51 protein-coding genes are annotated in these 50939 nt (G+C 66.3%); 23 read left to right on the top strand and 28 right to left on the bottom strand.

Annotation, left to right across the window (positions count from 1 at the left end; translation table 11 throughout):
* The first annotated feature begins 176 nt into the window (after window positions 1-176).
* From VHL31_RS09475 to moaB, 4 genes are all read left to right on the top strand, one after another.
* Complete coding sequence (locus tag VHL31_RS09475; RefSeq protein ID WP_329660963.1) at window positions 177-380, top strand: hypothetical protein; 204 nt, start codon at window positions 177-179, stop codon at window positions 378-380.
* A 211-nt stretch (window positions 381-591) separates the two neighbouring features.
* Window positions 592-1491: a uracil-DNA glycosylase gene (locus VHL31_RS09470; protein WP_329660962.1), complete on the top strand. Its 900-nt coding sequence runs from the start codon at window positions 592-594 to the stop codon at window positions 1489-1491.
* A gap of 123 nt (window positions 1492-1614) precedes the next feature.
* Window positions 1615-3423, top strand: a complete 1809-nt coding sequence (locus tag VHL31_RS09465; RefSeq protein ID WP_329660961.1) for a lytic transglycosylase domain-containing protein — start codon at window positions 1615-1617, stop codon at window positions 3421-3423.
* 8 nt (window positions 3424-3431) lie between these two features.
* Entirely contained in the window at window positions 3432-3971 is a 540-nt protein-coding gene (moaB, locus tag VHL31_RS09460) for a molybdenum cofactor biosynthesis protein B (RefSeq protein WP_329660960.1), read from the top strand.
* 31 nt (window positions 3972-4002) lie between these two features.
* On the opposite strand, the gene VHL31_RS09455 is transcribed toward moaB, so the two are convergent.
* The 11 genes from VHL31_RS09455 to VHL31_RS09405 all read right to left on the bottom strand — a co-directional run bounded on the left by VHL31_RS09455 (window position 4003) and on the right by VHL31_RS09405 (window position 12700).
* Window positions 4003-4473 carry a cytochrome c-type biogenesis protein gene (locus VHL31_RS09455; RefSeq protein ID WP_329660959.1) on the bottom strand — a complete coding sequence of 157 codons (471 nt, stop codon included), beginning with the start codon at window positions 4471-4473 and terminating at the stop codon, window positions 4003-4005.
* Window positions 4474-4496: 23 nt separating this feature from the next.
* A complete protein-coding gene (locus VHL31_RS09450) occupies window positions 4497-5087 on the bottom strand; it encodes a DsbE family thiol:disulfide interchange protein (RefSeq protein ID WP_329660958.1) in 591 nt (196 codons plus the stop codon).
* Window positions 5084-7072: a heme lyase CcmF/NrfE family subunit gene (locus VHL31_RS09445; protein ID WP_329660957.1), complete on the bottom strand. Its 1989-nt coding sequence runs from the start codon at window positions 7070-7072 to the stop codon at window positions 5084-5086. Before VHL31_RS09445 ends, VHL31_RS09450 begins: the two co-directional genes overlap by 4 nt.
* Entirely contained in the window at window positions 7069-7524 is a 456-nt protein-coding gene (gene ccmE, locus VHL31_RS09440) for a cytochrome c maturation protein CcmE (protein WP_329660956.1), read from the bottom strand. Before ccmE ends, VHL31_RS09445 begins: the two co-directional genes overlap by 4 nt.
* A gap of 145 nt (window positions 7525-7669) precedes the next feature.
* A complete protein-coding gene (gene ureG, locus VHL31_RS09435) occupies window positions 7670-8356 on the bottom strand; it encodes an urease accessory protein UreG (RefSeq protein ID WP_329660955.1) in 687 nt (228 codons plus the stop codon).
* Window positions 8353-9051 (bottom strand): urease accessory protein UreF, encoded by a 699-nt coding sequence (locus VHL31_RS09430; protein ID WP_329660954.1) that lies wholly within the window; start codon window positions 9049-9051, stop codon window positions 8353-8355. Before VHL31_RS09430 ends, ureG begins: the two co-directional genes overlap by 4 nt.
* Window positions 9044-9448: an urease accessory protein UreE gene (locus tag VHL31_RS09425; protein WP_329660953.1), complete on the bottom strand. Its 405-nt coding sequence runs from the start codon at window positions 9446-9448 to the stop codon at window positions 9044-9046. The genes VHL31_RS09430 and VHL31_RS09425 overlap by 8 nt, the downstream gene beginning before the upstream one ends.
* A gap of 81 nt (window positions 9449-9529) precedes the next feature.
* Window positions 9530-11242, bottom strand: coding sequence for an urease subunit alpha (gene ureC, locus VHL31_RS09420; RefSeq protein ID WP_329660952.1), 1713 nt, complete (start codon window positions 11240-11242; stop codon window positions 9530-9532).
* A gap of 1 nt (window position 11243) precedes the next feature.
* The gene (locus tag VHL31_RS09415) at window positions 11244-11552 is read right to left on the bottom strand and encodes an urease subunit beta (protein ID WP_329660951.1); all 309 of its coding nucleotides are present in this window, start codon (window positions 11550-11552) and stop codon (window positions 11244-11246) included.
* A 46-nt stretch (window positions 11553-11598) separates the two neighbouring features.
* Window positions 11599-11901, bottom strand: a complete 303-nt coding sequence (locus VHL31_RS09410; protein WP_329660950.1) for an urease subunit gamma — start codon at window positions 11899-11901, stop codon at window positions 11599-11601.
* A gap of 118 nt (window positions 11902-12019) precedes the next feature.
* Window positions 12020-12700, bottom strand: a complete 681-nt coding sequence (locus tag VHL31_RS09405; protein WP_329660949.1) for an urease accessory protein UreD — start codon at window positions 12698-12700, stop codon at window positions 12020-12022.
* 361 nt (window positions 12701-13061) lie between these two features.
* On the opposite strand from VHL31_RS09405, the gene urtA reads away from it, so the two are divergent.
* The 5 genes from urtA to urtE all read left to right on the top strand — a co-directional run bounded on the left by urtA (window position 13062) and on the right by urtE (window position 18548).
* Window positions 13062-14288, top strand: coding sequence for an urea ABC transporter substrate-binding protein (urtA, locus tag VHL31_RS09400; protein WP_414653687.1), 1227 nt, complete (start codon window positions 13062-13064; stop codon window positions 14286-14288).
* An 85-nt stretch (window positions 14289-14373) separates the two neighbouring features.
* Window positions 14374-15969, top strand: a complete 1596-nt coding sequence (urtB, locus tag VHL31_RS09395) for an urea ABC transporter permease subunit UrtB (RefSeq protein WP_329660947.1) — start codon at window positions 14374-14376, stop codon at window positions 15967-15969.
* A 5-nt stretch (window positions 15970-15974) separates the two neighbouring features.
* Window positions 15975-17108: an urea ABC transporter permease subunit UrtC gene (gene urtC / locus VHL31_RS09390; protein WP_329660946.1), complete on the top strand. Its 1134-nt coding sequence runs from the start codon at window positions 15975-15977 to the stop codon at window positions 17106-17108.
* Complete coding sequence (urtD, locus tag VHL31_RS09385) at window positions 17095-17859, top strand: urea ABC transporter ATP-binding protein UrtD (protein ID WP_329660945.1); 765 nt, start codon at window positions 17095-17097, stop codon at window positions 17857-17859. Before urtC ends, urtD begins: the two co-directional genes overlap by 14 nt.
* Entirely contained in the window at window positions 17859-18548 is a 690-nt protein-coding gene (gene urtE, locus VHL31_RS09380; protein WP_329660944.1) for an urea ABC transporter ATP-binding subunit UrtE, read from the top strand. The genes urtD and urtE overlap by 1 nt, the downstream gene beginning before the upstream one ends.
* A 7-nt stretch (window positions 18549-18555) precedes the next feature.
* Here urtE and VHL31_RS09375 read toward each other — a convergent pair whose 3' ends face one another.
* From VHL31_RS09375 to VHL31_RS09355, 5 genes are read right to left on the bottom strand one after another with little or no spacing between them, the layout of a single operon-like run.
* On the bottom strand, window positions 18556-20178 hold the full coding sequence (locus tag VHL31_RS09375) for a hypothetical protein (protein WP_329660943.1): 1623 nt from the start codon (window positions 20176-20178) through the stop codon (window positions 18556-18558).
* A 33-nt stretch (window positions 20179-20211) separates the two neighbouring features.
* Window positions 20212-20952, bottom strand: a complete 741-nt coding sequence (locus tag VHL31_RS09370) for an SDR family NAD(P)-dependent oxidoreductase (protein WP_329660942.1) — start codon at window positions 20950-20952, stop codon at window positions 20212-20214.
* Window positions 20949-22292 carry an FAD-binding oxidoreductase gene (locus VHL31_RS09365; protein ID WP_329660941.1) on the bottom strand — a complete coding sequence of 448 codons (1344 nt, stop codon included), beginning with the start codon at window positions 22290-22292 and terminating at the stop codon, window positions 20949-20951. Before VHL31_RS09365 ends, VHL31_RS09370 begins: the two co-directional genes overlap by 4 nt.
* A complete protein-coding gene (locus VHL31_RS09360) occupies window positions 22289-23278 on the bottom strand; it encodes a lysylphosphatidylglycerol synthase transmembrane domain-containing protein (RefSeq protein ID WP_329660940.1) in 990 nt (329 codons plus the stop codon). Before VHL31_RS09360 ends, VHL31_RS09365 begins: the two co-directional genes overlap by 4 nt.
* Entirely contained in the window at window positions 23275-24807 is a 1533-nt protein-coding gene (locus tag VHL31_RS09355) for a UbiA family prenyltransferase (RefSeq protein ID WP_329660939.1), read from the bottom strand. The genes VHL31_RS09360 and VHL31_RS09355 overlap by 4 nt, the downstream gene beginning before the upstream one ends.
* Before the next feature lie 322 nt (window positions 24808-25129).
* On the opposite strand from VHL31_RS09355, the gene VHL31_RS09350 reads away from it, so the two are divergent.
* The 6 genes from VHL31_RS09350 (at window position 25130) to ypfJ (ending at window position 31505) form a co-directional block, all read left to right on the top strand.
* Entirely contained in the window at window positions 25130-26446 is a 1317-nt protein-coding gene (locus tag VHL31_RS09350; protein WP_329660938.1) for a calcium-binding protein, read from the top strand.
* Between the two features lie 346 nt (window positions 26447-26792).
* On the top strand, window positions 26793-27797 hold the full coding sequence (locus tag VHL31_RS09345; RefSeq protein WP_414653686.1) for an ABC transporter ATP-binding protein: 1005 nt from the start codon (window positions 26793-26795) through the stop codon (window positions 27795-27797).
* 16 nt (window positions 27798-27813) lie between these two features.
* Entirely contained in the window at window positions 27814-28947 is a 1134-nt protein-coding gene (locus VHL31_RS09340; protein WP_329660936.1) for a spermidine/putrescine ABC transporter substrate-binding protein, read from the top strand.
* A 4-nt stretch (window positions 28948-28951) separates the two neighbouring features.
* Window positions 28952-29797, top strand: a complete 846-nt coding sequence (locus VHL31_RS09335) for an ABC transporter permease (RefSeq protein ID WP_329660935.1) — start codon at window positions 28952-28954, stop codon at window positions 29795-29797.
* Window positions 29794-30618 (top strand): ABC transporter permease, encoded by an 825-nt coding sequence (locus VHL31_RS09330; RefSeq protein ID WP_329660934.1) that lies wholly within the window; start codon window positions 29794-29796, stop codon window positions 30616-30618. The genes VHL31_RS09335 and VHL31_RS09330 overlap by 4 nt, the downstream gene beginning before the upstream one ends.
* Before the next feature lie 17 nt (window positions 30619-30635).
* On the top strand, window positions 30636-31505 hold the full coding sequence (ypfJ, locus tag VHL31_RS09325; RefSeq protein ID WP_329660933.1) for a KPN_02809 family neutral zinc metallopeptidase: 870 nt from the start codon (window positions 30636-30638) through the stop codon (window positions 31503-31505).
* Between the two features lie 9 nt (window positions 31506-31514).
* Here ypfJ and VHL31_RS09320 read toward each other — a convergent pair whose 3' ends face one another.
* The 4 genes from VHL31_RS09320 to VHL31_RS09305 are packed head-to-tail and all read right to left on the bottom strand — an operon-like array spanning window position 31515 to window position 35625.
* On the bottom strand, window positions 31515-32360 hold the full coding sequence (locus VHL31_RS09320) for an ABC transporter permease (RefSeq protein WP_329660932.1): 846 nt from the start codon (window positions 32358-32360) through the stop codon (window positions 31515-31517).
* 3 nt (window positions 32361-32363) lie between these two features.
* Window positions 32364-33290, bottom strand: coding sequence for an ABC transporter permease (locus tag VHL31_RS09315; RefSeq protein ID WP_329660931.1), 927 nt, complete (start codon window positions 33288-33290; stop codon window positions 32364-32366).
* 4 nt (window positions 33291-33294) lie between these two features.
* Complete coding sequence (locus tag VHL31_RS09310) at window positions 33295-34596, bottom strand: PotD/PotF family extracellular solute-binding protein (RefSeq protein ID WP_329660930.1); 1302 nt, start codon at window positions 34594-34596, stop codon at window positions 33295-33297.
* A 30-nt stretch (window positions 34597-34626) separates the two neighbouring features.
* Complete coding sequence (locus VHL31_RS09305; protein WP_329660929.1) at window positions 34627-35625, bottom strand: ABC transporter ATP-binding protein; 999 nt, start codon at window positions 35623-35625, stop codon at window positions 34627-34629.
* A gap of 455 nt (window positions 35626-36080) precedes the next feature.
* Between VHL31_RS09305 and VHL31_RS09300 the strand changes: the two genes are divergently transcribed.
* Window positions 36081-37337 carry a hypothetical protein gene (locus VHL31_RS09300; protein ID WP_329660928.1) on the top strand — a complete coding sequence of 419 codons (1257 nt, stop codon included), beginning with the start codon at window positions 36081-36083 and terminating at the stop codon, window positions 37335-37337.
* 103 nt (window positions 37338-37440) lie between these two features.
* Here the strand turns inward: VHL31_RS09300 and VHL31_RS09295 are convergent, their stop codons facing one another.
* The 5 genes from VHL31_RS09295 to VHL31_RS09275 are packed head-to-tail and all read right to left on the bottom strand — an operon-like array spanning window position 37441 to window position 43788.
* Window positions 37441-38223: an enoyl-CoA hydratase-related protein gene (locus tag VHL31_RS09295; protein ID WP_329660927.1), complete on the bottom strand. Its 783-nt coding sequence runs from the start codon at window positions 38221-38223 to the stop codon at window positions 37441-37443.
* Entirely contained in the window at window positions 38223-40250 is a 2028-nt protein-coding gene (locus VHL31_RS09290; protein ID WP_329660926.1) for an acetate--CoA ligase family protein, read from the bottom strand. Before VHL31_RS09290 ends, VHL31_RS09295 begins: the two co-directional genes overlap by 1 nt.
* Window positions 40247-41407: an acyl-CoA dehydrogenase family protein gene (locus VHL31_RS09285; protein WP_329660925.1), complete on the bottom strand. Its 1161-nt coding sequence runs from the start codon at window positions 41405-41407 to the stop codon at window positions 40247-40249. Before VHL31_RS09285 ends, VHL31_RS09290 begins: the two co-directional genes overlap by 4 nt.
* 2 nt (window positions 41408-41409) lie before the next feature.
* Complete coding sequence (locus tag VHL31_RS09280; RefSeq protein ID WP_329660924.1) at window positions 41410-42894, bottom strand: L-carnitine dehydrogenase; 1485 nt, start codon at window positions 42892-42894, stop codon at window positions 41410-41412.
* 12 nt (window positions 42895-42906) lie between these two features.
* Complete coding sequence (locus tag VHL31_RS09275) at window positions 42907-43788, bottom strand: 3-keto-5-aminohexanoate cleavage protein (RefSeq protein WP_329660923.1); 882 nt, start codon at window positions 43786-43788, stop codon at window positions 42907-42909.
* Between the two features lie 89 nt (window positions 43789-43877).
* Between VHL31_RS09275 and VHL31_RS09270 the strand changes: the two genes are divergently transcribed.
* Window positions 43878-44837 (top strand): GlxA family transcriptional regulator, encoded by a 960-nt coding sequence (locus tag VHL31_RS09270; protein WP_329660922.1) that lies wholly within the window; start codon window positions 43878-43880, stop codon window positions 44835-44837.
* Here the strand turns inward: VHL31_RS09270 and VHL31_RS09265 are convergent, their stop codons facing one another.
* The gene (locus VHL31_RS09265; protein ID WP_329660921.1) at window positions 44838-45065 is read right to left on the bottom strand and encodes a sulfurtransferase TusA family protein; all 228 of its coding nucleotides are present in this window, start codon (window positions 45063-45065) and stop codon (window positions 44838-44840) included.
* 87 nt (window positions 45066-45152) lie between these two features.
* Here VHL31_RS09265 and mobB point away from each other — a divergent pair, with 87 nt between their 5' ends.
* The 3 genes from mobB (at window position 45153) to VHL31_RS09250 (ending at window position 47889) form a co-directional block, all read left to right on the top strand.
* Complete coding sequence (gene mobB, locus VHL31_RS09260) at window positions 45153-45659, top strand: molybdopterin-guanine dinucleotide biosynthesis protein B (RefSeq protein ID WP_349262401.1); 507 nt, start codon at window positions 45153-45155, stop codon at window positions 45657-45659.
* The gene (locus tag VHL31_RS09255; protein ID WP_329660919.1) at window positions 45656-46927 is read left to right on the top strand and encodes a molybdopterin molybdotransferase MoeA; all 1272 of its coding nucleotides are present in this window, start codon (window positions 45656-45658) and stop codon (window positions 46925-46927) included. The genes mobB and VHL31_RS09255 overlap by 4 nt, the downstream gene beginning before the upstream one ends.
* Window positions 46928-47022: 95 nt before the next feature.
* The gene (locus VHL31_RS09250; RefSeq protein WP_329660918.1) at window positions 47023-47889 is read left to right on the top strand and encodes a VOC family protein; all 867 of its coding nucleotides are present in this window, start codon (window positions 47023-47025) and stop codon (window positions 47887-47889) included.
* On the opposite strand, the gene VHL31_RS09245 is transcribed toward VHL31_RS09250, so the two are convergent.
* The gene (locus VHL31_RS09245; protein WP_329660917.1) at window positions 47874-48764 is read right to left on the bottom strand and encodes an alpha/beta hydrolase; all 891 of its coding nucleotides are present in this window, start codon (window positions 48762-48764) and stop codon (window positions 47874-47876) included. The genes VHL31_RS09250 and VHL31_RS09245 overlap by 16 nt on opposite strands.
* 351 nt (window positions 48765-49115) lie before the next feature.
* Here VHL31_RS09245 and VHL31_RS26915 point away from each other — a divergent pair, with 351 nt between their 5' ends.
* Window positions 49116-49256: a DUF1127 domain-containing protein gene (locus tag VHL31_RS26915; protein ID WP_414653684.1), complete on the top strand. Its 141-nt coding sequence runs from the start codon at window positions 49116-49118 to the stop codon at window positions 49254-49256.
* 137 nt (window positions 49257-49393) lie between these two features.
* Here VHL31_RS26915 and VHL31_RS09235 read toward each other — a convergent pair whose 3' ends face one another.
* Entirely contained in the window at window positions 49394-50056 is a 663-nt protein-coding gene (locus VHL31_RS09235) for a fumarylacetoacetate hydrolase family protein (RefSeq protein WP_329660915.1), read from the bottom strand.
* 181 nt (window positions 50057-50237) lie between these two features.
* Here VHL31_RS09235 and VHL31_RS09230 point away from each other — a divergent pair, with 181 nt between their 5' ends.
* A complete protein-coding gene (locus VHL31_RS09230; RefSeq protein WP_329660914.1) occupies window positions 50238-50696 on the top strand; it encodes a cupin domain-containing protein in 459 nt (152 codons plus the stop codon).
* Window positions 50693-50939: helix-turn-helix domain-containing protein (locus tag VHL31_RS09225; RefSeq protein ID WP_329660913.1), on the top strand; the 247-nt coding region annotated here is incomplete at its 3' end. The genes VHL31_RS09230 and VHL31_RS09225, both read left to right, overlap by 4 nt.

The following is a 50939-nucleotide window of genomic DNA, read 5'->3' as shown; positions in this document are numbered from 1 at the left end:
ACGGAGACTTCCCTTGAAGGAACCGCCCGATGCCCGTTCAACCGCCTCTCCGAAACGCCGCTGATGGAGGTCGGACGCTTGACGTGGCGAGACGATCAGGTCAAGACACGCCAAGCTGACCTGCCAGCGCTGGCAGGCTTCTGTCGCAACGACGTCGTGTTATCGGATCCGGATCGATGCTGAAGACCTCGAAGAGCAAGAACGACCCCTCGGCGCGCGGTGCCGCGCAGCCCGCCAAGACCTATGACGGCAAGAAGATCAAGCCCGCTCTGTATGTGGGTACCGCCGTCGGTCACGGCCGCTACATCGCAGCCCAGGACGAGAGTGGCAAGCTCGTCGCCGACCGCGAGGGCCGCCCGGTTCCTTACAAGGACATCTGATCGACGCAGGCTGCCGCCGCGACGATCGGCGGTCCTTCGACCATCTTGGTTCGCGGCCGATCGCCTGCCTTGATTGCGGCGAGTTTCGCGCGCCGGGACAACCCTCGCAGAAGGGCACCGACGCGCGCAGGACAGTTGGAGGCGGCAGCATAGGTTGCCGCCATCGGTTCGCGGGCAGCCGGCTCCGGACCGGGTGGGGGAAGGAAACGGCTTGCATCGCGACGAGGGCGAGATCCGCCAGCTCGGTGCTTGGCTTGCATGGCAACATGCAGCGGGCGCCGTGGATCTGGTGGCGGATCCTGCCGACCTGAACGCTCGCCCCGTGGCCGATGTGCCGTCGCATCGGTCGTCTCCGTCCTGGGCGTCCGACGCGCTCCAGGCTGCCATGCCTCCTTCGCCGCCGAACGTCGGGCAGCCCGTCGCCAGACAGGCTGTACTGCCCATCCTCGGCACGCCTCGACGAGCCGAGGGCGGCGACGTCGCCACTGCCCGCCAGATCGCCTCCGCCTGTCCCGACCTCGCCGCCCTGGAAGACGCGCTGGCGCGTTTCGAGGGCTGCGCGCTGAAGAAGACGGCCACGCGCCTCTGCTTTGCCGATGGCAATCCCGCGAGCCCGATCGTCCTGATCGGCGAGGCACCCGGTGCGGAGGAGGACCGGCAGGGCAAGCCCTTCGTCGGCCCGTCCGGCCGCTTGCTGGACCGCATGCTCGGCACCATCGGACTGGACCGCAGCGGCTTTTGGATCACCAACTGCCTGTTCTGGCGTCCGCCCGGCAACCGCACCCCGTCGCCCCAGGAAATCGCCGTCTGCCAACCCTTCCTGGAGCGGGCGCTGGAACTGGTGCGGCCCAAGGTCATCCTGTTCGTCGGCGGCACCGCCGCCCGCACCCTGCTCGGCCTCGAGGAGGGCGTCACCCGGCTGCGGGGCACCTTCCGGGCCTGGCAGCCATCCTGGCCGGCCGACCCGGTCGACACCCTCGTCACCTTTCATCCCGCCTACCTCCTGCGCAATCCGGCCCAGAAGAAATTGGTCTGGCGGGACCTGATCCAGCTCAAGAAGCGCCTGGACACGATCAGCGGGGCATCGGTCCCGGAAGGGAGGCATCACTAAGACATTTGGACGGGTGGACCAGATCGTCCGGTCGCGGGGCCGGGCGAAACGACAGGGGGAGGACCCATGCCGCTTGAGAGACCACCCGGTCGCGTTTGGTCGGCGCGATCGTGGCTCGTTTCGATGTTGATGATAGGCATCTCGACGGCGGCCCTGGCGGACGAACCCGCAGCGGCAGTCGGAGCGCAACCGCTGGGTGCCGCGCAGCAAGGTGATGTCCGGGTTGCCAGGCTCACGCCGGAACTCGGGTCCGAGGATCCGGACAGGACCGTGCTGCCGCGTCCGTTGTCGGAAAGCGATGCGGAGCTCTACCGCCGCCTGTTCGCCCTGGAGGCCGAGGGCCGGCGCCAGGATGTCGACCGGCTGGCCGTGCACGTGGAGAACCGGTTGCTGCTGGGCCACCTGCTGGCGTCCCGCTACCTGGAGCGCCGGGACTACAAGCCTAGCTTCGGCGAGTTGGCTGAGTGGCTGATCCTCTACGGCGATCACCCGCAGGCCGAGAAGGTCTACGCCTTGGCGCGCAAGCGCCGCCCTGCCGGCGCATCGATACCGCGGCCTCTTTCCCTCGCAGCCACTCACGAGCCCAGCGCGAAAGTGGTCGAGGACGGCCAGAGTTACACCAGTTCCATCAAGCGCCCTAAGGCGATCGCCCGTAAGGTCACGGCTTGGCGACGCCAGATCCCCCAGCTGATCCGGCAGGGCAAGCTCGACGAGGCGCAGGCCGCGCTGAGCCGCCCGGAGATCCTTCCGCTGCTGGACATGGCGGAGCTGGACATCGCCCGCTGGCAGGTGGGCCAGGCCCTGCTGGCGGCCGGCGAGAACAAGCGCGCCTACGAGCTCACCAGTGTAGCCGCCTATCGCTCGGCCGCGGTGCTTCCGGCCATGGCCTGGACCGCCGGTCTCGCCGCATGGCGCATCCAGTACTATGCGGACGCCCAGCGCTTCTTCACCGACTTCACCAACCGCCGCACAGCCGTTCCGGCCGAGGCCGCGATGGGCGCCTTCTGGGCAGCCCGCGCTAGCCTCGCCGCCAACCGCCCGCAATTCGTTCCGCGCTTCATGCGCCTCGCCGCGGCGACCGGGGACAGTTTCTATGGCCGCCTTGCGCAGGCGGTGCTCGGCGATCCCCTGCCATCGATGGCGGAAGAGCCGGGCTTGGACAGCGGGTCGGTCCTGGCCCTCCTCAAGTACGCGGCAGGGCGTCGGGCCCTGGCCCTGGGCCAGATCGATCGGCCGGACTTGGCGGAGATCGAGATCGCGTCGCTGGCTCGTCGCCACGACGACCCCAACCTGACCGACGCCCTTTGGAAGCTGGCCGAACTGCTGGAGCTCCCGCCGGAAGCGGTCGCGACCATCTCCGTCGCCGCGGTGGACCTGCCCGACAAGCGCTACCCGGTGCCGAAGCTGCAAAAGCGCCATTTCGAGCTGGACCGGGCGCTGGTCCTGGCGGTGATCCGGGCGGAAAGCGGCTTCGACGAGCTGGCGACGAGTTCGGCTGGTGCCAGGGGCCTCATGCAGATCATGCCCGAGACGGCCGCAGCCATCGCCAAGCGTGACGGTACAGCCTTCAGCGCCGAAGACCTGCACGACCCGTTGATCAATCTCAAGATGGGTCAAGCCTATCTCAAGCAGCTCATGAAGCAGAAGGAGATCGGCTCCAACTTGATCTTCCTGGCAGCGGCCTACAATGCCGGACCCGGCCGGGTCATCCAGTGGCGAGAGCGGAACGATGGCAACGACGATCCGCTGTACTTCGTTGAGAGCATTCCACTCACCGAGACCCGCACCTATGTGAAGAGGGTCCTGGCAGCCTACTGGGCCTATCAGGAGCGCTTCGAGCAGGCTGCGACCTCGCTCGACGAGCTCCGGCTCGGAAGCTGGCCGACCTACAAGGGCACCAGCCGCAAGGTGCAGACAGCAGAGAAGAGCTGAGACGCTTCATGCCCAGCCGGATCGACGAGACATATCCTTTCAAGGCGCTGCGCATCGCTGTGCTGACCGTATCGGACAGCCGGGACCGCGCCAGCGACCGTTCCGGCGATACGCTGGAGGAGCGGATCCGGGCCACCGGTCATGAACTGGTCGACCGCGATCTCGCCAGGGATGAGGCGCCGGTCATCGCCGAGCGCTTTAGGCGCTGGATCGACGATCCCGGCGTCGAGGTGGTGATCTCCACCGGGGGCACGGGCGTGACCGGGCGTGACGTCACCCCGGAAGCCCTGGCGATGGTGGTCGAGAAGGAAATCCCGGGCTTTGGCGAACTGTTCCGGATGATCTCGTTCGAGAAGATCGGCACCTCGGCCCTGCAGAGCAGGGCCTGCGCGGGCGTCGCCAATGGCACGTACCTGTTCTGCCTGCCAGGTTCGCCCGGTGCGTGTCGCGATGGGTGGGACGAGATCCTGCGCTGGCAGCTCGACATCCGCCACCGCCCCTGCAACTTTGCTGAACTGATGCCGCGGCTGAAGGAAGGGCAAGGCTGACCGGCAACGGTTCCGCCGGTGACGCCGCTCGTCAGCGGGTGCCGGGTGAGCCCGCTGCTCCATCGTCCCGACCGAGCGCCGCTTCGAGCTGACGCTGCTCGTCCGGGGTCCACGCCTCGTCCTTCGGCGCGCCGGAGCGCCGGCGCCACAGGAAGGCAGCCGTACCGGCAACCAGGAGCAGGATGAACGGACCGGACCAGAGGAGCCAGGTCGCACTGCTGACCGGTGGACGAAGCAGGACGAACTCGCCGTAGCGGGCCTGCAGATAGTCGAGGATCTCGGTGTCACTGTCGCCTGCCACCAGGCGCTCCCGCACGATCTGGCGGAGGTCCTTGGCCAGATCCGCGTCGCTGTCGTCGATCGACTGGTTCTGGCAGACCAGGCAACGCAGCTCCCGACCGAGCACACGCGCGCGCTGTTCCAGGACAGGATCGGCCAGCTGCTCGTCGGGCGACATGGCGGCCCGACTTTCCGTCGTTGCGAACGCCAGAAGCAGAAGCATCAGCAGCGTCGCCAGCCTGCACCTCATCCCCTGGCCTTCTCGATGACGGGAAGCACCTGGTCCTGGAAGATCTCCGGCGTCAGCGGGCCCGGGAAGCGAAACAGGATCCGCCCATCGCCGTCCACGACGAAGGTCTCCGGCACGCCATATACGCCGAAGTCGATGCTGACCCTGCCGTTCCGGTCGGCTCCGATCTTCTGGTAGGGGTCTCCCAGCTGGGCCAGGAACGCCTCGCCCTTGACCGGGTCGTCCTTGTAGTTGATGCCGTAGACCGGCATCCCCTCCTCCTTCAGGCGCATCAGGACGGGATGCTCGATCCGGCAGGGCACGCACCACGAGGCGAAGACGTTCAGGAGCACCACCTCGCCCTTGCGCAGGTCGGCGTCGCTCAGGCCACTGTCGGAGCGACCGGGCATGGCCGGCAAGGTGAAGCTCGGCACAGGCTTGTCGATGAGGGCGGACGGCAATTGCCCTGGATCACGTCCCATGTTCAGCCAGAAGGTCACCCCCAGTGCCGCGAACACTAGGAGCGGGATCACGGCCAGCAGGTGGCGGACCCCGAGCCTGCGAGCGGAGTCCCTCGTGCTCACGGCGACATCATCGGCGGCGCTCATGCCGTCGCTCCCTTGGGCAGTTGGCCGGTCCGGCGAGCCGGCACAGGAGCGCCGATACGAAGCCTGCGATCCGACAGGCTGATCAGGCCACCCAGGCCGACAATGCCCGCACCCCACCAGATCCACACGACGAGCGGCTCGCGATAGAGGCGGACCGTCCACCGCCCGTCCGGCGCCTGGTCACCCAGGACATAGTAATGGTCCACGAGCGGCGAGGTGATGATGCCGGGCTTCGTCGTCGGCTGGCCCTCGACGGGGAAGAACCGCTTCTCCGACTGGATTTCGTGCAGGACCTGTCCGGCCCGTTCCGTACGGAAGCTGCCGACCGTCGCGATATAGTTCGGCCCGCGTTCCTCACGCACGTCGACCAGACGCACCTCTGTACCGGCCAGCTCGACCGCCTCGCCTACGGCGAGCGTGGCGATCCGCTCGCTCCGCAGGGTCGTGGCGCCGGTAATGCCCAGCACCAGCAGGCCGACGCCGGCATGGGCGATCACGCCGCCCACGGCCGAGCGCGGCAGGCCGCGCAGGCGGCGCCAGGACTGGGCGGCCGGCCCGCGAAACAGCGCCGTCCGCTCGGCGAGGTCCACCAACGCGCCCAGGATCAGCCACGCCGCCAGCCCCAGTCCCAGCGCCGTGCCCATCTGCTGCCAGTCGACCATGAGCAGCCAGAGGCAGGCCGCGCCCAGCACGATGAGGAAGACCACGCTCAGCCGCTGCACCACGCCCTGCAGGTCCCCCCGCTTCCAGGCGAGCAGGCTGCCGATCGGCATGACCAGCAGGAGCGGCATCATCAACGGCACGAAGGTCGCGTTGAAGTAGGGAGGGCCCACCGAGATCTTCGGCCCGCCGACCGTGTCCAGGATCAGCGGATAGAGCGTGCCGAGCAGCACGGTGCCGGTGGCGGTAGCCAGAAGGACGTTGTTCAGCACAAGCGCGCTCTCCCGGCTGATCGCGGCGAAGCTGCCGCCGGCGCGCAGGGCGGGTGCCCGCCAGGCGAACATGGCGAACGCTCCGCCGATGGCCAGCACCAGGAGGGCCAGGATGAAGATGCCCCTTGTAGGGTCGGAGGCGAAGGCATGCACCGATGTCAGCACACCCGAGCGAACCAGGAAGGTCCCGAGCAGCGACAGGGCGAAGGAGAGGATGGCCAGCAGGATCGTCCAGGCCTTCAGCGTGTCGCGTTTCTCCACGACGATCGCCGAGTGCAGCAGCGCCGTGGCCGCCAGCCAGGGCATGAACGACGCATTCTCGACCGGGTCCCAGAACCACCAGCCGCCCCAGCCCAGCGTGTAGTAGGCCCACCAGGATCCGAGCGAGATGCCGAACGTGAGGGCCACCCAGGCCGCCAGCACCCATGGCCGAAGCCAGCGTGCCCAGGCGGCATCGACCCGCCCCTCGATCAGGGCCGCCATGGCGAAGCTGAAGGCGGTCGATAGCCCGACATAGCCCAGGTAGAGCATCGGCGGGTGCATCGCGAGGCCCGGGTCCTGCAGGATCGGGTTCAGGCCGTTGCCGTCCACCGGCGGTGGATCGAGCCGCAGGAAGGGGTTGGAGGTGAACAGGACGAAGGCCAGGAAGCCCGCCCCGATCAGCCCCTGCACGGCCAATGCCCTCGCCTTGAACGGCCAGGGCAGGTTGCGCCCGAGCCCCGCCACCGCCGCGCCGAAGATCGCCAGGATCCAGACCCAGAGCAGCAGGGAGCCCTCATGGTTTCCCCACACGCCGCTGATCTTGTAGATCATCGGCTTGGTGGAATGGCTGTTGGCCGCGACGTTGAACACCGAGAAGTCGGAGATGACATAGGCCCAGGTCAGCGCGCCGAACGCGATCGTCACCATCACGAACTGGCCGATCGCCGTGCTGGCGCCCAGCCGCATGCCGACGATATCGCCCCGATAGGCCGCTGCCATCGGCACGATGCCCTGGATGCAGGCCAGGCCGAACGCCAGGATCAATGCCAGATGGCCGAGTTCGGGGATCATTGGGTGGGTGTACCTGCCTCGTGCTGCCAGACGCCGGACGCCTTGAGCGAATCGACGACTTCCTTGGGCATATAGCTTTCGTCGTGCTTGGCCAGGACTTCGCGTGCAAGGAACACCCCTGCCTCATCGAGTTGTCCCTGCGCGACGATGCCCTGCCCTTCCCGGAACAGATCGGGCAGGACGCCCGCATACTGGACCGGCACCTCGCTTTTCGTGTCCGTCAGCCGGAAGTGGACAGTGCCATCGGCATCGTGTGCCACGCTGCCGGCGACCACCAGCCCGCCGATCCGGAAGTTGCGAGCCTCCGGCAATTCCCGCTCAGCGACCTGCGTCGGCGTGACGAAGAACGCGACGTTCTGGTCCAGGGCCGTCAGGACGAGCGCGGCGGCTCCCCCTAGAAGGGCGAGGCTGCCGACGACCACATACAAACGCTGTTTTTTCCTGAGACGCATGGCCCACGTTCGAACACGAGCGGCCGATGCAGGCCGCAGCACGGAGGTAGCTCCTCGCATGGCCACGGGAACACCGCGTCCGCATCGATGCGACACCCGGCCGCTGGCCGGACCCCATGATAGTCACCACCAGCTTGCGGCGACGTCAAGCAGGGGCGGTCTCGCCTTCCAAAGCCAGCCGGTTCCGCGCCTCGATGCCGATGGCCGTTTCCGGCAGGCGCCACTCCAGTCCGCCCATGTTCAGGAGCGTCGCCGCGACTTCGTCGACTCCCTGCATGTCCTTGATCTGCGTGAACACGAACGGACGGGCACCCCGCATCCTGGCGGCATCGCGGTTCATCACGGCGAGCGACGCACCGACCATGGGTGCAAGGTCGATCTTGTTGATCACCAGCAGATCCGACCGGGTGATGCCGGGCCCACCCTTGCGCGGGATCTTCTCTCCAGCTGCGACGTCGATCACGTAGATCGTGATGTCGGCGAGTTCCGGACTGAAGGTCGCGGCCAGATTGTCGCCGCCGCTCTCGATGAACAGCACCTCCAGCTCAGGGAAGCGCTGGCACATCTGGTCGACCGCGCGGAGGTTGATCGAGGCATCCTCGCGGATCGCCGTGTGCGGGCAGCCGCCGGTCTCCACACCCATGATCCTCTCCGGCGGCAACGCCCCGGACCGGGTCAGGATCTCCGCATCTTCCTTCGTGTAGATGTCGTTGGTGATGGCCGCGATGGCGTAATGCTCGCGCATCCGCTTGCACAGCTGCTCGGTGAGCGCTGTCTTGCCGGACCCGACGGGGCCACCGATGCCGACGCGAAGGGGACCGTGCCCGCTCATGAACGGAATAACCTCGTGTACTGGGTTTCGTGCGCGATCGAGAGAAGATCGATCATCGGCGTGGAGGTGGCCAATTCCTCGAGCGGCGTCGCCAGCGCATCGGCGACCACCGCCGGAAGATCCTGTTCGAGGGAGGCGGTAACCCGCTGGCCGTCGGTCTGGCCGAGCGGCACCAGCCTTACGCCGGCCGAGACGAGGTTGGCGGAGAACGCCGCCAGCTGTGCCAGGCAGGCCTGGGGCAGTGGCAGCCCATGCGCCCAGGCTGCCATCCCGTTCACGACAGGCAGAACCGGCTCAACCGCAAGCTGGCGGGCCAGCTCGGCCAGGCCGTCCAGGGCAGGATGCGGCCAGGCGAGCCTGAGCGTCCGCAGCGCGGCGCCACCCTGCATGCCGGCTTCCAGCGCCAGCTCGGCTGTACCGCGCAGCGCTGCAGCCCACTCGATCAGCTCGGTAAGCCGGTCGGGATCGTCTGCCCGCCGATAGGCCTGCGCCATCAGTACCAGGTCGGCAAAACCGGAGCCATGGCGGCAGGCCTGCCGCAGATAGGTCAGTAGGCTCGCTGCATCCGTCACCAGCCCCTCCTCCACCGCCGCCTCCAGCCCATGGCTGAACGCAAAGGCGCCGATGGGAAAGGATGGGGACGACCAGGCCAGCAGACGCAGCAGGGAACGGTCGTCCAGCAGGGGATCAACCATGGTGATGGCCATCATAGGCGCCGCGCTCTGGCGTGAACGGCACGACCAGACGCCGCGTGCATCCACCCAGGCCGGTCAGCATCGCCTCCAGCACATGGTCCTGCCGGACCCGCAGCGCATTGGCGCGGATCTCCGCCGGCGTGTGGCGATTGCCGAGATGCCAGGCCAGCCGCGCCAAATGGGTGGCATCGCGACCCTGCACTTCCAGGACCGGCTCGGCTGCCGCGATCGTGCGGAACCAGCCGCCCTGCTCGCACAGGAGCCCGTCATCCTCCTCCAGCACGGCGGCACGCGGCAGGTCCAAGAGCAGATCCACGCCCTGGTCGGAGATGAGGCGGACACGCCGGCGGTGGCGATCATCATAGGTCAGGGTAAGCGTGCCTACCTCTTCATCCACCGGCCATTCGCCCGATGGTGCATGTGCCACAAGCCGACGTGCCAACTGAATACCTCGCAGGGATGGGAGCTAGCAGCCGGATCAGTAGAGAAAATAGCGCTGCGCCATCGGCAGGACCGCCAGAGGCTGGCAGGTCAGCAGTTCTCCGTCGGCGTGCACCTGATAGGTCTCGGGATCGACCTCGATCAGAGGTGTGGCGTCGTTCAGCTTCATGGCCGCCTTGCCGATGCCACCGCGGGTGTCCTCGACCGGGAGATAGGTCTTGGCGACGCCCAATCGATCCGGAAGTCCGTCCTCGAGCGCCGCCTTGGAAACGAACACGACCGCGCTCTCCTGCAGGGCACGGCCGAACGCGCCGAACATTGGGCGGGTATGGGTCGGCTGCGGCGTAGGGATCGATGCGTTCGGGTCGCCCATCATCGCCGCCGCGATGGTGCCGCACTTGAGCACCATGTCCGGTTTCACCCCGAAGAAGGCAGGCTTCCAGATCACGAGGTCGGCCAGCTTGCCCACCTCGACCGAGCCCACATGGCGGGAGATGCCCTGGGCGATGGCGGGGTTGATCGTGTACTTCGCGATGTAGCGGCGCACGCGCAGATTGTCGTTCTCACCGGTCTCGCCGGAAAGCCGCCCCCGCTGCACCTTCATCTTGTGCGCTGTCTGCCAGGTCCGCGTGATCACCTCGCCCACCCGGCCCATGGCTTGGCTGTCCGAGGAGATGATCGACATCACCCCGAGGTCGTGAAGGATGTCCTCGGCCGCGATCGTCTCCTTGCGGATCCGGCTCTCGGCGAACGCCACGTCCTCGGGGATCCGCTTGTCGAGGTGATGGCAGACCATGAGCATGTCGAGATGCTCGTCGAGCGTATTCGCCGTGAACGGCCTGGTTGGGTTAGTCGAGCTCGGGATGACGTTCGGCAGGCCCGCCACCTTGATGATGTCGGGCGCATGGCCGCCGCCGGCACCCTCGGTGTGGAAGGCGTGGATGGTCCGGCCCTTGAACGCCGCGACCGTGTCCTCGACGAAGCCGCTCTCGTTCAGCGTGTCGGTATGGATCAGGACCTGCACGTCCATCTCGTCCGCGACGGTCAGGCAGCAGTCGATGGCTGCGGGCGTGGTACCCCAGTCCTCGTGCAGCTTGAGGCCGCAGGCCCCCGCCAGCACCTGCTCGCGCAGCGCATCCGGCCGGGATGCGTTGCCCTTGCCGAACAGCCCGATATTCATCGGGAAGGCATCCATCGCCTGGAACATGCGGGCGAGATGCCAGGGACCTGGCGTGCAGGTCGTGGCATTGGTTCCGGCGGCCGGCCCGGTGCCGCCGCCCATCATCGTCGTGACGCCCGAATAGAGCGCATCGTCGATCTGCTGCGGGCAGATCCAATGGATATGCACGTCCAGGCCGCCGGCCGTGACGATCTTGTTCTCGCCGGCGATGATCTCGGTGCCCGGCCCGATCACGATGTCGACGCCGGGCTGGGTATCGGGGTTGCCGGCCTTGCCGATCGCGTGGATCCGGCCGTCGCGCAGGCCGATGTCCGCCTTCACGATCCCGGTCCAGTCGACGATCAGCGCATTGGTGATCACCGTATCGACGACACCCTCGGCGCGGCTCGCCTGGGACTGGCCCATGCCGTCGCGGATCACCTTGCCGCCGCCGAACTTGACCTCCTCGCCATAGGTCGTGAGGTCCCGCTCGACCTCGATGAACAGTTCGGTGTCGGCCAGGCGGACCTTGTCGCCGACCGTGAGACCGTACATGCCGGCATAGGACTGGCGGTCGATGCGATAGGACATGCTAGTCGACCTCGCCCATGATCTTGCCCTGGAACCCCTGGACGACCCGCCGTCCCGTGAACGGGATTAGGCTCACCGACCGGATCTGCCCCGGCTCAATTCGGACCGCGGTCCCGGCCGGCACGTTTAGCCGCATGCCGCGCGCCTTCTCCCGGTCGAACCTCAGGCCTTCATTGGTTTCGAAGAAGTGATAGTGCGAGCCGACCTGAACAGGCCGGTCGCCCGTGTTGGCGACCTCGATGGTCACGGCCGATGCGCCGGCGTTCAACTCGATCTCGCCGGGTGCCAGGACATACTCGCCAGGAATCATGCGGCCTCCGAATGGTCGAGCCGTTCGCGGGAAAGGAAGTGCTGCATCAGCGGATCGGCTGGTGCACGGTCACCAGCTTGGTGCCGTCGGGGAACGTCGCCTCGACCTGGACCTCGTGGATCATCTCGGCGATGCCGTCCATGACCTGGTCGCGGCGCAGGACGCCGGCACCGTCGGCCATCAGGGCTGCCACCGAGCGCCCATCGCGCGCACCTTCCAGCACATGGTCGGTGATCAGCGCGATCGCTTCCGGGTAGTTCAGCTTGACGCCGCGCTCGAGGCGGCGCCGGGCCACCATCGCGGCCACCGCCACCAGAAGCTTGTCCTTCTCACGGGGCGAGAGTTCCAAGGTGTTCGTGCCTCCCGGTCAGCGACGTCGACGTGTCGTCCGCGGCTACAATCCGCGGCTACGACGAGCAACGCCCGTGCCAAGCAGGCTAACGGCATCGAAGGGTCGGGCGAAGCGCTCATATTGCCCAAAGGCGTGGCAGGCGCGCCGGCTGCCGCAGCAACGCGCCACGCCAAGCCGCGAGCGTATGGGCGAGCGAGCGACGAAGTGCGGCCGGGTCGGCCGCCAGCCAGCGCCCGACCAGCAGGCCATTGACGGCGGTCACGCCGGCTCGCACGCCTGGGGTCGCCCGCAGCGTCGAGCGCGCCGTTTCCAGCATGGCCGGCGCCTCCGGTCCGGCGAAGACCACCGTCGCCAGAGCCTTGGCCCCGCCGCACCCGGCAAGCCCATCCAGCAACGGCTCGTTCGGCGGCTCCAGCTTGAAGCGTTCAGCCCATCGAAGGCGGCCGCCGACGCGCACTTCCCAGGCTTCGCGCAGGAAGGCGTCGCGAAGCCTCTCGCCGCGCGCCAGCCTTCCGAAGACCAGCATCTCCGCCGCGAGCAGCGTCGAGGTCGGGTGAAGGTCGGCGCGGATGGTCCGCTCGACGCGGCAGCGATCGAACAGGATGGTCTCCTGCGGCAGCCAGGCGAGCACGGCCCGCTCGCCTGCCTGCAGGGACGTCGCCATCTGCGCCGTGGCGCCAGCCGACCGGTACAACTTCTCGGCCGCCTGGGTGGTCACCAGGGCATGCGTGCCGGCATCGAGCCCGATCTGCACCTCCAGCCGGTCGCCGCCGACCACCCCTCCCGACGTGTTCACGACGACCGCATCCGCGCCATCCACCTCGCGGGGGAACAGCGCCCGAAGCGGGGCCTCCTGTTCCAGCGCCGCCAGTCTCCGGTGCGAACCGTCGCCCCAGCGAAGCAGGAGGCGACCGCTGCCTCTTCCGTGACCATCTGCATCTTTCGCGGGCAGTGAGCTGTGCAGCGGTACGTGGCCGTCTGGTTGTTCTTCATCCGGGGCGACTTCGTGACCGTTCCGCAATCCTGGCATCCATCTTGCTGCAGCGGGCGTGGGCGGCCCTTGGTGGCCGGACGATATTTGTCGAGGGATCAACTAGATGAAATGGAGCTGCAGCAAGCGGCAACTGCTCGGCCTTTTTGCCGGGTCCGCGCTGGCCATGACGATGAGCGGCAGCGTGTTCGCTCAAGAAGAGACGATCAAGGTCGGAGTCCTGCACTCCCTTTCCGGCACGATGGCGATCAGTGAGACGACACTGAAGGACGTCATGCTGATGCTGATCGAGCAGCAGAACGCCAAGGGCGGCCTGCTCGGCAAGAAGCTCGAAGCCGTCGTCGTCGACCCGGCCTCGGATTGGCCGCTCTTTGCCGAGAAGGCACGCGAGCTGATCGCCAAGGACAAGGTTGCAGCGGTGTTCGGCTGCTGGACCTCGGTCAGCCGCAAGTCGGTCCTGCCCGTGTTCGAGGAGCTGAACGGCTTGCTCTTCTATCCCGTCCAGTACGAGGGCGAGGAAAGCTCCCGCAACGTCTTCTATACCGGAGCCGCCCCCAACCAGCAGGCGATCCCGGCCGTCGAGTACCTGATGAGCGAGGATGGCGGCGGCGCCACCCGCTTCGTGCTGCTCGGCACCGATTACGTGTACCCGCGCACGACCAACAAGATCCTGCGCGCCTTCCTGAACGCCAAGGGCGTGGCCGACGCCGACATCATGGAAGAATACACGCCGTTCGGTCACAGCGACTGGCAGACGATCGTCACCAACGTGAAGGCCTTCGCCAACGAGGGCAAGAAGACAGCCGTCGTCTCGACGATCAACGGCGATGCCAACGTCCCGTTCTACAAGGAGCTGGGCAATCAGGGCATCAAGGCCGAGGACCTTCCGGTCGTGGCCTTCTCGGTCGGCGAGGAGGAACTCTCCGGCATCGACACGAGCGGCCTGGTCGGCCACCTCGCCGCCTGGAACTACTTCATGTCGGTCGAGACGCCGGAGAACAAGGCGTTCATCGAGAAGTGGCAAGCCTTCACCAAGAACCCCAAGCGGGTCAGCAACGACCCGATGGAGGCCCATTATATCGGTTTCCAGATGTGGGTGCAGGCGGTCGAGCAAGCCGGCACCACCGACGTGGACGCGGTGCGGCAGGCGATCATCGGCCAGAAGGCGCCGAACCTGACCGGCGGCATCTCGGAAATGCTGCCCAACCACCACATCACCAAGCCCGTGCTGATCGGCGAGATCCAGCCGGACGGCCAGTTCGAGACGGTGTGGGAAACCACCGACCTCGTGCCTGGCGACGCCTGGTCCGACTACATTCCCGAGAGCGCCAAGCTCACGGCGGACTGGACCTATCCCTGGGTCTGCGGCGGCTGCGAGAAGCCGTCCTACTGATCCATCGCAGGACTCCCGTACGTACGTCCGACAACCTCCCCGGACGTACGGGCGGGCCGTCCCGCCGGCGCCGGACATCATCGAGATGCGGATCTTCCTGCGTGTGTGGCTGGCGATGCTGGTCCTGTCGGCCCTCGGGACCGGCAGCGTCTCCGCCGCATCTCTGTCCGAAGCGTCGGCGGGACTCTCTCCACGTGACTTCGCGGCGACGGGCGCCGCCATCGAGGCGATCGCGTCCGGCGGCGATCCTGCCGGCCTCGGCATCCTCCAGGCGCTGTCCGACGGCACGCTGGAGAAACTGCCGGACGGACGGCTCGTCATCGCGACCAGTGCCGGCGCGACCGACGCGCTGACCGGGGCGGCCGTGACGCCGATGCCGACCGACGGCAGCAAGATCCGCCTGAACAATCGCCTGCGTACGCAGTTGCGGGCGGCGATCGGCCGCTTCGGCCTGACCTCGCCGGACCCGGCGCAGCGCCTGGCGGCGGTGGACGCGCTGCTGAGCGACCGGTCGCCGGAGGCTTTCACCCGCCTGGAAGAAGCGCTTGCCCGCGAGCAGGACCCGGCCGTTGCCGGCACGATGCGGTTCGGCGTGGCGATCCTCGCCTTGTCCGGCACGGACAAGGCGAAGAAGCTGGCGGCGGTCGAGACGCTGTCGGGCGTGCTCGACCCGCGTGCCCAGGGCATCCTGTCCGAGCTCGCCAGCAGCGAGGCGGACCCGGACCTGAAGGCCGCGGCCAACGATGCGCTTTCGGCGATCGCCCAGAAGCGCTTCTGGATCGACATCGCGGTCAACCTCTACCAGGGCATCTCGCTGGGCTCGATCCTGCTGCTGGCGGCAGTCGGCCTCGCCGTCACCTTCGGGGTCGCCGGCGTCATCAACATGGCGCATGGCGAGATGCTGATGCTGGGCGCCTATGCGACCTTCGTGGTCCAGCAGATCTTCCGTACCTACCTGCCGCCCTCGATGATCGACTGGTACCTAATTGCCGCCATCCCGGCCGCAGCGCTGGTCGCCGGCTTCTTCGGCCTCCTGATCGAGCGCGGCGTGATCCGCTTCCTCTACGGCCGGCCCTTGGAAACCCTGCTCGCGACCTGGGGCATCTCGCTGATCCTCCAGCAGGTCGTCCGCTCGGTGTTCGGCCCAACCAACCGGGAGGTCGCCAATCCCTCCTGGATGACCGGCGCCGTCGAGTTCGCCGGCGTAACGCTCACCTACAACCGGCTGATCATCATCGTGTTCAGCCTCCTGGTCCTGGCGATCGTCTGGTTCGTCCTGCAGCGCTCCCGCTTCGGCCTGGAGATGCGCGCGGTCACCCAGAACAGGCGCATGGCCGCCGCCGTCGGCATCGACACGGCCCGCGTCGATGCGCTCACCTTCGCGCTGGGCTCGGCCGTGGCCGGCATGGGCGGCGTCGCCCTGTCCCAGGTAGGCAATGTCAGCCCGAACCTCGGCACGCTCTACATCGTCGACAGCTTCATGGTCGTGGTGTTCGGCGGCGTCGGCCAGCTCGCGGGCACGGTCGTGGGCGCGCTCACGCTGGGCATGCTCAACAAGCTGATGGAGCCCTTCGCCGGCGCGGTCCTCGCCAAGGTGCTGCTCCTGGTCATCGTCATCCTGTTCATCCAGAAGCGGCCGAAGGGACTGTTCGTCCTCAAGGGCCGAAGCGCAGAGGTCTGACCACCATGACCGAGCGCACGACGCTTCTGACGCCGCCGGTGCGGGTCGCGATGTACGCGGTGCTGGCCGTTCTCCTCGTGATCGTGCCCTTCCTGAACCAGTGGGTCCCGACGGACTCGCCCTTCCACATGCCGGACTACGCCGTGCCGCTGCTCGGCAAGTATGTCTGCTACGCGCTGCTCGCCCTGTCCCTGGACCTGGTCTGGGGGCTGGCCGGCGTGCTGTCGCTGGGGCATGGCGCGTTCTTCGCGCTGGGCGGCTACGTGATGGGCATGTACCTGATGCGCCAGATCGGCACCCGCGGCGTCTACGGCAACCCGGACCTGCCGGACTTCATGGTGTTCCTGAACTGGAAAGAGCTTCCCTGGTACTGGATGGGCTTCGACCAGCTCCCGTTCGCCCTGCTCATGGTGGCCTTCGTGCCGGGCCTCCTGGCCTTCGTATTCGGCTGGTTCGCCTTCCGCTCGCGCATCACCGGCGTCTATCTCTCGATCATCAGCCAGGCGCTGACCTATGCGCTGATGCTGGCCTTCTTCCGCAACGACATGGGGTTTGGCGGCAATAACGGCCTGACCGACTTCAAGGACCTGCTGGGCTTCCCGCTCCAGGCGATCGAGACGCGGATCGGCCTGTACATGGCGTCGGTGGTGGCGCTTGGCATCGGCCTCTGGCTCTCGATCCGCATCGCCGATGCTCCCCTCGGCCGCCTCCTGATCGCCATCCGCGACGCCGAATCGCGCGCCCGCTTCCTTGGCCACCGCGTCCTGGCGGCCAAGCTCTTCGTCTGGACCCTGTCCGCAGTGATGGCAGGCGTGGCAGGTGCCCTTTACGTGCCGCAGGTCGGCATCATCAACCCCTCCGAGTTCGCACCCGCCAACTCGATCGAAGTGGCGATCTGGGTCGCGGTCGGCGGACGCGGGACGCTGATCGGCGCCCCGCTCGGCGCCTTCATCGTCAACGGTGCCAAATCCTGGTTCACCGGCCTGTTCCCCGAGCTCTGGCTGTTCGGCCTGGGGGCGCTGTTCGTGGCGGTGACCCTGTTCCTGCCCAAGGGGGTCATCGGCACGCTGGCGGGCCTGAACCTCCGGCGGACCAAGGTGACTACGACGAAGCTGGAGGCCGAGCATGTCGGTGCCTGACGTCCTGCCGCACGACACGCTCCTCTACCTGGACGGGGTGACGGTCGACTTCGACGGCTTCAAGGCCCTGAACAGCCTGTCCCTGTATCTGGGCAAGGGTGAGCTGCGCACGATCATCGGCCCGAACGGTGCGGGCAAGACCACGATGATGGACGTGATCACCGGCAAGACCCGCCCCACCTCCGGCACCGTGCTGTACGAGGGCTCCATCGACCTGACCAGGCGGGCGGAAGAGGACATCGCCAGGCTGGGGATCGGGCGCAAGTTCCAAAAGCCCACCGTCTTCGAGGCGCTCTCCGTGCGCGACAACCTGGAGCTTGCCAGTCTGGGCGGCCAGAAGCTCGGCACGCTCCTGGCGATGCGCACCAAGGCCCAGACGGCCGAGCGCATCGACGGCATCCTGGAAGTGACCGGCCTCACCCATCGCCGTACCACGATCGCAGGCTCGCTCAGCCATGGCGAGAAGCAGTGGCTGGAGATCGGCATGCTGCTGATCCAGGACCCCAAGCTGATCCTTCTGGACGAGCCCGTGGCCGGCATGACCGACGCCGACACGGAAAAGACCGCGGCCCTGATCCTGCGCCTGAAGGGCCAGCACACGGTGGTCGTGGTCGAGCACGACATGCATTTCGTCGAAGCTCTCGCCGCCAAGACGACCGTCCTCCATGAGGGCCGGGTGCTGGCCGAGGGCAGTGTGGCATCCGTGCGTGCCGATCCCACCGTGGTCGATGTCTATCTGGGGCGCTCCTGATGCTGGCCGTCGACGACCTCCATTTGGCTTATGGCGCCTCCATCGCGCTGCGCGGTGTTTCCTTGTCGCTCAGGAAGGGCGAGGTGACCTGCCTGCTCGGCCGCAACGGCGTCGGCAAGACCTCGCTGCTGCGCGCCATCGCCGGCCAGCTGCCGATCAAGGCGGGGACAGTGAGCCTGGATGGCCAGGACCTTGCGAAGCTGCCGACCCATGGAAGGGCCAGGGCCGGCGTCGCGCTGGTCCCGCAAGGGCGGGAGATCTTTCCGCGCCTGACGGTCGAGGAGAACCTGCAGACCGGCTTTGCCACCAGGCGCGCCAAGGCCATCGACGAGGAACTCTACCGCCTGTTCCCCGTGCTGAAGCAGATGCTCCACCGCAAGGGAGGTGACCTCTCGGGAGGGCAGCAGCAGCAGCTTGCCATCGCGCGGGCCCTGGTCACCGACCCGTCGGTGCTCCTGCTGGACGAGCCGACCGAGGGCATTCAGCCCAACATCGTCGACCAGATCGGCGAGGTCGTGGCCGGCCTCGCCAGGACCGGCAGGATGGCGATCCTGCTGGTGGAGCAGTATCTCGACTTCGCCTTCCGCCACGCCGACCGGATCTTGGTGATGGACCGGGGGCGGATCGTGCTGGAAGGGCCTGCCGCCGAGGTCGATCCCGACGAGGTCCGGCGCCTGGTGGCGGTCTAGCCGCCGGTCAGGATCCCGCGTCGATCAGCTCGTAGACCTTGGCGGATGCGGCCCCGTTCATGACGAAGCGCTCGAACGGGAAGAGCCGGTGCACCCAGTGCTGCTCGAAGCTGGCGCGCTCGCGGTACTGGGTGTCCAGCTGGTCGACGAGCATGGTCTTCAGGTCCGGCGGCAGTTCCGCAAAGAACACGCCCTGCTCCACCACGATGAAGCGCGGCCTGGATTCCAGGATCCGCTCCAGCTCCACTTTCGGCTCGACCCATGCACAACCGTCGCGGCCGGGGTAGAGCCGGTTCGGCAGGCCGGTGAAGGCGAAGCGGGTCGCGGGCTCTGCACCGGTCAGGTAGTAGACGATCGGCATGAAGCCGACGACATAGAGGGAATCGCCGGGCTGCAGGTCCTGCTTGATGTCCTCCGCCACCTGCCGTGCCGCATCGCCCGCATAGCTCTCGCCGGCAAGCCGGTCCCGCGCGACATACAGCCCGTTCATGATCGGGTTCTTGGCCACAGCGAACACGGCCAGCACCACGAGCATCGCCAGGACCGCGCGGCGGGCGCTCGCCCCCTCGACACGATCCAGCACGGCCCTGACCAGCAGCAGGCCCGTGAGCAGGCTGAGGGCAGGAAGGAACTGCAGGAAATAGTGGTCCGACATGAACCGCAGGAAGACCTGGCAGATCCCGATCAGCACGATCCAGATCCACAGGAAGGCGAGCGGCCGCCACTCCAGTTCGTTGGCCAGCAGGCGGCGTGCCAGGACCAGGACCGCGATGGCTGCGAGCCAGAGCGGTGCCTGCTCGACCATCACGTGGAAGCCGGCCTCCCACGCGACGGCCGGCCCGTTGTCGCCATAGAAGCCGCGATGGGTAGTGAGGTTGCCCGCCACCCATTCGTCCCAGTGTCCGGTAGCGACATAGACGAGGATGACCAGGAGCGTCGGGATGGCCGCGACCGCGCCCAGCAGCAGCAAGGCCAGCCAGGATTCCCGCAGCCGCTCCCCGATCTCGCTCCAGCGCAGCGTGGTGAGCAGGAAGAAGCCGGCAAGATAGGCCAGCATGTCGAAGACCACGACCTGCTTGATCTGCAGGCCGATGCCCAAGGAAAGGCCGGCCAGCGCCATCAGTCCCAGATGCGGACGGCCGATCCGGTCCGAGGCCAGCAGGGCCAAGAACAGCCCCAGGACCGAGAACAGGTTCATGAACAGCTCGGACTGCGCGTTCGTGCCGCCCACGGTGAGCATGAACACGACATAGACGAGCCCAGCAGCGGTCCCGATCCGCCGCTGCGGGTCATCTAGGATCCGGGGCGCGATCAGCCAGAGCAGGAAGGCGGTCATGCCCACCGCCACGACGGCGGCGAGCCGCATCGCGATGACGCCATCCACCGGCAGGGTGCTGATCAGCGCGAACAGCGCGAACAGCCCGACGGGCTTGAGGTCGCAGAGGGCCGTGTACGGCAGGAACCCCTGCCGCATCTTGTCGCCCATCAGGATATACATGCTCTCGTCGTAATTGAGCACGGAATAGAGCAGGGTCGGCAGCCGAAGCAGGAAGGCCAGCGCCACGAAGCCCAACGCCACCGTCCACGCCGTCTTCGCGTCCACCGGCTTCCACGGAAAGCTGCCCGTCATCACCGGAAGTTCACCCCTGTGCTGTTCGCGTGGTCAAAAGGAGAGCCGCTTCATGATGCCGGTTGGGATCCATTTGATGATCTGCATGATCCCCCACCAGACGAACGGCACGTAGGCGACGTAGCGCCCCTTTTTTGCTGCCGTCACGATCGCCTTCGCTGCATCGGCCGGTGCGGCCATGAGCGGCCCGCCCTTCATCGGCCAGGTCATGGTCGTGTCGAGGAAGCCCGGCTTGATCAGCGTGACCGGGATCCCGGCCGCCAGCAGGCGCGCGCGCAGGCCCTCGGTGAAGGTGGCCAGCCCCGCTTTTACCGAGCCATAGACATAGTTCGAGCGGCGGCCGCGGTCGCCGGCGACCGAGCCGATCACGACCACGCGGCCGGTCCGGCGTGCCTCGAAGAGCGGGATGAAATGCAGCAGGACCGAGACGGCACCGCGATAGCCTATGTCGATCATCGCGAGCGCCTGGGCAGGATCGCGCTCCGCCTCGGCCTGAGGCGTCATGACGGCAAATGCCAGGACCAGCGTGAGCGGCCCGGATGCCAGCTCGGCCACCTCCGAAACGAACCCCGCATGGCTCTGGCACTTGTCTGCGTCGAAGGCGACGACGTGAGCCGGCACGCCGAAGCGGGCGCGCAGGTCGGCAGCGCTGCGCTCCAGGTCGTCCAGATCCCGCCCGGCCAGCAGCACGCCATGCCCTCGGCCCGCCACCTCGCGCGCGATCGCGCGGGCAAGTCCGGAGGAGCCGCCCAGGATCAGCCAGGTCTCGCTCATGAGGAGCCCCCTTCCCGGATCCGCAGTCGCCGAGCGAGCCCGCTCTGCCAGCGGCCATCAGGGTCGACCCGGTCCAGCACCTGCCGGAACTGGCCAAGAGCCGGATACATGGAGGCGAACCCTTCGGCCGACAGATGGCTGTCCTTAGCCAGGTAGATCCTGCCACCGGCGTCGCGGGTGATGGTCTCCAGCCTGGCGAGCAGTTCCTGGACACCCGGCCGCTCAGGGAAGTCGAGGGCCAGTGTCCAGCCCGGCATGCAGAAGGAGAGCATGCCAGGCCCGCTCCGCCCGAACGCCTTGAGGACCGCCAGGAACGAAGCGTGCCCATGCCGCGCGACTTCTTCCAGCAGGCGGATCAGCGTGGCCCGGCCATCGTCGAACGGCACCACGCACTGGAACTGCCGGAAGCCTCGCTTGCCGTAGATGCGGTTCCACTGGTGCAGACCGTCGAGCGGATGCAGGAAGGCCGGGATCGGCACGAGCCGCGAGCGCCCGTCCGCGGGGACCCGCCGCCACCAGGCCGCGTTGAACATGCGCGTGGACAGAGGCGACATCGCGACCGCCGGCAGGTCGAACGGCACGGTCCTGCTCTTGGCCGGCGCAGGGGGCAGCCCCGGCGAGACCAGTTCCGCCGTCTCCAGCAGACCGCGGCCGAACTGCCTGCCCTTGCTCAAGGCATCGATCCAGCCGACCGAGAAATGCGCGTCCTTCTTCGCCTCGAAGGCGGCCAGGAACGAATCGAGGTCGCCGATCCGCTGTTCTTGGACGAGCACCGCGTTGGACGGCACGCGGACCAGGGTGAAGCTGACCGAGGTGATCATCCCGGTCAGGCCCAGCCCGCCGATCGTGGCGCGGAACAGGTCCGGATCGCTCGTGCGGGTGATCGAACGGCTCTCGCCCTTGGCGGAAAGAAGGGTGAAGGCGTCGACATGGTCGCCGAAGCTGCCGGCCGCTCCTTGGTTCTTGCCGTGCACGTCGTTTGCCAGCGCGCCCGCGATGGTGGCGAACGCCGTTCCGGGACAGACGGGGGCCAGCCAGCCACGCGGCAGCAGGTGCCTGTGCAGGTCGGCGAAGGTGACCCCGGGCTCCACCGTGATGCGGCCGATATCGGCATCGAAGGCAGTGATCCGGTCCAGGCGCGTGGCGAGCACGCCCCTGCCCCCTTCCACCGGCTGGCCCACATCGCCATAGGAACGACCGGCACCCAGCGTCAGCAGCGGACCATCCGCCTCGCGGACGATCTGCCTGAGCTGGCTGTCGCGTTCGGGCCGTGCCACCTCGGCACGCGTGGTCGGCACCCGGCCCCAGCCGGACACCTCCATGGATTTCCACGCCGTCATCGCCGTTGCCTGGCCACGCGCATGGCGACAGGAAGCAGCAGGAAGCCTAGCCCCACGGCGAACCACAGCGTCGTCAGCCGAATGAGGGCCGTTGCGATGATGCCGGGTTCGCTTGCGACACCGAAGGCGACCAGCAACGCCACCATGGAGATCTCCGCCCCGCCGAGCCCGCCCGGCAGCATGGCAGCCGCACCGGCAAGCATGGAAGCGGCGAAGATGAACACGACGATGAACAGCGGCAGGTCCGCATCCAGGCTATGGAGCAGCCACCACAAGGCGGCAGCCTCCGCGAACCAGCCCAGCAGCGACAGCACCAGGCCGAACAGGAACGGGCCCGAGCGCAGCAGGTGGGCTACCTCGCAGGCCAGCCGGTGCAGCTTGCGCACGCTGGAGCGCCCGCGTCCGAGCCGCCGCTGCACGCTGAACACGGCCCCCATGATCAGGCGCGGCCGGGTACCGAGCCACCAGGAGCCCAAGATGAAGACCGCCGCCGGAATGATCGCCGACATCAGCCCGCCCTGCAGTGTCACGATGCCGACGCAGGCCATCACCAGCAGCGCCAGGCTGTCGGCCAGCCGGTCGGCGACCAGGAGCGGCAGGGTCCGGGCATAAGGCTGGCCGTCACCTTCCCGCATCAGCCAGAGGCGCAGCAGCTCCCCGAGCTTGCCCGGCGTCACGGTCAGCGCGAAGCCGGCCACGTAATAGAGCGAATGCCTGAGAAAGGGGATCCGGACGCGGCGCTGCCGGGCGTAGACGTCCCACCGCCAGGCACGCATCGCGTAGTTGACCAGGGACAGGCCGAGCAGGACCGCAATCAGCTCCGGCGTAAGGCGGTGGGCATAGGCCAGGACTTCGTCGCTGCCGACATAGAAGGCAATGACGACCATGAGCGCGGCAGCGGCGATCCCGAAGCCGATCCATCGGCCGGCCTGGCTGCGCTGCGCCTGCAACTCCGCATCGGCGGCAACCGAACTATGGACGCTCATGCATGCCGCGCCAGAAGAATGATGAGCAAGGTGGCAGCACCCATGACGTGGGACAGGCGGTCTTTCAGCGCGAAGATCAAGGGGTCCTCATTCATCTGGCCGCGCACGGCCAACTGCCAGACCCGGCCCAGCCAGAACAGCAAGAGGACGAAGATCACCCAGAGCCAGCCCGGCGAAGCATAGATGTTCCGCGAGAACTGCTCCTCGATCAGATACACGACGAAGATCACGGTGGATGCGATGGCGGCACTGGTCCCGAGTGACAGGAGCAGGGGCAGTTCCTCGACGGAGTAGCCGCGCCGCTTCATGGAACGCTCGGGGCGCAGGCTGACCTCGCGCAGCTCGGTGTAGCGCTTCACCAGGGCCAGCGACAGGAAGAAGAACATGGAGAAGGTCAGGAGCCAGAACGACCACGGCACCGACAGGATCACGATTCCGGCAACGACCCGCAGGGTGAACAGGCCGGCCAGGACGATCGTGTCCAGGATCGCGATCTTCTTCAGGACGATCGAGTAGGTGAGTGTCCCGCTCAAGTAGGCCAGGCCCACGATCGACGACGCGATCGGCAGGAACAACCCGATGATCAGGGCGCCCAGCAGGAGCATGGGAATGGCGAACACGCCGTGGGCGACCGGCAGGGCGCCACTGGCGAAGGGGCGGTTGCGCTTGGTCGGATGCCGCCGGTCGGCCGCAAGGTCCAGGATGTCGTTGGCCATGTAGCCGGCCGAGGCCAGCAGGCAGAGCATGCTCAATGCCAGGCCGCCCTCGATCCAGTCCCACCAGCTGGCGAGCGGGCCGGCCAGCAGGATGGGGAGGAACACCAGCAGGTTCTTGGGCCACTGGTAGACGCGGAGCGCCCTGATCCAGGAGGCGATCGTCCCGGTCGAATGGGGAAAACGGGCGAGAATCGGGATGTCGGTGAGCTGCCGCTCATATCTGAGGCCGCGTCCCACCAGGACGGCCCCGCGCGACGCCCGCCAGATCGGAAGGTCGACGGCGGCGTCGCCGGCATAGATGAAGTCGCGGCCCACCATCTCCTGGATGCGTGCGAGCTTGGCCTCGCCGCTCAGATTGGCCAGCCCGTCGCTGCCGATGGCAGCTTCGACGGGGAACGGCAGGCGCCTGGCCACCTCGTCGACGATGCTCTGGTCGGCGGCCGATACCAGCACGATCCGGCGGCCGGCGGCATGCTCGGCCGACAGCCATTCCAGGAACTCCGGTCGCAGCGGCAACAGATCGTGCTCAAGGGCGACCGCATCCGCGACGGTCCGCTTGAACGCAGCCTTACCCTGCTGCAGCGAACGCAGGGCGGCCAGCGCCATTGCCGGCGGCAGCCGGTAGATCTGCAGGACGCTCTCGTGGAGCGTATCCACGGGCGTCAGCGTTCCGTCCAGGTCGACGACCAGCACCGCCGACCGGCCCGAGACCTCCGTGGGAGGCGACAGCGTGATCATGACCAGCGCCTTTCGGGAGGTATCGTCACGAACGATCAGCCGCGGTGAGCCGTCCGACGCTGCAGCAACCGGCATGATCGCCGCGAGCCCAGAAGGAACGGCTCGCTGCTGCCTCGACAGACAACACGAGAAGCAATGGCATTCTGACCCCGGAGCATGATCCGCCCATCCCAGGCGATAGAAGCCCGCGATACCGGTGAGGTTCCCTCCGCTGCCGTGGCTTTCGTCCGGCCCCCGCATGAGGCTGGCCAGCGGGGCACTGCGCCGGGCACTCGCCGCTTGCCCTCGAATTGCATCGCTACAAAAATAGCAGCAGTTTTATTCTCTGTATTTGATGTGTAGATGAATTTGCGTATTAGCACCCTGCCATGAATCAATCACATGGTTGGGAGGAAGAATGGCTATCCTTACAGGTGACTATAAGGCCAATACTATCGACGGAACGGCTAGTTCCGATACGATCAGCGGCCTCGACGGCAACGACAAGCTTTCCGGCTATAACGGGAACGATACCATTCTGGGCGGGCGGGGCCGTGATCTCATCAAGGGCGGACAGGGCAACGACCTGCTGAACGGCGATGGAGATGACGACACCATCTACGGGGACAGCGGCAACGACCGCATCTATGGCGGTGATGGCCGCGACCTGATCGATGGCGGGATCGGCCGCGACGTCATCGCCGGCGGATCGGGAACCGACCGGATCCAGGGCGGCACCGGCAACGACTACATCACCGCCGGCAGCGGCAACGACGGCATCAGCCTGTCGACGCTGCTAACCGGCGGCATCGGCGGCCAGCCGTCGACGGCCGACGACCTCTTCGAAGCGATCCTTGAGCGGATCGGCGGTGTGGATGCCGGCGAGGGCGATGACAAGGCCTATGGCGGCGACGGTGCCGATCTCGTCTACGGCAATGACGGCAACGATCTCGTCCGCGGCGATGCCGGCGACGACATCCTTTCCGGTGCGGACGGCAACGACACGATCGAGGGTGGCGACGGCGACGACTTCATCCTGGAAGGCCTGCCGGAGCCCCTGCTCGGCGACACGTTCAGCTATACCGGCAACGACAAGATCTTCGGCGGCTCGGGCGCCGACGTCATTACGGCGGGCGACGGCAACGACACCATCGACGGCGGCATCGAGGGTGACCTCATCTCGGCCGATGCCGGCAACGACAAGGTGAACGGCGGCAGCGGCGAGGACGCGATCTTCGGCGGCTCCGGTAACGACGTGCTGGCCGGCAGTTCGAGCGCCGACCTGCTCGTCGGTGGCGATGGCGATGATGACCTGGACGGTGGATCGGGCGACGACCTGGTAGCCGGCGAGTATGGCAGCGACGAGCTGGCCGGCGGTACTGGCGACGACCTGTTCGACGTCACGGAGGATCTCGACGACGATTCCACCGACGTGATCGAGGACTTCGATCGCAACGGCGACCAGATCCTGACCTTCGAGCTGGACTTCTTCGACTATCTCGACAGCAACGGCGACGAAGTCGTGAACGGCTTCGACGACGATGTGGACGAGATCGTGTTCGGCGGCATCGACTCGCTGGAGATCAAGGCCGGCCTCGGCAGCGGGCTTAGCACCATCATCGTGGTGAATCACACGGAGTTGGACGCCAACGACTTCACCGATTCGGTCGCGGCCGTGCCAGGCCCGGATCTGACCCTGCTCAACGAGATCGCCTCGCTGGTCGGCCCGCCCTGACCTGAGCGTATCGAGAACGGAACGGCCGGCCGGCAATGGCCGGCCGTTTGCGTTGAGGGCGCGAGATTCAGCAGCGATCCCGCGACTACGTTCATGCTAGGATGGATCGATGATTGCCCTGCACCTGCGGCCGCAAGGAGATCGGCATCCCGCACGGAAAAATGCATGAACGAACCCGAAAAACCCTGGCTTATCAGGCGGCGCCTTGACGCCATCCCGTCCAGCCGTCCACTCCTTGAACGGCTTCTAGAGTGTAGTCTGGAGATTGCCGTTGCCCCTCAACACCGTCGCCGTCTCGTTCGACAAGGTCAGCAAGACCTTCGGCGACGTGCGCGCGGTCGACGGCATGGACCTGATCGTCCAGGACCAGTCGTTCTTCACCTTCCTTGGCCCTTCCGGCTGCGGGAAGACCACCTCGTTGCGCCTGATCGCGGGCTTCGACCAGCCGAGTGCCGGCAAGGTCAGGATCGGCGGCGAGAACATGGTGGGCATCCCGCCCTGGCAGCGGCCGGTCAACATGGTGTTCCAGTCCTACGCCCTGTTCCCGCACCTGTCCGTGTTCGACAATGTCGCCTACGGCCTGCGCCAGCGCCGCAAGCGTCCGGACCGCAAGGTGCTGGCGCGCCAGGTCGACAAGGTCCTGGAGCTGGTGCGGCTGCCCGGCTACGGCCGGCGTCGGCCGCACGAGCTGTCCGGCGGACAGCAGCAGCGCGTGGCGCTGGCCCGTGCCCTCATCAACAAGCCGCGCGTGCTGCTGCTGGACGAGCCGCTGGCCGCGCTCGACCGCAAGCTGCGGCGTGACATGCAGATCGAGCTGCAGAACCTGCAGCGCGACGTCGGCATCACCTTCGTCCTGGTCACCCACGACCAGGAGGAGGCGCTGTCGATGTCCGACCGGATCTGCATCATGCGTGCCGGCCGGATCGTGCAGGCCGGCAGTCCGACAGAGCTCTACGACGCGCCCGTGGATGGCTGGGTTGCTGACTTCGTCGGCAAGTCCAACTTCCTGAAGGGCAGGATCGCGGGCGACGCCTTGGAGGTGTCGGGCCTCCTGTTCGGCGGCCGCCGCCCTGCCGAGAGCAGCCCCCTCGGCCAAGAGGCCGTCCTCGCCATCCGCCCGGAGATGATCCGCCTCGTCCGCGGCCACGGCAGCGGGCTGGACGGCGTGGTCGCGAACCGGATCTTCCTGGGCGAGCATTCCGAATATCTGGTGGATGCCGGTGTTTTCGGCGATCTTCTCGTCATGGTGCCGAAGTCGATCGAGCAGGAACGCGGCGGCTTCGAGCGAGGTGATGAAGTATCCTTGCAATGGGATCCCCAGGCGGCCCTCATTCTCGCGCCTGGCACATGATCGGGGGAACGGACACATGGACCGCAAGGCATTCCTGCATGAGCTGCGCCGCTGGCAGAAGGGCTCCGTCTCCCGCCGGCATTTTTTCGGGGTGACCGGCCTCGGCACGGCCACGGCCGTGCTCGGCACCGCCATGCCAGGGCTCCGCAGCCGCCCGGCGCATGCCGCCGACCTCGGCAGCCAGCTGGCCCTCGCCACCTGGCCGAACTACCACAACCAGGCCAACCTCGATCAGTTCACGGCCGACACCGGCGTGGCGATCCAGCTGAACGCGTTCGGGTCCAACGAGGAGATGCTGGCCAAGCTCCAGGCCGGCGGGACCGGCTGGGATGTCCTCGTGCCGACCAACTACACGATCAGCACCTATGCAGAGCTGGGCCTGATCGAGCCGCTGGACCTGTCCAAGCTGCCGAACTTCGACCCGGCCACCAACGAGGCCCGCTTCATGGCGGAAGGCACCGTCGACGGGGTCGTGTATGCCGTGCCGAAGAACTGGGGCACCACCGGCTTCCTGGTGAACACGGCCAAGCTCACCAAGCCGCTGACGAGCTGGAAGGAATTCTGGGACGTGGCGCAGGCCGAGGCCAGCGGCCGGGTCATGGTGCACGACTACCAGCTGACCACCATCGGCAATGCGCTGATATATTTCGGCTACAGCTTCAACTCGGTCGACCCGAAGGAACTGGCCGACGCCGAGAAGCTGCTGCTCGACGCCAAGCCGCATCTGTTCGCGATCAGCTCCGACTACCAGCCCTCGATCCGTTCCGAGGATGCATGGATGACGGTCTGCTGGACCGGTGATGCCACCCAGCTTCGCCGCGACATGCCGGAACTCAGCTACGTGCTGGGCAAGGAAGGCGGCGAGATCTGGAGCGACTTCTTCGCGATTCCCAAGGAGGCGCCGAACAAGGCGGCCGCCTACGCCTTTATCGACTTCCTGCAGACCCCGGCCATCAATGCCGAGGAAGTCGAAGCGCACGGCTATCCGCCGATCGACTCGCGGGCGAAGGCGCTCCTGCCGCAGGAGATGGTGAACGATCCGGTGCTCTATCCGGCTGCGGATCTGCTCTCGGCGCTCGAGTTCGGTGCCGCGGCCACCCTCACCGATCCGAACCGGGCCGAGATCATGGCGCGATTCAAGGCGGCCTGACGCCATGGGCAGGCGCTGGAGCACCGCGTTTCTTCTCGCTCCGGCTTCTGCCTGGCTGTTCTTCCTGCTCGTCCTGCCGCTCGTGGTCATGCTGGTGTTCTCGCTGGGCGAGCGTGCGCCTGCGGGCGGCTACGCGCCCGCCCTGACACTGGCCCAGTACGCGAACCTGGGAGCGCGCAGCACCGCGTTCCTCAACACCCTCACCCTGGCGCCGCTCAGTACGGTCATCACGCTGCTGGCCGCCTATCCGCTGGCCTACTGGCTGGCCGTAAGTGCGCCCGAGCGCTGGCGCACGCTGCTGCTGGTCCTCGTCCTGGTGCCGTTCTGGACGAGCCTGCTGATCCGCATCTATGCCTGGATCTTCCTGCTCGGCTCCAAGGGCATCCCGTCCTGGCTGGCCATGCTGGGCCTGCCGGAGATCCGGCTCATCAATACGCCCTTCGCCGTCACCGTCGGCATCGTCTACGGCTATCTGCCGCTGATGGTCTTCCCGATCTATGTGGCGCTGGAGAAGCTGGACCGTCGCCTCCTGGAGGCATCGCACGACCTGGGGGCGGGACCCTGGCGGACCTTCCTGCAGGTCTCGCTGCCACTCTCGCTGCCGGGTGTGGTGACCGGTGCCGTGCTCGTGTTCATCCTGTTGATGGGCGAGTTCCTGATCCCGCAGCTGCTTGGCGGCGGAAAGGTCTTCTTCCTGGGCAACGCGCTGGTGGACCTGTTTCTGCAGTCCCGCAACTGGCCATACGGGGCGGCGATCGCGACGACGCTGGTGCTCGTCATGCTCGTCTCCGTCACCGTCGCCATGCGCCTGGGCATCCGGCGCTCGGGCCCGGCGGATCCCGCGGCATGAGGATCTACGCCGTTCTGGCCTTCCTGTTCCTGTACGGCCCGATCGTGCAGATCGTGATCTTCAGCTTCACGACCTCACGCTCCGCGCTGACCTTCGCCTGCTGTTCGACGGAATGGTACGGCAAGGCCTTGGGCAACCCGTTCGTGCTGAACGCGCTCGGCACCAGCCTGTTCGTGGCGCTCGTGTCCGCGATGCTGGCGACCCTTGCCGGAACGGCCGCTGCCTTGGGCCTGGAGCGGGTGAAGGGTACTTCCCGCCTCCTGCTGGACGGCCTGCTCTACGCGGCGCTGACCGTCCCCGGCATCGTCATCGGCATCGCCACCCTCATTGCCCTCGTGGCGCTGTTCGATCTGGCCAACCCGCTGCTAGTGGCCTGGTGGCCCGCTGAGCCACCGCCACGCCTGTCGCTCGGCAAGGGCTCGCTGATCCTGGCGCACGGACTGTTCGGGATGGCGCTGGTCGTGACGATCATCCGGGCCCGGCTGGCCACCATGGACCGGACCCTGGTCGATGCGTCCAACGACCTCTACGCATCGCCGACCGCCACCTTCCGCCAGGTCACCCTTCCGCTGCTGGCGCCAGCCATCCTGGCCAGCTTCCTCCTCTCCTTCACCTTCAGCTTCGACGACTTCATCGTCGCCTTCTTCGTCGCCGCGTCCGACACGACGCTGCCCATGTACGTGTTCGGCTCGATCCGCCGCGGCATCACGCCGGAAATCAACGCGATCGGAACGTTGGTGTTGTTCATCTCGTTGATGCTCATGATCCTGGCGCAGAGCATCTTGCGCCTTCGGAGCCGTCCGGCGAGATCCTCAGGCTAGGATAGAGAGGCCACATCATGGAATGGCGCAGCGGCAGACGCAGCGTGAACGTCGACGATCGGCGCGGTGCTGGCGGGATCGGCGGCATGGGACGCGGTCCGATGCGCGTCGGTGGCGCCGTGGGTGGCCTGGGCCTGGTCGCGGTGCTGGTGGTGTCGTGGGCGCTCGGTGTCGATCCGTCCCTGATCCTCGGCGCGATCGAAGGCGGTGGCGAGCAGACCGAATCGGCCGGACCGCGCCCGACCTCGCAGGCCGAGGACCAGTTGGCGGACTTCAGCCGGGTGGTCCTGGCCAGTACCGAGGATACCTGGAACCAGGTCTTCCAGCAGGACGGCCAGGCCTACCAGGAGCCGCGGCTGGTTCTGTTCACCGACTCCACCCAGTCCGCCTGTGGCTATGCGCAGGGCGCCACCGGCCCGTTCTATTGCCCGGGCGACCAGCAGGTCTATCTCGACCTGGGATTCTTCAACGAGCTGGCCACCCGCTTCGGCGCGCCGGGCGACTTCGCCCAGGCCTATGTGATCGCGCACGAGGTCGGCCACCACGTCCAGAACCTCCTGGGCATCCTGCCGCGCGTCCACGAAGCCCAGGCCCAGATGGACCAGGCATCGGCCAATGCCCTGTCCGTGCGGGTCGAGCTGCAGGCCGACTGCCTTGCCGGCGTGTGGGCGAGCCATGCCGACCGCGAGCGTGGCGTATTGGAGGCAGGCGACGTCGAGGAGGCCCTGGGCGCTGCCGCTTCGGTGGGCGACGACCGCATCATGCGCGCCGCCGGCCGCCGAGCCAGTCCTGAGAGCTTCACCCACGGCAGCTCAGAGCAGCGTGTCGAGTGGTTCACCCGTGGGCTCCAGACCGGCGACGTCTCCGCCTGCAACACCTTCGAGTAGGATCGGGGTTCAGACGGTCCCCTTGCCGGCGTCCGAGCCCTTCCTGGCCTGCCGTCGCTGCAGGAGCAGGACCGTTCCCAGGCACACGCCGATCACGCTCAGCGACAAGGCCGTCGTCATCGTGCCGAGCGCATAGATGACCGGCGTGGTGGCGTTCGTCTGCATGGCCTGCAGCTCGAGCGGAAGGGTGTTGAGCGCGCCCATGGCCTGCGAGCTGCGGGCAAGCTCGTCATAGGACAGGGTAAAGCCGAACAGCCCGACGCCGATCAGGGACGAGGCCACGATCGGCAGGATGACATAGCGGACCGTCTGCACGCCGGATGCGCCGAGGTCGCGGGCAGCCTCCTCCAGCCGTTTGTCGAAGCGATTGAACACCGCGAACATGATCAGGAGGCCGAAGGGCAGCGTCCAGGTAAGGTGCGCGCCTAGCCCCGCATTCCACCAGAAGCGCTCGATCCCCAGCAGCTCGAAGAGGGAGCCGATGCCCAGGCTCACCACGACCGACGGCATGATCAAGGACGCTACCACGACGTAGAACAGGAAGCCGGAGCCCCTGAAACGGTAGCGGAACGCGAGGCCGGCCAGGAAGGACAGCACCATGGTCAGGACGGTGACGATCAGGCCAAGCTGGATCGACCGGAAGAAGCTGCCGTGGATGTCGCCGATCGACTGCGCCTGGAACACCTGTCCAAACCAGTGCAGGCTGGTGCCGCGCATCGGGAACACGAGGCCGCCGGTCGGACCCTGGAACGACAGGATGGTGATCGTGATGGTCGGCCCGTAGAGGAAAAGCACGAACAGCACGAAGAAGAGCGACAGGAAGAAGAACGTCCTGGGATTGTTCTCGCGCAGCATGGCTCAGAGCTCCTTGCGCACGTCAACGATGCGCGACAATCCCACCATCATCAGGATGACGATGGTCAGGAGCACCATGGCGTTGGCGGCCGCGGGCGGAAACTGCAGGTAGTTGAGCTCGGTCGCGATCGACTTGCCGACGCTGGCGACGAGGCCGCCGCCCAGCACGGTCACCGTCACGAAGTCGCCCATCACGATCGTGAGCACGAAGATCGAGCCAATCGCGATGCCCGGGCGGCAGAGCGGGAGGATCACATGCTTGATCGTGGCCCACTCCGACGCACCACCGTCCCGTGCCGCCTCAATGAGCGACTTGTCGATGCGCACCATGGAATTGAAGATCGGGACCACCATGAAGACCGTGAACAGGTGCACGAAGCCCAGGATCACGGAGAAGTCCGAGTAGAGCAGCCATTCCTGCGGCTGGTCCACGATCCCCAGCGCCATCAGGGTCTCGTTCACGACACCATTGCGGCCAAGCAGCGGGATCCAGGAAATCATCCGGATCACGTTGCTGGTCCAGAACGGCACGGTGCAGACCAGGAACAGCACCATCTGCCAGGTCAATGTGCGAACGTAGAACGCCAGATAGTAAGCGACGGTAAAGCCGATCGCGAAGGTCAGTACCCAGACGATCAGGCAGTACTTGAATGTCGTGAGGTAGGTCTGCCAGGTCACCGCCTCCCCGAACACGTCCAGGTAGTTTTGGAACGTGAAGTCCGGGATCAGGATCTGATAGCTCTCGTAGTTGAAGAAGCTGACCACGATCACGAGCAGCATCGGGATGAGGAAGAACAACAGGAAGACGGCGGCCAGCGGTGCCACCAGCAGATAGGGCACCAGCCCACCTCCGAACCGTGCTGCGTTCGCCGCTGCGGCCGGCACCGCCGTTTCGGACACGATGGGAACGGAGATGGGCTGGGCACTCATGGGATCAGGCCGCCACGAACTCGTTCCACTTGCGCACCATGTAACGATCCTCGTCCATCACAGTGTTCCAGACGGTGACGTTGCCCATGCGCTCGTAGAAGGAGCCACCGTCGCGGATCTCGCCGGGCTTGGCCAGTTCCTCGCCCGTGGGCGACTTGATGGCTTCGACACAAGGCTTGCCTTCCATCCAATAGCCCCATTCGTCCGCGGTCATGTTCTCCTTCGCGGTATCGAGCACAGCCGTGTAGTAGCCTTGGCGGTTCAAGAACGCGCCGGCCCACCCCGACAGGAACCAGTTCACGAACTCGTAGCATGCATCCAGCGTCCGTCCCTCGACATGGGTCGGGATGCCGAGGCCGGCCGCCCAGGCGCGATAGCCCTCCTTGAGCGGCTGGTACACACATGGGATGCCCTGCTGGCGCACCTTGGTGATGGCCGGCGACCACATCGACTGGATCACGGTCTCGCCCGACGCCATCCAGTTGACGCTCTCGTTGAACTCCTTCCACAGGCCGCGGAACTGGCCGGCCTTCTTGGTCTCGATCAGGAAGGCGATCGTCTTGTCGATCTCCTGCTTCGTCATGTTGCCCATGTCGCCATACTTCACGATGCCGACGGCCTGGGCCACCTGCCCTGCATCCATGATTCCGATCGCCGGCACGTTCAGGATCGAAGCCTTGCCCTTGAACTCGGGATTGACCAGTTCGGCCCAGCTCTCGATCGGACGGCCGATCAGGTCCGGTCGGATGCCCAGCGTGTCCGCGTTGTAGACGGTCGGAATCAAGGTCATGAAGCCGGTCGGCTCTTCCACGAACTCGGTACTTTCCGCCTCGGGCAGGTAGCTCACCTTGATCGGCGCAATGCCGACGCGCGTGGTCTGGCTGCCGTCCGGCAGCTGGCCCTTGGTGAAGATCGGAACGATCTTGTCGTATTCCTTGACCTTCTTGACGTCCATGCCGCGCAGGTTGCCGGACGGGATGATCTTCTTGAGCATCCAGTACTCGGAATCGAGCATGTCGAAGCTGCTGGGCTGCGTCACCGCCCGCTTCACGACGTCATCGGAGGTGAGCGTCGTGTACTGGATGGTGATGCCGGTATCTTCCTTGCACTTGTCGGCAAGTTCCTTGAACGCGTTCACGCCCGTGCCAGCATAACGCAGCGTGATCGGCTCCTGGGCGTGCACATAGGGTGCTCCCAGCGTCGACGCCGCCGCCGCACCGCCCGCCAAAGTGGTCGCGGATTTCAGGAAGTCGCGCCGGCTGGCACCGCCGCTGCGATCGAAAAGCCGCCAAAATGTGGTCGCCATCGTATTCCCTCTTCCTCGGTTCGATCAGGTTCAATGAGCCAGACGGTGCATGTCCTGGGTGTGAAAGGCCGCGACGACCTCCGCACCGATGCCGACTGGTTGCGCGTTGAAAACATTGTCGGGCACCGACGCGGTGATGTCGGCGGCTCCTGGCCCGACCAGCCGCACATCCACACGGTCGCCCAGAAACTCGATGCTCCTGACCCGTGCCGGCAGGGCATGCTCGGCCTGGGGTGAGGCGCCGAGCACGATCCGGTCCGAGCGGACCGCCACAGGCACCGGCTCCCCGACGACGCTGCCTGGCAGGACGACGTGGCCGCCGATGAATCCGGCGACGAAGGCATCCGACGGACGGTTGAAGACATTGGCCGGCGTGTCGGCCTGCGCGATCCGGCCGTTGTTCATGACGACGACAAGATCGGACAGCGCCATCGCCTCGTCCTGGCTGTGCGTCACGTGCACGAAAGTCAGGCCCAACTCGGCCTGCAATCGCTTGAGTTCCTCACGCACGCGACCGCGCAGGAACGGATCCAGTGCCGAGAGCGGCTCGTCGAGCAGCAGGACCCTGGGGTTGGTCACCAGCGCCCGGGCCAACGCCACACGCTGCTGCTGGCCGCCCGAGAGTTGGGCCGGCATCCGTTCCGCATAAGAGGCCATGTGGACCCGCTCGAGCATGGCGGCAGCCGAACGATGCCGTTCCGGCTTATCGATACCTCGCATGCGGAGCGGGAACGCCACGTTGTCCAAAACCGTCAGATGGGGGAACAGCGCATAGGACTGAAACATCATCGCCGTCCCCCGCGCGGATGGCGGCAGCGTGTTCACGACCTTGTCGTGGATCAGGATATCGCCGCGGGTGATCCGCTCGTGGCCGGCGATCATCCGCAAGGTCGTGGTCTTCCCGCAACCGGATGGACCCAGCAGGCAGCAATAGGCACCCGCCGGGACCTGCAGGTCGATCTGCTCGACGGCCAGGGTCGCCCCATAGGCCTTCGTAACGCTGATCAACTCGACGGCGTAATTTGCCACCGGACATCTCCTTCGAGCCTGCCATCAAAGTAAGCAAAACGGATGCCAGGAGTCCCAGAGAAATGACGAAAGCGGCTTGGGGCAGCCCAGCCGTACGCAAGAACGAGGCAGGGTACCAAATCTGAATTTATAGAAATCTTTTGAACATGTAAGGTTTGGCCCCCCCGATAAGATGAACATTTCGTCATCTCAAGGTAGCGCCGCAACCACATCGTTCCATACATCCGCGCAGCGATGTAGCGTGTTTTTACTATCTGTTACCGGACAAACGATAGAGAAACTGGCTCTCGGCACAACAGAACTGCGGGTACGCAAGTTCAGACGGAGCTCTATCATCGCTCGGAATGGATCAAACCAGCAGGATCCGCGGGGGGATCATGGTGCGTGCTAGATCCATAGCGCTTCTGGCAGCGACGATGCTTGCCAGCGCAGCATTAACGGTGGCTGTTCCATCGGTGACTTTGGCAGCTGTCGATCTCGGCAATGTCGTGATCGCCCAGGAGGGCTGGCGCTACAACCTCACCATCATGCGCGAACAGGCGAAGACGAGCGCCTTCAAGGCGCAGCAATACCAGTATTATCTCACGAAGCTTCGGGTGACGGACGAGTACATCGTTGCTTACGCCGCAGCCGTTGCCGAGAAGTTCGGAACGTCGAGCCCTCCGCCGTCACCACCGCCACCGCCACCGCCACCGCCACCGGCCGTCGATCCCATTCTCGGCAATGTCGAGATCCGCAACGAGGGCTGGAGATACAATCTCACCATCATGAAGGTGCAGGCGCAGTACAGCGCAGCAAAGGCGGCAGAATACGTCTACTACCGTGACAAGAACAGGGTCACCGACGCGTACGTGGATGCTTACGCCCGGGCGGTCGCTGCAAAGTTTAATCCGGACGATGTCAGTAAGGACATCGTCGTTACCAAAAAGCCTGGCTTCAAGATCTACCGTGGCTTCCGCTTTAAGGAGATGCCGACCTACGCGAACTGTGGGCTGAGCGAAGAGCTGAAGATCCTGTATGAAGAAGAGCTGTTCGGGACCGCTTCCAAGGCTGTTCCCAACATCAGCTTGCTGCAGACGAAGGTGATCCCGTCCCTGCTAAAGCGGAACCCGAAATATGTCGTGATCGACATCGAGCACTGGGACCCCATCGCCGAGATGGACAAGCTCATCACGGTCATCCGGACGCTGAAGCAGGGGGTAAGGGCGGCCGGCAACACGACGATGCAGTTCGGGTACTACATGCTGGTCCCGATCCGCGATTATCTGGCGCCAACGACCAGGGAATCTCGGCCGGGCCGCTGGTCCAACTGGCTGCAGCAGAACGAGACGATGAAACGGCTGGCCGCCGAAGTCGACGTCGTGTTCCCCTCGCTCTACACGCCGGCGGAGAAGCGGGAAGACTGGCTGGAGTTCGCGCGGACGAACATCGCCGAAGCCAGGAAGTACGGAAAGCCGGTCATCGCCTTCATCTGGCCGCAGTACCACAACACCGCGATCGGCATCGGGACTACCTACCTGCCCGTCAACTACTGGGACCTGCAGATGAGGTATATCTACAACCTGGCCGACGGCATGGCGATCTGGGGATCCGTCGCCTTCCAGTCCAAGGGTTGGGATACCTGGGACAAGACCAAGCCCTGGTGGCCCTTCACCCGGCAGTTTGCGGCCAAGTACACGGACGTACCGCAGTCGAACGCCTGCGACGAGTAGGAGGTCTCAGAAGACGAGGGTCTCTCCTTGCCGAGGGGCCCTCATGCCTTTCACACACCGCTTGCCGAGCCGTACAGATGAACGCGGCGGACTCGAGGGCTATTCAACGCCCCTTCCAGGCCGGCTCCCGTTTTGCCGCGAATGCTGCCGGCCCCTCCTGTGCATCCTCCGAGCGCAGCATCGTCCGGTAGACCGGCAGCTTGTCATCATCCAGCAGCGCATAGGCCTGCTCCAGCGACAGGCCATCGGTCGCCTGCACGATCTCCAGCACCGAAGCCACGGCAAGCGGCGCGCCCGCAATGATGTCGCTGGCAATGGCACGCGCTGTCGCGAGCAGTTCGCCCCGAGCTACGACCCGGTTCACAAGTCCCCAGGCACATGCCTCCGATGCATCGAGCTTCTTGCCGGTCAGCAGAAGTTCCATCGCGCGCGCCTGGGGCAACCGTCCGGGAAGACGGAGGCAGGCGGCATCGGCGATCACGCCCACCTTCGTCTCCGGCAACCAGAACATTGCCTCGTCGACGGCCACCACCAGATGGCAGGCCAGGGCAAGCTCGAAGCCGCCACCGACCGCCATGCCGTTGACCGCGGCGATCACCGGCTTGCGAAGCCCCGGCAGGCGCGCGATGCCTCCAAATCCCCCTTTCCCGTAGTCGCTGTCCGGCGCTTCGCCGGCGGCGGCAGCCGACAGGTCCCAGCCTGCCGAGAAGAAGCGGTCGCCAGCTCCGGTCAGGATGGCCACCCGCAGATCGGGATCGTCCCTGAAGCCGGCGAACACCCGGCCCATGGCACGGCTCGTGGCAGCGTCGATCGCGTTCGCCTTGGGCCGGTCGATCGTCACCGTGAGAACGGGCCCGTCCACCTCGACCCGGATCGGCTCGGTCATCAGTCCACCATCCTCAGCAGCACATCCGCCGCAACCACGCCCTGCCCTTGCGGCAGAACGAGCAGCGGATTGACATCCAGTTCCACCACGCAGTCGACATGGTCCTCGACGAAGGCAGCGATGGCCAGCACGGCCTCCACGAGCGCAATCCGGTCACCCGGTGGCCTGCCTCGGTAGCCCTTCAGAAGGCGCGCGACCCGCAAGCCTTCCAGGGCCTTCTCCACGTCGGCACGCTCGACCGGGAAGAGCAGCGTTGCGCTGTCGTCCATCAGTTCCGCCAGCACGCCCCCCGCCCCGATGACGAGCACCGGCCCGAACTGCGGATCGCGCGCGACTCCCACGATCATCTCGGCGACGGTGCCGACGATCATTCGTTCCACCAGCACGCGATCACCCAGATGAGCCATGCTCATGGCAGCGGCGCTCACGCTGTCTTCGCTCTCCAGCCCCACTGCGACGCCACCGACGTCCGACTTGTGCGCGATGACCGGGTTGGCGGTCTTCACGACGACCGGCCAGCCGAGCTCGACAGCTACCGAGGCAGCCTCCTTGGCCACCGCCAGCCTGCCCGCCGGAACAGCCAGACCTGCCCGGGCCAGCATCGACTTGGCGGCCGCTTCGTCGAGCTGCCGAACCGGACCAGGCTTCGACTGGGGCAGTACGCGGACCGGTTTTCCAACGGGCGGCGGAAGCGACGCGGCTGCGATGGCCTCGATCGCCTCCGCGATTCCTTGGAGCGGAACGATGCCGGCCTCCATCGATCGTCGTCGACGATCGTCCGGGAAGCATTCCGGCAGTGTCGCAACGACGGCGGCGGCACAGCCCACCGATTTGGCCGCGGCGATCCAGGATTCCAGCGTAATGTCCCAGGAGGACAGATCAGACGCCGCACGGGTCGGATAATCTAGCACAAGCAGAGAGGTGTCAAAATTTTCCGCCAAGTAAGCGGAAAATGTCGCCGTCAGCCGCTGTCCGCTGCCCCAGATGAACGTATGGTAATCCATCGGGTTATCTGGAACGACCCGATGGTCCAGCGACGCCGCTACCACAGCCGATCGTGCCGCGCTCAGGCGGGGCAGCTCGAGCCCCTGGGCTTCGGCGAGATCGGCGACCAGCGCCGCTTCTCCCCCGCTGCAAGAAAGCGAACAGATCCTCCTCCCTGGCCGACGGCCATGAACATGCAGAAATTTCAACGTTTCCAGAAATCCTGCAATCGATGATGCCTGCGCGATCCCGAGCCGCCCGAAGAAGGCATCATGGACCCTGGATGACCCGGCCAGCGTGCTGGTATGGGTGACGGTGGCCCTGGCACCGGCATGCGACCGGCCGGTCTTCAGCACGACGACCGGCTTGCCGGCGGCCTGGACCTCCAGCGCTGCCTCGGCAAAGGCAGCGGGATCGTCGACGCCTTCCAGATGAAGGCCAATTGCGGAGACCTTTGGGTTCCTCGCCAGATGGCGCAGGAACGGGGTGGCGCCGAGTTGTGCCTGATTGCCCAGGCTCACGACCAAGCCGATCGGCACCGAGCGCTGCTGCATCGTGAAGTTGATCGCGATGTTGCCGCTCTGGCTGAGGATCGCCACGCCCCGGTCGAGATGCTCCACCCCATGCTCGTCCGGCCACAGCGCCACCCGGTTCAGGCCGTTGATGAGGCCGTGGCAGTTGGGTCCGAGCAGGGGCATGGCTCCAGCCGAGCGGACCAGTTCGGCCTGAAGGTCACGCTCCCCTGCCTCGGCGAACTCCGAGCTGAAGCAGACGACGCCACCGCACCCCTTGGCCTGCAATGTCGCCACCAGGCCCGGACAGGCCGGTGCCGGCACCGCGACGAAGGCCGCATCAATGCCGTCCGGCAGGTCGGCCACCTGAGGAACCGTTTGAATCCCGCCGATCTCGGACCGCGTGGGTGAGACCACATGGATCGCCCCTGCATAGCCGATCCGGCGCAGCTGGCCGATCGCCGGCATGGCGTAGCGCCCGGCGATGACCGCTACCGAGCTTGGCGCCAGCAGGCGGTCGAGCGCTCTCATGCGCCGAGCGGCCGGAGCATGGCGCGACTGATGATGTGCCGCTGGATCTCCGACGTGCCTTCCCAGATCCTCTCGACCCGGGCGTCACGCCAGATCCGCTCCAGCGGCAGGTCCTCCATCAGGCCCATGCCGCCGAAGATCTGCAGGGCCTCGTCCGCGATCCTGCCCAGCGCCTCGCTGGCCGCGAGCTTCGCCATGGCCGCATCCTCGTCCCGCATCGCTTTCTGGTCATGGCGCCAGGCTGCCCACAGGGTCAGCAGTTCCGCCTGCTGCAGCATGGTCTTCATGTCGGCCAGCTTGAAGCCGATGCCCTGGAACTTGCCGATCTGCTGGCCGAACTGCCGGCGCTGGGCAGCCCACTCGGTCGCGAGATCCAGGGCCCGGTGGGACCGGCCGAGACAGGTCGCGGCCACCTGCAGCCGCGTGGCACCCAGCCAGTCGTTCGCGACCTCGAACCCGCGGTGCGGCTCGCCCAGCAGCTGCCCGGCCGGAACCCTGCAGTTCTCGAAGCGCAGGCGGCAGTTGTGGTAGCCGCGATGGCTGACCGACACGTAGCCCGGCAGCACCTCGAAACCTGGGGTACCCTTGTCGATCAGAAACGACGTGATCCGCTTCTTGCGGCCCCGCGGCGTGTCCTCCTCGCCGGAGGCGGCGAACAGGATCACGAAATCGGCGAGGTCGGCATGGCTGATGAAGTGCTTCTCGCCGTCGATCACCCAGTCGCCGCCATCCTGCCGCGCGGTGCAGCGCATCGACCGGACGTCCGAGCCAGCTTCCGGCTCCGTCATGGCCAGGCAGTCGACCTTCTCGCCGCGGATGGCGGGGAAAAGATAACGCTCCCGCTGGTCGCCCACGCAGGCCTGCAGGATGTTGGAGGGGCGCGCCACGAGGTAGTGCAATGCATAGGACGCGCGGCCCAGTTCCCGGTCGACCAGGCACATGGAAACAGTATCCAGCCCGCCGCCACCCAGGTCCTCCGGCATGTTCGCGGCATAGAGCCCGGTTTCCAGGGCCCGGGCGATCACCTGCCGCACCAGGTCCGGCCGTACCGCCCGCGTCTGCTCCACTTCCTGCTCGTAGGGGTAGAGCTCCCGTTCGACGAAGGTGCGGGCCGTCTCGACGAGCATCTCCTGCTCGCTGGAGAGTCCGAAATTCATGGTCAGCCCTTTCGCCGGATGCCGATTGTCCGGCCGGCCTGGTCCGGCCGGGGCAGCAGCCGGTGGACGGCGGCAATGGCTGACAGTGCTTCGACGACATGCGGGCGGATAGGGGCCGCCCGCTGTGCCCTGCTATCCACGTGAAGCAGCATCTGCTCCGTCGTCGCCAGCAGTTCGCCGGTCTGGTCGTGGTACATCTCGTGGAACAGATGCAGGCGCTTCTCGTCGAGGTCGAGCACCCGGGTCGTGTAGCGCAGCCGGTCGCCGGTACCGACCTCTCTCAGATAGTTGATGTGGCTTTCGACCGTGTAGAAGCTGTTCCCCGCTGCACGGTAGTCCTCGTCGATCCCGATATAGCGGAACAGGGCATCCGAGGCGTCGCCGAACGCCCACAGATAGGAGCCCTCCGACATGTGGCCGTTATAGTCCACCCAGGCCGGGCTGACGCTGCCGCGATAAAGCTCCAGCGGTGCCGCCACCTCCGCACCCGGAGCCCAGCGCGCATACTCGATCTTGCCGTACAGCCGTGCCTCGTCGGCTGCCAGCGTGGCGCCAGCACCGATCTTGTGGGGGTGGAGGGCCCGGATCACGTCCACCAGGGCAGCGTCCCGCTCACGCTCCAGCTCCTTGATCGACCGCCCGGCCGCCTGGGCTTCGCAGCCCTCGACCATCCGCTCGATCAGTTCCTTCGTAAGCGTCGGCGCCTTCAGCTTCGTCCAGGGCCATTCGAGTGCCGGCCCGAACATCTCCAGCATCGCCCGCATGCCACCTTCGCCACCCGCCAGGTGGAAGATCAGGCAAGTACCCCAGAAGGACCAGCGCAACCCCGGCCCATAGGCGATGGCGGCGTCGATCTCGTCGGTGGACGCGACACCATCGTTCACCATGTGCAGGGCTTCCCGCCAGAGCGCTTCCTGCAGGCGGTCGGAGATATAGCCTTCGACCTCCTTGCGCACCTTGAGGGCATGCATGCCGATCGAGGTGTAGAAGGCCATGGCCCGGTCGACGACGGCCGGGTCCGTCCGCTGGCCGCCCAGCACCTCGCAGAGCGGCAGGAGGTAGACCGGGTTGAAGGGATGGCCGATCACCATCCGCTCGGGATGGGCCAGCCCTGCCTGGATCTCTGTCGGCAACAGCCCGGAGGACGACGAAGCCAGGATCACGTCTGGCCGCGCCACCCTGTCCATCGCCTGGAAGAGCTTCTGCTTGAGCTCGATGCGCTCCGGCGCAGATTCCTGGACGAAGTCCGCGACGCCGGCCACCTCCTCCAGGCTGTCGGTGAAGGTCAGCCTGCCCGGTGCCGGCAATGGCGCCTGGGTCAGCTTGGCCATGGAAGGCCAGGCGTTCTCGATGTTCGCCCGCAGCAGTTGCTCTGCCCCTGGCGAGGGATCGCTGGCGATGACGTCCAGCCCGCGGAACAGGCAGCGTGCCGCCCAGCCGGAGCCGATCACGCCGGTGCCGACCAGGCCCACGGTACGGATGGTCATGGGGCGGATCCTTCAGCGCTGCTTGGTCAGGCGGAGCTTCTCGCGGGCCTCGGCCGGGCCCAGCACTCGGCCTCCCAGCAGCCGGATGACTTCGCAGGCCCGGGTCACCAGGCTCTCGTTCGAGGCGTGGATGCCCTTGTCGAGCCAGATATTGTCCTCCAGCCCGACCCGCACATTGCCGCCAAGCAGCATGGCCTGCGCCACCATCGGCAGCTGCATCCGGCCGATCCCGAAAGCAGCGAAGCTGGAGCCGGGATGCAGCAGGTCACGCATCGCCGTCATCGCCCGGATGTCGGCCGGCGCCCCGAAGGGGATGCCCATGCAGAGCTGGAACATGGCCGGTGTCTCGATCAGGCCTTCCTCGATCAGCGTGTTCGCCATCCAGACATGGCCGAGCTCGAAGACTTCGATCTCCGGGCGGACACCCACGTCCTTGATGATCTTGGCCATCTGCCGGAGCTGATCGGGCGTGCTGACATAGGCCGACTGGGCATAGTTCATGGAGCCGCAGTCGAGCGTGCAGATCTCCGGGCGCAACTCGACCACGTGGCTCAGCCGGTCCTCCACGGATGCCATGTCGGTGCCGGGCCCGCCCCGCCACGGCTCGGCCGGATCGGGCACGAAGTCGCCGCCCATGCCGGCCGTGAGGTTCAGGACGACGTCGACCCCGGACGCGCGCACGCGTTCCACGACCTCACGGTAAAGATGAAGGGCACGGGCAGCCTTGCCGGTCTGCGGGTCTCGGACATGGACATGGGCAATGGCGGCTCCGGCCTTCGCGGCCTGGATGCAGGCCTGGGCGATCTGTTCCGGCGTGATGGGGATGGCCGGGTGCTTGCCGACGGTATCACCTGCTCCCGTCACCGCGCAGCTGACGATCACATCCCTGTTCATGCCGGCATCCTCTTGTCCGTTCCCATGAGGATGGCATGCCGCTGCACCCCGTGTTTGACGAATTCGGCAGGCTATCTGATCATCCGGGCATGCTCGCCACGAACCGATCGTCACCGGATCCCATCGGCTTCCTGCTGCTCGACCGCTTCTCGATGATGGCGTTCACCTCGGCCGTCGAGCCGCTGCGCGTGGCGAACCGGATGGCCGGCAGGGAGCTCTACCGGTGGCGGGTGTTCAGCCTGGATGGTCGGCCGGTCGAGGCCAGCAACGGCCTGTCGGTCGTGGCCCATCAGCCATTCGGTGCAGGCCTGGACGTCAGCTCGCTGATCGTGGTCGCGAGCTTCGAGCCCGAGCGGCATCTGGTCGGATCCACGATGGCGACGCTGCGCCGCCTGGCTCGCCATGGCGTGGCCCTGGGCGCCGCCGACACCGGTGCCTGGCCGCTGGCGGCGGCCGGTCTCCTGGACGGCTATCGGATCACGCTCCATTGGGAGGCAGCCCCCGCCTTCGCTGCCGCGTTCCCGAAGGTGGAGCTGAGCCCGAAGCTCTACCAGATCGACCGCGATAGGTTCACCAGCGCCGGCGGCACCTCGTCGTTCGACATGATGCTCTTCCTGATCGGACGACGGCATGGCGAGACCATCGCGCGGTCGGTCGCCGAACAGCTGGTGTCAGGGGCTTTGCGGGCCGGCGATGTTCCGCAGCGGCCCGAACTGGCTGCCAGGCTGGGTGTGCGGGACCGCCGCCTGAGGGCCCTGGTCGCTGAGATGGAACGGGATCCCGCTTCCACCTGGTCATTGACCTCGATGGCAGACTTCACTGGGCTGCCGGTACGCAGCCTGACCAGCCTGTTCCGGCGTGAGATCGGCACCAGCCCGCATCGCTTCATCCTGCAGCTGCGCCTGAACAAGGCCCGCCAGCGCCTGGCCGCCAGCGACCTGCCGGTCCGGGACATCGCGTTCGACTGCGGGTTTGCGAGCCTCGAGCACTTCGGGCGCAGCTTCCGCCGGCATTTCGGGACAGCACCCAGTGCCGCCCGCAGCCGCTGATCAACCGCCGCTGCGCTGCAGGATGAAGCGGAACACGCCCCCTGGCTCCTCATCGACGGCCACCAGCAGGTGACCGTTCGACTGGGCAAACTCCGGAAAGTCGCGCTTGGCCGCCGGATCGGTGGCCAGGACCTCGAGCCGATCTCCTGGTTCCATCGCCATCAAGGCCTTGCGCGCCTTCAGGACAGGCAGCGGGCAAGCCAGGTGCCTGGCGTCAACGACTCTCATTTCCTTCCCAACGCCCATCTGCACCTTCTCGCTGATCTGGCGCAGTGGTGCTACCCCCTGGGCCTGAGACAGGGCCAGAGGCGAATGATGCGTGTCTTCGGGATCGTCGGCTGGAAGAACAACGGCAAGACCACGCTGCTGGTCCGGCTGGTGGAGCATCTGACCAGGCAGGGGCTGTCCGTATCGACGATCAAGCATGCCCATCATGAGTGCGACGTCGACCAGCCCGGCAAAGACAGCTTTCGGCATCGCGAGGCCGGCGCTACCGAGGTGCTGCTGGCCACGTCCCGCCGCTGGATGCTGGTGCATGAACTGCGCGACGAACCCGAGCCGGAGCTTTCCGAGCTGCTCGGCAAGCTGGCGGCGGTGGACCTCGTGATCGTGGAAGGGTTCAAGCGTCATGCCCACCCCAAGATCGAGGTGCATCGAAAAGAGCGCGGCACGCCGCTCCTGGCCCATGAAGACCGATCGATCGTGGCGGTCGCATCGGACGAGCCGATCCCCGACTGTCCGGTGCCGGTGTTCGACCTGAACGACATCGAGGTCGCCACCGCCATCGTCCTGCGCTCGGTCGAGCTGGATACGCGTGCGTGAGCGGCTCACCTGGTCATGGGGCGCCGCCACGTGGCGACGCAATTGCAGAGCCGGTCAGCTACCAGGCTGCGCTCGGTCATTTCGAGAAGCGTGCAACCCCGGTGGAAGAGTGCGAGCCGGTTCGTCTCGAGCAGGCGCTGGGCCGGATCCTGGCCACGGACGTGGTCGCGCAGCGACCGGTGCCGGCTTTCGACAATGCCGGCGTCGATGGTCTGGCGTTCGCCTGGGCACCAGCCATGGCCGATGGCGGCAGGCTCGTCCTCGAGCCTGGCCGCAGCGCTGCTGGCCATGGCTTTCCGCACCATGTGCCGGCCGGCCATGCGGTCAGGATCCTGACCGGCGCGCCTCTGCCCGATGGTACCGACACCGTCGCTCCCATCGAACGATGCAGGGTCGAGGAGGACCATGTCCATGTGCTTGCCGGCCTGGTCCATGGCGCCAATCGCAGGTTGAAGGCGGAGGATGTGGCCGCCGGAGCCCGGCTGATCACGGCCGGAACCCGCCTGGACCCGAGGCACATAGCAGTCGCAGCGTCACTTGGTCTGGACCAGCTGGTCGTGTACCGGCGCCTGCGGGTCGCCTTGTTCTCGACAGGAGACGAACTCCTTCGTGTCGGGGATCCGTGGCAGGAAGGCCGCGTCTACGACGCGAACCGCCCGCTGCTCGCCGCCATGCTCCGGGACCTGCCGGTCGACCTCGTGGACTGCGGCATCGTACGCGACGACCGGGCGAGCGTCGCTGCCCTTCTGGACGGTCAGGCGGATGTCGATGTGGTGCTGAGCACTGGCGGAGCGTCGCGCGGCGACGAGGACCATGTGGCATCGCAGCTGGCCGAGCGGGGCTGGCTGGATTTCTGGCGGGTGGCACTTCGCCCGGGCCGGCCCCTGGCCATGGGAGCGAACAGCACCACGGTCTTCATCGCCCTGCCGGGCAATCCCGTCGCGGCAGCGCTTGCCTTCCTCCGCTTCGCCCGGCCGCTGCTGCTGGGCCGTGCCGGCGCCGGCTGGCATCTGCCGGCCCGCCAGGAAATCCGGACGGGCACCAGGCTGGAACGCCGGTCGCACCGGACGGAACTGATCCGGTGCCGCCTGTCGCAATCCGATGACGCCCACCCAGTGCTCCACCCGGTCGCCCGCGAGGGTTCCGGCCTGCTCACCACCCTGCTCGAGGCCGACGGCGTGGCGGAGATCGAGGCTGGCGACGGCAGCATCCTGCCAGGCGAACCAGTCCCATACCTGAGCTGGCAGGCCCTGGGTCTCAACTGTTAGTTGATGACGTGCCTTGACGGGAGCATGCGCCGGCAGTCATCTTGAGGTGATGGCCTTCCGGCGGAAGGTGCCGCCGTTTCCGGCAGGGCAACACCATGCATCGAGACGAGCTGACCCTGGATCATGCCGCCCTCCTGGTGCGACGCCTTGATCTGGCAGCGGAAGCCTTCGAGCGGTTGGGTTTTCGCCTGACAAGACGGTCTGTCCACGAGGGACAGTTGGAGCCTGGCGGCCCCACGGTCGTCTGGGGAACGTCCAGCCGGTGCGCCATGTTCCAGGACAGCTACCTGGAGTTGATCAGCGCCTCCAGCGATACTGCCTATGGCCGCGGTGTCGCGTCCCGGGCGGAGCAGCGCGAAGGTATCCATCTGGTCGCCCTCGGAACGAACGATCTGGCCCAGACATACAGCGCGCTGGCCGGGCGCCTTGTGGGCCTGGAACCTCCCGTGTCCGTCAGGCGTGCATGGCCAGTCGGCGAAGGAACAGAGCTGGCCCTGTTCCGGATGGCCCATCTGGAGGGGCAGGAGTGGCCTGAGGCGGATCTCGTCCTTGTCGAACACCGTACGCCAGATGTCCTGTGGCAGTCGGGGGCCATGGAGCATCCCAATACTGCCATCGCCCTCTCGTTCATCGTCATCGCGTCGAACGACCCCAGGCGCAGCCGCCAGCGCCTCGGCAGGCTGATCGGCAATCCGGTCGGTCCTGTGCTCAAGCTGAAGCGGGGGCGATTATCCATTACCGATCCGGTGGGCCTGACCCGTCGCTATCCCGGTGCAGCCGCAACAGGTGCACCTTTCCCGGCCGCCCTTGGCATTCGTGTCCGCGACCTGGAAGCCGCGCGGGACATCCTGGCCTCGAACCGCGTGCCCCATCTCCGCTCGCCGAACAACTCGATCTGGGTAGGGCCGATGCAGGCCGGTGGTGCAGTGGTGGAGTTCGTCGAGGATCAGCCGGTTCGGTGACGCAGGAAGAACGATAACAGAGCGGCAGCGGTAAGCTCGGGCTGCTCCTCCGGGAGAAAATGGCCGCAGGGAAGCAGCTCGCTACTGACTGGCCCCGCCGCCTTTTCCTGCCAGGTCGCAGGCACATCGAAGTGACGGTGCATTAACCCACGCTCGCCCCAAAGGACGAGGAGCGGGCAACGGATCCGCTGCGAATCATCCGCGCGGTCATCATCGAGGTCGATCGTGGCGGCCGCACGATAATCCTCGCAGGAACCATGAACGACCGCAGCCTCGCGAAACGCCGCGACATAGGCGTCGACAGCCTCCGGCGCGAAGGCCGCAAGGCCGCTCCCCGACCAGCGGCTGAGCTTGCTGGTGACCCAGAACTCGGGATCGGCCGAGATCATGCGCTCTGGCAGCGGCGGCGACTGGATCAGGAAGAACCAGTGGTAGTAGCCGGTTGCCAGCGCCTGGTCGGTCGCCTCGAAGACGGTGCGGGTCGGGACGATGTCGAGAACGGCGGCAGACGAGACCAAGTCCGGATGATCGAGGCACAATCGGTGCAGCACACGGCCGCCACGGTCGTGGCCAGCGGCTGCGAACCGGCTGAAACCCAGTTCCTGCATCACCGCCACCAGGTCTGCCGCCATGGCGCGCTTGCTGTAGGCGCGATGATCGTCATCGCTTGGGGGGCATTCCGACGCTCCATAGCCTCGCAGATCGGGGCAGATGACCGTGAAATGCCGTGCCAGGACCGGAGCCACCCGATGCCACATCATGTGGGTCTGCGGATAACCATGGAGGAGGAGCAGAGGCGGGCCTCCTCCACCCATGGCGACATGCAGTTCCGCACCTGAACCGCGGACACGGCGCACCGGAAAACCTGCGATCATGAGCGGTACCTCGAGCTGTCCTGAAGGCAGTCCATCCGGCGATTCCGATCCGCCATTGTCCACCGGTGGCGGCGCCTCATTTCCATGAAAAAATCTCCATCCACCATGCAGCAGTTTCCATACTGCATTGCACAAATGGCGGTTCCGGCTGCCCAAGCGCGCGCCATATACCGTCACGAGAGATGCAGCACCGTCAGACACCGACAAGGAGTCGGCGATCGCGGGCTGCCAACGATGAAGTAGTATCCAGCCATGTCGATCGAGTTCATCAACCCTTACAGCGTTCTGGCGACCACGGCCGTGGCCTCCTGGCAGCTGCGCAACGCGACGTCGGCGCGTGCGTCCGAGGGTCTGTTTGAGACCGTGAAGCGCTGGTGGCTGTATCGTCAGACCATGAACGAGCTTTCGCGTCTTTCCGACCGTGAGCTCAATGACATCGGGGTCATCCGTTCCGACATCGAGACCGTGGCGACGAAGGCGGCCAGCCGCTGACGCCTTGCAGCGCTGACAACAGCTGCACGCATCCTGGCCAGGGATAATCCATCATCCTGGCCACACCAGCAGCAGGCTGAAGGTGCCGAGAGGCCCTTCGGCCTTGCTGCGTTGGCTGCAAGGCCGGCACCGGACGGCTAGCTGCTGGCCGGCCCGATCACGAACCTCGCCTGTCCGACAGCTTCAATGGCGACTTCCACTTGGTCGCCAGCCACCAGCGCGGCAACGCCCGCAGGCGTCCCGGTCATGATCAGATCGCCGGTCAGTAGCCGGTCATAGCGGGAGAGTTCGGCGACGATCTCGTCCACGCTCCAGATCATGTCGGCCAGATCGCCCGACTGGCGGACAGCACCGTTGACCTTCAATTCAATCCTGCCACGGCGCGGATGGCCGATCTCGCTTGGTGCGTGCAGCGTGCCGATCGGTGCAGCGCCGATCCATGACTTGGCCAGCGTCCATGGCCGCGCCTGCTTCTTGGCGACCGCCTGCAGGTCGCGGCGCGTCAGGTCGATCCCCACCGCATAGCCTGCGATGTGCGAGCGTGCGGCATCGACCGCGATGTCCGCGCCATCCCGTCCGATCGCCACGACTAGCTCCACCTCGTGATGAAGATCGCTGGTCATCGGCGGATAGGGAACCTCCGGCCCCAGCGTGAGCGCCTCGGCCGACTTGGCGAAGAAGAAGGGCGGCTCGCGGGCATCATGTCCCATCTCCTTGGCATGCTCCGCATAGTTGCGGCCGACGCAGAAGACCCGGCGTACCTCGAGAGCGCCACCGGTTGCGAAAGGAAGATGGTTCATCGAGCGATCCCTGGAGACATCCTTGGCGTGCCGTGCCACCCGGCGATCATGGCCACCGCGGATCCGACACCCCAAGGATTAGCCCTGCCAGCCGCTAACACCAACCCACTGGCATATATTGACAGTGATACTGCCATCTTCTAAGAAACTGGCAGTTTTACTGCCATGATGAGGTTCCTGCATGTGGAATGAACCTGCTGCCGTTGGTGTCGCGCGCCTTGACGATGTCATTCCGTGGCGGGTGCTGGGCGACGACGTACGTCACCTCGGCGGAGGACCCGGGCAACCTTGGAGCCTATTCGAAATCAGGACCGACGGCCCGATGGGGCCTCCCCCGCATCGTCATGTCTGGGAGGAACTTTTCCTTGTGACCGCGGGCAGGCTCGAACTGTTCGACGGTCAGCGCTGGCTGGTGGCTGAGCCCGGCACGCTGGTGCGATTGCCTTCCTTCAGCCTGCACACCTATCGTGCCTCGACGCCAGGTACGCGTTTTCTGGCACTAATCTCCCCAGGTGGCTCCGAGACCTTCTTTCGGGATCTGGCGGACCAAGTCGTCATGATGCCACCTGATCCTGCCCTCGTCATGGCGATCTGCGCCCGCCATGGAGTCGAGATCGTCCCTGGCGAAGAAGCCGAATGACGGGAGCGGACCAGCGCACGTGCGAGGCGTTGCCTGTCGGACGTCGCGCCCAGCGCCGGCAAGCCGTCATCGACCAGATCGGTGATGCGGCCATCGCCGTCATCCAGAGCCACGGCATTGACGGGCTCACCTTTGCGGCGGTAGCGGCCGAGGCCGACCTGCCGGAGCGTACGCTCTACCGGTACGCCGCCAACAGGAGCCGGCTGCTGGAGATCGTCTGGAGCCGCTTGAACCTGCACCTGG

Origin of the sequence: Geminicoccus sp. (assembly GCF_036263595.1) — a bacterium.
In the GTDB taxonomy this organism is placed as follows: domain Bacteria; phylum Pseudomonadota; class Alphaproteobacteria; order Geminicoccales; family Geminicoccaceae; genus Geminicoccus.
This window is presented reverse-complemented; position numbering and strand designations above follow the sequence as displayed.

Excerpts from the sequence above, each read along its gene's own strand:
- VHL31_RS09475 (WP_329660963.1), top strand. The coding sequence starts at position 177 with ATGCTGAAGACCTCGAAGAGCAAGAACGACCCCTCGGCGCGCGGTGCC.
- VHL31_RS09465 (WP_329660961.1), top strand. The coding sequence starts at position 1,615 with ATGTTGATGATAGGCATCTCGACGGCGGCCCTGGCGGACGAACCCGCA.
- moaB (WP_329660960.1), top strand. The coding sequence starts at position 3,432 with ATGCCCAGCCGGATCGACGAGACATATCCTTTCAAGGCGCTGCGCATC.
- VHL31_RS09455 (WP_329660959.1), bottom strand. The coding sequence starts at position 4,473 with ATGCTTCTGCTTCTGGCGTTCGCAACGACGGAAAGTCGGGCCGCCATG.
- VHL31_RS09450 (WP_329660958.1), bottom strand. The coding sequence starts at position 5,087 with ATGAGCGCCGCCGATGATGTCGCCGTGAGCACGAGGGACTCCGCTCGC.
- VHL31_RS09445 (WP_329660957.1), bottom strand. The coding sequence starts at position 7,072 with ATGATCCCCGAACTCGGCCATCTGGCATTGATCCTGGCGTTCGGCCTG.
- ccmE (WP_329660956.1), bottom strand. The coding sequence starts at position 7,524 with ATGCGTCTCAGGAAAAAACAGCGTTTGTATGTGGTCGTCGGCAGCCTC.
- ureG (WP_329660955.1), bottom strand. The coding sequence starts at position 8,356 with ATGAGCGGGCACGGTCCCCTTCGCGTCGGCATCGGTGGCCCCGTCGGG.
- VHL31_RS09430 (WP_329660954.1), bottom strand. The coding sequence starts at position 9,051 with ATGGTTGATCCCCTGCTGGACGACCGTTCCCTGCTGCGTCTGCTGGCC.
- ureC (WP_329660952.1), bottom strand. The coding sequence starts at position 11,242 with ATGTCCTATCGCATCGACCGCCAGTCCTATGCCGGCATGTACGGTCTC.
- VHL31_RS09415 (WP_329660951.1), bottom strand. The coding sequence starts at position 11,552 with ATGATTCCTGGCGAGTATGTCCTGGCACCCGGCGAGATCGAGTTGAAC.
- urtA (WP_414653687.1), top strand. The coding sequence starts at position 13,062 with ATGACGATGAGCGGCAGCGTGTTCGCTCAAGAAGAGACGATCAAGGTC.
- urtB (WP_329660947.1), top strand. The coding sequence starts at position 14,374 with ATGCGGATCTTCCTGCGTGTGTGGCTGGCGATGCTGGTCCTGTCGGCC.
- urtC (WP_329660946.1), top strand. The coding sequence starts at position 15,975 with ATGACCGAGCGCACGACGCTTCTGACGCCGCCGGTGCGGGTCGCGATG.
- urtD (WP_329660945.1), top strand. The coding sequence starts at position 17,095 with ATGTCGGTGCCTGACGTCCTGCCGCACGACACGCTCCTCTACCTGGAC.
- urtE (WP_329660944.1), top strand. The coding sequence starts at position 17,859 with ATGCTGGCCGTCGACGACCTCCATTTGGCTTATGGCGCCTCCATCGCG.
- VHL31_RS09375 (WP_329660943.1), bottom strand. The coding sequence starts at position 20,178 with ATGACGGGCAGCTTTCCGTGGAAGCCGGTGGACGCGAAGACGGCGTGG.
- VHL31_RS09370 (WP_329660942.1), bottom strand. The coding sequence starts at position 20,952 with ATGAGCGAGACCTGGCTGATCCTGGGCGGCTCCTCCGGACTTGCCCGC.
- VHL31_RS09365 (WP_329660941.1), bottom strand. The coding sequence starts at position 22,292 with ATGACGGCGTGGAAATCCATGGAGGTGTCCGGCTGGGGCCGGGTGCCG.
- VHL31_RS09360 (WP_329660940.1), bottom strand. The coding sequence starts at position 23,278 with ATGAGCGTCCATAGTTCGGTTGCCGCCGATGCGGAGTTGCAGGCGCAG.
- VHL31_RS09355 (WP_329660939.1), bottom strand. The coding sequence starts at position 24,807 with ATGCCGGTTGCTGCAGCGTCGGACGGCTCACCGCGGCTGATCGTTCGT.
- VHL31_RS09350 (WP_329660938.1), top strand. The coding sequence starts at position 25,130 with ATGGCTATCCTTACAGGTGACTATAAGGCCAATACTATCGACGGAACG.
- VHL31_RS09345 (WP_414653686.1), top strand. The coding sequence starts at position 26,793 with ATGGACCTGATCGTCCAGGACCAGTCGTTCTTCACCTTCCTTGGCCCT.
- VHL31_RS09340 (WP_329660936.1), top strand. The coding sequence starts at position 27,814 with ATGGACCGCAAGGCATTCCTGCATGAGCTGCGCCGCTGGCAGAAGGGC.
- VHL31_RS09335 (WP_329660935.1), top strand. The coding sequence starts at position 28,952 with ATGGGCAGGCGCTGGAGCACCGCGTTTCTTCTCGCTCCGGCTTCTGCC.
- VHL31_RS09330 (WP_329660934.1), top strand. The coding sequence starts at position 29,794 with ATGAGGATCTACGCCGTTCTGGCCTTCCTGTTCCTGTACGGCCCGATC.
- ypfJ (WP_329660933.1), top strand. The coding sequence starts at position 30,636 with ATGGAATGGCGCAGCGGCAGACGCAGCGTGAACGTCGACGATCGGCGC.
- VHL31_RS09320 (WP_329660932.1), bottom strand. The coding sequence starts at position 32,360 with ATGCTGCGCGAGAACAATCCCAGGACGTTCTTCTTCCTGTCGCTCTTC.
- VHL31_RS09315 (WP_329660931.1), bottom strand. The coding sequence starts at position 33,290 with ATGAGTGCCCAGCCCATCTCCGTTCCCATCGTGTCCGAAACGGCGGTG.
- VHL31_RS09310 (WP_329660930.1), bottom strand. The coding sequence starts at position 34,596 with ATGGCGACCACATTTTGGCGGCTTTTCGATCGCAGCGGCGGTGCCAGC.
- VHL31_RS09295 (WP_329660927.1), bottom strand. The coding sequence starts at position 38,223 with ATGACCGAGCCGATCCGGGTCGAGGTGGACGGGCCCGTTCTCACGGTG.
- VHL31_RS09290 (WP_329660926.1), bottom strand. The coding sequence starts at position 40,250 with ATGAGAGCGCTCGACCGCCTGCTGGCGCCAAGCTCGGTAGCGGTCATC.
- VHL31_RS09285 (WP_329660925.1), bottom strand. The coding sequence starts at position 41,407 with ATGAATTTCGGACTCTCCAGCGAGCAGGAGATGCTCGTCGAGACGGCC.
- VHL31_RS09280 (WP_329660924.1), bottom strand. The coding sequence starts at position 42,894 with ATGACCATCCGTACCGTGGGCCTGGTCGGCACCGGCGTGATCGGCTCC.
- VHL31_RS09275 (WP_329660923.1), bottom strand. The coding sequence starts at position 43,788 with ATGAACAGGGATGTGATCGTCAGCTGCGCGGTGACGGGAGCAGGTGAT.
- VHL31_RS09270 (WP_329660922.1), top strand. The coding sequence starts at position 43,878 with ATGCTCGCCACGAACCGATCGTCACCGGATCCCATCGGCTTCCTGCTG.
- VHL31_RS09265 (WP_329660921.1), bottom strand. The coding sequence starts at position 45,065 with ATGAGAGTCGTTGACGCCAGGCACCTGGCTTGCCCGCTGCCTGTCCTG.
- mobB (WP_349262401.1), top strand. The coding sequence starts at position 45,153 with ATGCGTGTCTTCGGGATCGTCGGCTGGAAGAACAACGGCAAGACCACG.
- VHL31_RS09250 (WP_329660918.1), top strand. The coding sequence starts at position 47,023 with ATGCATCGAGACGAGCTGACCCTGGATCATGCCGCCCTCCTGGTGCGA.
- VHL31_RS09245 (WP_329660917.1), bottom strand. The coding sequence starts at position 48,764 with ATGATCGCAGGTTTTCCGGTGCGCCGTGTCCGCGGTTCAGGTGCGGAA.
- VHL31_RS09235 (WP_329660915.1), bottom strand. The coding sequence starts at position 50,056 with ATGAACCATCTTCCTTTCGCAACCGGTGGCGCTCTCGAGGTACGCCGG.
- VHL31_RS09230 (WP_329660914.1), top strand. The coding sequence starts at position 50,238 with ATGTGGAATGAACCTGCTGCCGTTGGTGTCGCGCGCCTTGACGATGTC.